General features: G+C 48.1%; 49 protein-coding genes (2 of these 49 cut by a window edge). 37 read left to right on the top strand and 12 right to left on the bottom strand.

Annotation, left to right across the window (positions count from 1 at the left end; all coding sequences use genetic code 11):
- The 3 genes in view from EL84_RS00875 to EL84_RS00865 are tightly spaced (at most 58 nt apart) and all read left to right on the top strand, a layout consistent with a single transcriptional unit that may run on beyond the window.
- On the top strand, positions 1 to 590 hold the 3' portion of the coding sequence (locus EL84_RS00875) for a HEAT repeat domain-containing protein (protein WP_047840341.1). Its footprint begins 565 nt before the window's first position; only the last 590 of its 1,155 coding nucleotides appear in the window; its start codon lies off the left edge, out of view; its stop codon occupies positions 588 to 590.
- Positions 571 to 2,013: a glycosyltransferase family 2 protein gene (locus EL84_RS00870; RefSeq protein ID WP_053061334.1), complete on the top strand. Its 1,443-nt coding sequence runs from the start codon at positions 571 to 573 to the stop codon at positions 2,011 to 2,013. The genes EL84_RS00875 and EL84_RS00870 overlap by 20 nt, the downstream gene beginning before the upstream one ends.
- A gap of 58 nt (positions 2,014 to 2,071) precedes the next feature.
- Complete coding sequence (locus EL84_RS00865) at positions 2,072 to 3,202, top strand: hypothetical protein (RefSeq protein ID WP_047840340.1); 1,131 nt, start codon at positions 2,072 to 2,074, stop codon at positions 3,200 to 3,202.
- Between the two features lie 880 nt (positions 3,203 to 4,082).
- Here the strand turns inward: EL84_RS00865 and EL84_RS00860 are convergent.
- Positions 4,083 to 4,655 carry a TetR/AcrR family transcriptional regulator gene (locus tag EL84_RS00860; protein WP_036607476.1) on the bottom strand — a complete coding sequence of 191 codons (573 nt, stop codon included), beginning with the start codon at positions 4,653 to 4,655 and terminating at the stop codon, positions 4,083 to 4,085.
- Positions 4,652 to 5,383, bottom strand: coding sequence for an MBL fold metallo-hydrolase (locus EL84_RS00855; protein WP_047840339.1), 732 nt, complete (start codon positions 5,381 to 5,383; stop codon positions 4,652 to 4,654). The genes EL84_RS00860 and EL84_RS00855 overlap by 4 nt, the downstream gene beginning before the upstream one ends.
- 430 nt (positions 5,384 to 5,813) lie before the next feature.
- Between EL84_RS00855 and EL84_RS00850 the strand changes: the two genes are divergently transcribed.
- The 3 genes from EL84_RS00850 (at position 5,814) to EL84_RS00840 (ending at position 7,168) form a co-directional block, all read left to right on the top strand.
- Positions 5,814 to 6,278 carry an RrF2 family transcriptional regulator gene (locus tag EL84_RS00850; protein ID WP_047840338.1) on the top strand — a complete coding sequence of 155 codons (465 nt, stop codon included), beginning with the start codon at positions 5,814 to 5,816 and terminating at the stop codon, positions 6,276 to 6,278.
- A gap of 15 nt (positions 6,279 to 6,293) precedes the next feature.
- Positions 6,294 to 6,476, top strand: coding sequence for a hypothetical protein (locus tag EL84_RS00845; protein ID WP_047840337.1), 183 nt, complete (start codon positions 6,294 to 6,296; stop codon positions 6,474 to 6,476).
- Positions 6,477 to 6,541: 65 nt separating this feature from the next.
- On the top strand, positions 6,542 to 7,168 hold the full coding sequence (locus tag EL84_RS00840; RefSeq protein WP_047840336.1) for a nitroreductase family protein: 627 nt from the start codon (positions 6,542 to 6,544) through the stop codon (positions 7,166 to 7,168).
- A 184-nt stretch (positions 7,169 to 7,352) separates the two neighbouring features.
- Here EL84_RS00840 and EL84_RS00835 read toward each other — a convergent pair whose 3' ends face one another.
- Entirely contained in the window at positions 7,353 to 8,036 is a 684-nt protein-coding gene (locus EL84_RS00835) for an S-layer homology domain-containing protein (RefSeq protein WP_047840335.1), read from the bottom strand.
- Between the two features lie 146 nt (positions 8,037 to 8,182).
- Positions 8,183 to 9,043: an AraC family transcriptional regulator gene (locus EL84_RS00830; protein ID WP_053061333.1), complete on the bottom strand. Its 861-nt coding sequence runs from the start codon at positions 9,041 to 9,043 to the stop codon at positions 8,183 to 8,185.
- A 235-nt stretch (positions 9,044 to 9,278) separates the two neighbouring features.
- On the opposite strand from EL84_RS00830, the gene EL84_RS00825 reads away from it, so the two are divergent.
- The 6 genes from EL84_RS00825 (at position 9,279) to EL84_RS00800 (ending at position 16,397) form a co-directional block, all read left to right on the top strand.
- The gene (locus EL84_RS00825) at positions 9,279 to 10,334 is read left to right on the top strand and encodes a lactonase family protein (protein ID WP_047840333.1); all 1,056 of its coding nucleotides are present in this window, start codon (positions 9,279 to 9,281) and stop codon (positions 10,332 to 10,334) included.
- Between the two features lie 499 nt (positions 10,335 to 10,833).
- Positions 10,834 to 12,579, top strand: coding sequence for a rhamnogalacturonan lyase (locus EL84_RS00820; protein ID WP_207765585.1), 1,746 nt, complete (start codon positions 10,834 to 10,836; stop codon positions 12,577 to 12,579).
- Positions 12,580 to 13,054: 475 nt separating this feature from the next.
- Positions 13,055 to 14,134: a sulfate ABC transporter substrate-binding protein gene (locus tag EL84_RS00815; protein ID WP_047840331.1), complete on the top strand. Its 1,080-nt coding sequence runs from the start codon at positions 13,055 to 13,057 to the stop codon at positions 14,132 to 14,134.
- Positions 14,135 to 14,221: 87 nt separating this feature from the next.
- Positions 14,222 to 15,058: a sulfate ABC transporter permease subunit CysT gene (gene cysT, locus EL84_RS00810; RefSeq protein ID WP_047840330.1), complete on the top strand. Its 837-nt coding sequence runs from the start codon at positions 14,222 to 14,224 to the stop codon at positions 15,056 to 15,058.
- A gap of 67 nt (positions 15,059 to 15,125) precedes the next feature.
- Entirely contained in the window at positions 15,126 to 16,001 is an 876-nt protein-coding gene (cysW, locus tag EL84_RS00805; RefSeq protein WP_047840329.1) for a sulfate ABC transporter permease subunit CysW, read from the top strand.
- A 156-nt stretch (positions 16,002 to 16,157) separates the two neighbouring features.
- Positions 16,158 to 16,397, top strand: coding sequence for a YezD family protein (locus tag EL84_RS00800; protein ID WP_036607453.1), 240 nt, complete (start codon positions 16,158 to 16,160; stop codon positions 16,395 to 16,397).
- A gap of 96 nt (positions 16,398 to 16,493) precedes the next feature.
- Here EL84_RS00800 and EL84_RS00795 read toward each other — a convergent pair whose 3' ends face one another.
- Both EL84_RS00795 and EL84_RS00790 read right to left on the bottom strand, forming a co-directional pair.
- A complete protein-coding gene (locus EL84_RS00795) occupies positions 16,494 to 18,134 on the bottom strand; it encodes an extracellular solute-binding protein (RefSeq protein ID WP_047840328.1) in 1,641 nt (546 codons plus the stop codon).
- 213 nt (positions 18,135 to 18,347) lie between these two features.
- Entirely contained in the window at positions 18,348 to 20,669 is a 2,322-nt protein-coding gene (locus EL84_RS00790) for a helix-turn-helix domain-containing protein (RefSeq protein WP_047840327.1), read from the bottom strand.
- A 364-nt stretch (positions 20,670 to 21,033) separates the two neighbouring features.
- Between EL84_RS00790 and EL84_RS32815 the strand changes: the two genes are divergently transcribed.
- Positions 21,034 to 23,745, top strand: coding sequence for an S-layer homology domain-containing protein (locus tag EL84_RS32815; protein WP_047840460.1), 2,712 nt, complete (start codon positions 21,034 to 21,036; stop codon positions 23,743 to 23,745).
- A 558-nt stretch (positions 23,746 to 24,303) separates the two neighbouring features.
- On the opposite strand, the gene EL84_RS00780 is transcribed toward EL84_RS32815, so the two are convergent.
- Positions 24,304 to 25,191 (bottom strand): hypothetical protein, encoded by an 888-nt coding sequence (locus tag EL84_RS00780; protein ID WP_047840326.1) that lies wholly within the window; start codon positions 25,189 to 25,191, stop codon positions 24,304 to 24,306.
- A gap of 111 nt (positions 25,192 to 25,302) precedes the next feature.
- Here EL84_RS00780 and EL84_RS00775 point away from each other — a divergent pair, with 111 nt between their 5' ends.
- The 10 genes from EL84_RS00775 (at position 25,303) to EL84_RS00735 (ending at position 37,462) form a co-directional block, all read left to right on the top strand.
- A complete protein-coding gene (locus tag EL84_RS00775; RefSeq protein WP_047840325.1) occupies positions 25,303 to 25,716 on the top strand; it encodes a GNAT family N-acetyltransferase in 414 nt (137 codons plus the stop codon).
- Positions 25,717 to 25,874: 158 nt separating this feature from the next.
- Complete coding sequence (locus EL84_RS00770) at positions 25,875 to 26,252, top strand: hypothetical protein (protein ID WP_047840324.1); 378 nt, start codon at positions 25,875 to 25,877, stop codon at positions 26,250 to 26,252.
- Complete coding sequence (locus tag EL84_RS00765) at positions 26,242 to 27,513, top strand: MFS transporter (RefSeq protein ID WP_047840323.1); 1,272 nt, start codon at positions 26,242 to 26,244, stop codon at positions 27,511 to 27,513. Before EL84_RS00770 ends, EL84_RS00765 begins: the two co-directional genes overlap by 11 nt.
- A 186-nt stretch (positions 27,514 to 27,699) precedes the next feature.
- Entirely contained in the window at positions 27,700 to 27,837 is a 138-nt protein-coding gene (locus EL84_RS31940; RefSeq protein WP_161799395.1) for a hypothetical protein, read from the top strand.
- A gap of 118 nt (positions 27,838 to 27,955) precedes the next feature.
- Entirely contained in the window at positions 27,956 to 30,700 is a 2,745-nt protein-coding gene (locus tag EL84_RS00760; protein ID WP_047840322.1) for a lanthionine synthetase LanC family protein, read from the top strand.
- Entirely contained in the window at positions 30,678 to 31,478 is an 801-nt protein-coding gene (locus tag EL84_RS00755) for a hypothetical protein (protein ID WP_047840321.1), read from the top strand. The genes EL84_RS00760 and EL84_RS00755 overlap by 23 nt, the downstream gene beginning before the upstream one ends.
- A complete protein-coding gene (locus tag EL84_RS00750) occupies positions 31,475 to 32,941 on the top strand; it encodes a tetratricopeptide repeat protein (RefSeq protein WP_047840320.1) in 1,467 nt (488 codons plus the stop codon). Before EL84_RS00755 ends, EL84_RS00750 begins: the two co-directional genes overlap by 4 nt.
- Positions 32,923 to 34,680, top strand: coding sequence for an alpha/beta hydrolase family protein (locus tag EL84_RS00745; RefSeq protein ID WP_047840319.1), 1,758 nt, complete (start codon positions 32,923 to 32,925; stop codon positions 34,678 to 34,680). The genes EL84_RS00750 and EL84_RS00745 overlap by 19 nt, the downstream gene beginning before the upstream one ends.
- 263 nt (positions 34,681 to 34,943) lie before the next feature.
- On the top strand, positions 34,944 to 35,576 hold the full coding sequence (locus EL84_RS00740) for an NAD(P)-dependent oxidoreductase (protein WP_047840318.1): 633 nt from the start codon (positions 34,944 to 34,946) through the stop codon (positions 35,574 to 35,576).
- 206 nt (positions 35,577 to 35,782) lie between these two features.
- A complete protein-coding gene (locus tag EL84_RS00735; RefSeq protein ID WP_047840317.1) occupies positions 35,783 to 37,462 on the top strand; it encodes a bifunctional ADP-dependent NAD(P)H-hydrate dehydratase/NAD(P)H-hydrate epimerase in 1,680 nt (559 codons plus the stop codon).
- A gap of 947 nt (positions 37,463 to 38,409) precedes the next feature.
- On the opposite strand, the gene EL84_RS00730 is transcribed toward EL84_RS00735, so the two are convergent.
- The 4 genes from EL84_RS00730 to EL84_RS00715 all read right to left on the bottom strand — a co-directional run bounded on the left by EL84_RS00730 (position 38,410) and on the right by EL84_RS00715 (position 44,098).
- Positions 38,410 to 40,062 (bottom strand): methyl-accepting chemotaxis protein, encoded by a 1,653-nt coding sequence (locus EL84_RS00730; RefSeq protein WP_047840316.1) that lies wholly within the window; start codon positions 40,060 to 40,062, stop codon positions 38,410 to 38,412.
- A 26-nt stretch (positions 40,063 to 40,088) separates the two neighbouring features.
- Positions 40,089 to 41,096: a BMP family lipoprotein gene (locus EL84_RS00725; protein WP_082218776.1), complete on the bottom strand. Its 1,008-nt coding sequence runs from the start codon at positions 41,094 to 41,096 to the stop codon at positions 40,089 to 40,091.
- Positions 41,097 to 41,463: 367 nt separating this feature from the next.
- Positions 41,464 to 43,074 (bottom strand): gamma-glutamyltransferase family protein, encoded by a 1,611-nt coding sequence (locus EL84_RS00720; RefSeq protein ID WP_047840458.1) that lies wholly within the window; start codon positions 43,072 to 43,074, stop codon positions 41,464 to 41,466.
- Between the two features lie 124 nt (positions 43,075 to 43,198).
- Positions 43,199 to 44,098 (bottom strand): glucose 1-dehydrogenase, encoded by a 900-nt coding sequence (locus tag EL84_RS00715; RefSeq protein WP_047840315.1) that lies wholly within the window; start codon positions 44,096 to 44,098, stop codon positions 43,199 to 43,201.
- Positions 44,099 to 44,253: 155 nt separating this feature from the next.
- Between EL84_RS00715 and fosB the strand changes: the two genes are divergently transcribed.
- Positions 44,254 to 44,673: a metallothiol transferase FosB gene (gene fosB / locus EL84_RS00710; protein WP_036607427.1), complete on the top strand. Its 420-nt coding sequence runs from the start codon at positions 44,254 to 44,256 to the stop codon at positions 44,671 to 44,673.
- A gap of 137 nt (positions 44,674 to 44,810) precedes the next feature.
- A complete protein-coding gene (locus tag EL84_RS31610) occupies positions 44,811 to 45,005 on the top strand; it encodes a hypothetical protein (protein WP_143760385.1) in 195 nt (64 codons plus the stop codon).
- Between the two features lie 26 nt (positions 45,006 to 45,031).
- Here EL84_RS31610 and EL84_RS00700 read toward each other — a convergent pair whose 3' ends face one another.
- Positions 45,032 to 46,282: a helix-turn-helix domain-containing protein gene (locus EL84_RS00700; protein WP_161799394.1), complete on the bottom strand. Its 1,251-nt coding sequence runs from the start codon at positions 46,280 to 46,282 to the stop codon at positions 45,032 to 45,034.
- Between the two features lie 188 nt (positions 46,283 to 46,470).
- Between EL84_RS00700 and EL84_RS00695 the strand changes: the two genes are divergently transcribed.
- The 12 genes from EL84_RS00695 to EL84_RS00640 all read left to right on the top strand — a co-directional run.
- The gene (locus EL84_RS00695; protein WP_047840312.1) at positions 46,471 to 46,692 is read left to right on the top strand and encodes a hypothetical protein; all 222 of its coding nucleotides are present in this window, start codon (positions 46,471 to 46,473) and stop codon (positions 46,690 to 46,692) included.
- Positions 46,693 to 46,808: 116 nt separating this feature from the next.
- A complete protein-coding gene (locus EL84_RS00690) occupies positions 46,809 to 47,816 on the top strand; it encodes a ketoacyl-ACP synthase III family protein (RefSeq protein ID WP_047840311.1) in 1,008 nt (335 codons plus the stop codon).
- Positions 47,752 to 49,146, top strand: coding sequence for an ATP-grasp domain-containing protein (locus EL84_RS00685; protein WP_047840310.1), 1,395 nt, complete (start codon positions 47,752 to 47,754; stop codon positions 49,144 to 49,146). Before EL84_RS00690 ends, EL84_RS00685 begins: the two co-directional genes overlap by 65 nt.
- The gene (lysA, locus tag EL84_RS00680; protein WP_047840309.1) at positions 49,147 to 50,436 is read left to right on the top strand and encodes a diaminopimelate decarboxylase; all 1,290 of its coding nucleotides are present in this window, start codon (positions 49,147 to 49,149) and stop codon (positions 50,434 to 50,436) included.
- 12 nt (positions 50,437 to 50,448) lie between these two features.
- Positions 50,449 to 50,709 (top strand): acyl carrier protein, encoded by a 261-nt coding sequence (locus EL84_RS00675; RefSeq protein WP_047840308.1) that lies wholly within the window; start codon positions 50,449 to 50,451, stop codon positions 50,707 to 50,709.
- A gap of 116 nt (positions 50,710 to 50,825) precedes the next feature.
- On the top strand, positions 50,826 to 51,581 hold the full coding sequence (locus tag EL84_RS00670; RefSeq protein ID WP_161799393.1) for a hypothetical protein: 756 nt from the start codon (positions 50,826 to 50,828) through the stop codon (positions 51,579 to 51,581).
- A 19-nt stretch (positions 51,582 to 51,600) separates the two neighbouring features.
- A complete protein-coding gene (locus EL84_RS00665) occupies positions 51,601 to 52,548 on the top strand; it encodes a ketoacyl-ACP synthase III family protein (RefSeq protein ID WP_047840306.1) in 948 nt (315 codons plus the stop codon).
- A gap of 25 nt (positions 52,549 to 52,573) precedes the next feature.
- On the top strand, positions 52,574 to 53,308 hold the full coding sequence (locus EL84_RS00660; RefSeq protein WP_047840305.1) for a hypothetical protein: 735 nt from the start codon (positions 52,574 to 52,576) through the stop codon (positions 53,306 to 53,308).
- Complete coding sequence (locus EL84_RS00655; RefSeq protein WP_053061332.1) at positions 53,308 to 54,465, top strand: acyl-CoA dehydrogenase family protein; 1,158 nt, start codon at positions 53,308 to 53,310, stop codon at positions 54,463 to 54,465. The genes EL84_RS00660 and EL84_RS00655 overlap by 1 nt, the downstream gene beginning before the upstream one ends.
- Entirely contained in the window at positions 54,458 to 55,411 is a 954-nt protein-coding gene (locus EL84_RS00650; protein ID WP_047840303.1) for a hypothetical protein, read from the top strand. Before EL84_RS00655 ends, EL84_RS00650 begins: the two co-directional genes overlap by 8 nt.
- Before the next feature lie 13 nt (positions 55,412 to 55,424).
- A complete protein-coding gene (locus EL84_RS00645) occupies positions 55,425 to 56,810 on the top strand; it encodes an MATE family efflux transporter (RefSeq protein WP_152682937.1) in 1,386 nt (461 codons plus the stop codon).
- A 33-nt stretch (positions 56,811 to 56,843) separates the two neighbouring features.
- On the top strand, positions 56,844 to 57,671 hold the 5' portion of the coding sequence (locus EL84_RS00640) for an arginase family protein (protein ID WP_047840301.1). It continues 303 nt past the right edge of the window; only the first 828 of its 1,131 coding nucleotides appear in the window; it begins with the start codon at positions 56,844 to 56,846; its stop codon lies off the right edge, out of view.

Below are 57,671 nucleotides of genomic sequence, written 5' to 3'. Positions count from 1 at the left end.
GTTATTTCAGAATCGTGAAGGAATTGATGCGTGAGCAATATGTATGGTCCGATTCGCAGTATCTGCAGATTCTGCTGTTGCTTACCGATTCATCCTGGACTCGTCTGAAGGATCATTTTAAGGATGTACCTTACCAGGTCCAGTCTAATATCGTCCATGCCATTCGTATTCGAGATGACCAAACGGAGGGTGCCGTTGTTCTACTGGAGAAGCTCATTCTTGGAGAGGATGCGTTGCTGCGTACCCACGCTTATCAGGCAATGGCTCAAGTGGGCAGAGGTCGTGAAGATTTGCTGAAGGGGCTATTGCTGGTATGGAACGAATCTGGTGAGGAGAGGCAACGCTTTGAAAGACTAACAGTGACCCAGCTTATGGGTACTGTTCATGCGGATGCTTTTATTCCTAGACTGAAGGTAATGATGGGTGATCCTTCTTTTCAGATCCGACAGGAAGCGGCGAACTCTCTTGCCCGGTACGAGCAGGGACTTGAAGAACTCCGGGATACGGCTGTAAACCATCCGGATAAATATGCAAGGCAGATAGCGGAGGAAACGCTGGAAAGGATGCAGTATGGACGAAAGATGGATTGAGATGCTGCGGAGTTTTGTTTTGGCATGTTACGAGGGGATATTTATCTATCTTGTGTTAGCGATTGTGATGTGTAGTGTTCTGGTCGTTGCTGCCGCTCGCACATTGATCCGCCAGAGGGATCTGGACCCGCTGCAATATCATGAGATGTTGGATGAAGAACTGGCTCCTGCGGTATCCCTGCTTGTTCCGGTGCGGAATAGCGAGGATACGATCGTACAGCGAATCAGCTGTCTGTTGGATATTCGGTATGCACGTTATGAGGTTATTATCATTAATGATGGATCAGAGGATGAGACCATGCGGCGTCTAAAAGAAACCTATGATCTGATGCCCATTCGGAGTAAAGTTCATTATTCGGGACTCGGTCAGGAGACGGCTCAGATTAAATGTGTCTACCAATCCAGATTACATCATCGTCTGATTGTGATCGACAAGGCGTATGGGGGACGAATGGACTCCCTGAATGCAGGTCTGAATATCTCGCAATATCCTTATATCGCCTCTGTTGGACCCTGGACAGTTCTGGAACGGGATGCATTGGTGAAGATTATGAAACCCGTTATGGATGCTCTCCCAGGAGAAGAGGTCGTTGCTTGTAGTGGACGAGTAGATCTCATGGCCTCCAGAAATACGAATCAAACGGATTTAACGGATAACAGCACACGACTTACGGGCAGTACGTTGTATGTAATGCAGACCATTGAATACGTGCGTGCTTTTCTGATTAGCGGTGTGGGACTTGTTCGTTATAATATTAATGTGCTTTTATTTACGTCTGAAGTATTCGGTATATTCAAAAAGAACCGGGTGTTGGAAGTTGGAGGATACAAGCGCGATGACCAGGTCGCTCACATGGAACTGGTGATGCGGTTGCAGAAACATATGAAGCAGATTCGGAAACGTGGCCGTATTATATATATTCCCGATCCGATCTGCAGGGTAGAAGTACCCGGTACATGGCGTCAGCTGTGCAGACAGCGTATCGGTTGGCACATGCAGCTTGCAAGCAGTCTATGGACTCAGCGGAGCATGATCTTCAATCCGGCCTATGGCTGGATGGGGATGGTATCCATCCCTTATTTTATTTTGATCGAATTGTTGGGGCCTGTGTTGGAACTGGGAGCGATCGTGCTGTTCATTGCAGGCATAGGGCTACAGTGGGTGGATATTAACCTATGCATCATTCTCGTTCTGCTACTGACCCTCTATGGTTCCTTGTTGTCCGCAAGTGTGGTGATGTTCGAAATATGGTGTTCACGCAAGGCATATACGTCCCGAGAGGTGACACGTCTGCTGTTGTATGCATGTACGGAGACGTTCTGGTTCAGACCGCTGAATAACATATCCCGTATATATGGCATGTTGCAGGCTATGGGATTGCGGAAGGCAGAGGAAAAGGACAGCAGACATGGATTAGAGTAATCTAACGACCGACCGATCCTGACAATACCTTGGAACAGAGCAAGGAGGAATACGCTTCATGAAAAAAAGTTACAGGCCAGCCACGATGTGGACGTTGGCTTGTTTTACAGTGGTATCGGTGGTGCTGGTTGTCCCCTGGATTATGTGGCAATCCCAGGCCCCGGTTCCACTGAACATCATGATTATTGACAAGAGCAGACCGGACTTGTCCTATCAGGGGCACAAGGGGTTGGTTTGGCTTCTGAATCAACAGAAGATTGTACAGCACACAGGGGAATACTACTCGTATGAAGAGGATTATTACGGCTATGATCTTCAGAACGGGCTTCCACGGATGAAGCAACTGCTGCCTGATGAGGTGACAGATACTGATCTGATCTATCTGACGGCGAATCGGAGTAGTCTGTCTGCACAGAAGAGTGAAGGGAAACAAGGCGGAATCTATGAAGGATTAACGATATATGATGTGCAGAAAATCCGCGAGGCTGCGTATAAAGGGGTAACGATTGTTGCCGAATACAGTGCATTGGCAAATACGGCTTCCAAGATGACAAGAGAGCAACTATACCCCATCTTGGGTGTGAACAGCAGTGGATGGCAAGGGAAATCGGTATCTAATCTGCAAAGTATAGAGGAAGTACCCCGTTGGATTCGGACGAACTATGAGCAGCAGAAGAAGAAGAAATGGTCTTATCACGGAGCGGGTATGCTGCTGATCCATATGGATGGACAGGTCATGGTACTGGAGAAAGGTCCGGATGTGAAGACAGGCAATATACAGATTGCATTTACACCGGAAGGCAGCGATTGGAGCGGTATAACCCAGGATATACATTACAATGGCTGGTTTGATATCATTGTGCCGCAACAGAAGAATTCCATACTGGCCTGGTATAAGACGGATCTGACGGAGACAGGCGAGCAGAAGCTGGTGGATGCAGGAATTCCGGCGGAATTTGCTGCACTTGTCCGATATGACGACTATAATCGGTCGTATTACATGGCAGGGTCCTTTGGAGAGATGAAGCATTATTCCTTCTGGCGCCGAATCTGGGGATGGGAGGTCGTCCGGTCCAAGCTTACGCCAGATCAGAAAGATATTCCGGACATGTTCTACTGGAAGGTGTACGTGCCCGTGATGAAGCATATTTTGAATGAAGTGCAGGATGGACGGCAGCAATGGCCATAGATAGGCTATCGAGAACCGTTTCAATGGAAAGAGGGAAACCAGCGTCCATTCCACCTTTCGAGAGGAACGGGAGATGTACATATTAGAGAAGTGCGTAGATGTGAAAGGCAAAAGTGCGGTTGAGAGACAGGGCGTATCAAGTAAGGATCAGATTGCCAGGTGAAATGGGACTGGGACTGGGTAGATCGAATATGTTTCAGACTCTTACCGCCCTGAACAATGGGAGTTGTAGCTAGATCCAAAACAAAAATTATCCCGCTGCGGCGTACATGTAGTGTGAGCTATAAAATGATTCGTATCAGGCCACGTATTAAAACAAGTACTAAAGTGTGCATCACGACCAGGGTAAGCTCCGTATCGAGTATCGCCCCAATGTGTGTACTGAACTATAGCGTGATCTATACATGAATAGTAATAAAACATGTACTACTATGTGCATTATGATCAGAGTAAGATCCTTATCTAGTCATGTACCTGCATCCGTTTGATCAATACAATTTGGAGCTTGATCGCTCCGTATTTAGAGACCATGACACAATGTGTGTCTGGACGTGTGGAGTTCGTTAGTTGTTGTTATTCGCTCTAATTGCCGCTATAGCGTGTCCTCGGTTCGTTAGATTTTGGTCAGAGGACACCGATCATGGCATCGTGCAACCGAGGCGCCCTTTTTCTTCTGTATTAAATGAAATTATAAAGAAAGAAATTATAAAGAACACAAGCCGATGAAAGATGAATTCAAAGTGGATGTTAATGTGTTAAAAGTCATTGGCATAACTATAACATTATTACTGCCAAATCTATGGGATGTACCAGTACACGGCAATGTAAAAAGGACTGCAGATCCTCTGCAGTCCTTTTTCATGATGCAATGCGTGTCATACTAGTCCTGGTGGAGATGCCGGAGTCCGTGGAGGAAGGCGGATACGGTCAGACGCAGACTTTCGTCCGGATCAAAGTCCATGCCGAAGCCGCCCTGTGCCTCAATGGAGGCAAATCCATGGCAGAGACTGCGCAAACCACGAACGGCGTGCAATGCTTCCGCTTCGGTTAGCGGGTAGGGCTGCAAGCTGTGCAGCAGCAACTCCAGCGTGGCAGTGCTGGCCGCGGCGAGCTGTGGCTCCTCGCGATCCGGGGCATGAAATGAGGCTTCGTACAGCCCGGGGTGCTCGCGGACGAAGCCAATGTATGCCGCAGCGATGGCCTGAATGGCATCATCGCCAGTGCGGTCAGCGATAGCCGCGGTTAATGCGCGGCTAAGCTGTTGCACGGACATCAGCGCCATTTCCTGGCGAAGCCCGGGAAGTCCGCTGATGTGGTTGTAGAGCGACGGCGAGCGCACATCCAGCCGCTGTGCCAACGCGGCCAGTGTCAGCGCCTGAAAGCCGTCGCTGTCAGCAAGCTGGGTGGCGGCGCTGAGCAGAGCGCCGCGATCCAGCCCTTGCCGGGGGCTCATAGTTGCCCCCCGGCAAGATCAAACCGCTGCTGTGCATCAGCGGTTGCCGCGCGCATGGCGGCCGCGGGCTGGCGCAGCATCCGTCCGTGGCCTACAGCCAGCACGGACGGTTCCAGCTCCGCCAGGCGCTTCGCGCTGGCCAGAGCCGCTTCGCGGTTCCACGTCGCCAGCGCGGGGAACGGGAAGAGCGGGCGCACGCGGCCGGATACGGCAAGGCCGCCTTGCAGCTGGTACGCGTCGCCAGCGATGAGCACGCGGCTGCGCGTATCCATGAAGGACATATGCCCCGGCGTATGTCCTGGTGAGGCAATGGCGACCAGTGAACCAATCTGGTCACCGTCATCCAGCAAGTGGTTTGGCTGGGTGTGTACCGCTTTGGGCTTAGGCACGCCGCCGCGTACCGGGGTTTGTGGCTCACCGGGAAGAAGGGAAGTATCACCCGCCAATAGCCGGGCATCCCGTCTGGAGATGAAGACCTCGGCTTGAGGCAGTGCCTCTTTGAGACGATCCAATGCACCAATATGGTCGCTATGCGCGTGAGTCAGAATGATCTTGGTAATGGGTTTTCCAAGGGACTGGGCAGTTGCCAAAATTCCCTTAAGACTGACCGGTATTCCGGCATCAATCAGGGTTAAACCATCTTCCTCTTCAACCAGGTATACGTTCACAGGGAAGAGTCTTGGGAAAAACGTAACTTGAACGACATCAAATTCTCGGGTAATACGCATCGTTAAACCCTCCTTAAAACTAATGGTATTAGTATAATAACTAATGGGATTAGTTTTGGCAATACCTGTTGTTCATTTTATTTAAATAAAAAAAATTTAAAATAATGATGCACTTTACAAAAAAAGCGTTTTCAAATTGAAGATTACCGATTATAATAATCACGTAAGCCCTTTCATATGTCTATCTTATTGGAGCCCTTCGCGTAGCGGAAGGCTCACTTTTTTGTTCTTTTTGGATTAAAATGAAGACGGGATGTTAATCCTAGCTTAATTGTGTTGATGAGCTGTAAGTATTGGTATAACAGGAAAAATCACGTGTGATCTCCATGTTGGGTGAAAGTTGACAAACATAACTGTTATTCATATAATGACAGTTATACTTACCTTGAGTTGGAGTTCATCGGTGTTGTAAGCCGGGAAGGAGTAAGTTATGAACAGCGAATTTACCATAGCGGTGCATTGTCTTGTTTTTCTGTCGATGAGAGATGAGTGTATGGCCAATAGTGAAGATTTGTCCCAGAGTGTGGGTACACACCCGGCCAGAGTCCGTAAGGTACTTAGTGTTCTGCGCAAGCATGGTTACCTGACGACCAAGGAAGGTGCTCATGGTGGGTACTTGCTTAGCCGTCCGAGTGAAGAGATCAAGCTTGGAGAATTGTACAGACTGGTAGCTGGTGGTTCACTCGGTCCCAACTGGTGCTCAGGGGAGTCCGGTTCATCGTGCGTGGTATCTTCCAATATGCAGGATGTGATGGGGAACATTTATAATGGTGGCGAAGAGGCGCTCAGCGCTTATTTTGATCGTATATCCATTCAGGATGTGAAAGAACGCATAGGTCATGGGGAAACGTTGAACTTATCGCTGAAGGGATTATCTGCAAAGGAGAAGTCCTGACGGAGTCCACAACGAATGGTCCTCCATGAATATGGTCTTGGTTTAGTCAGGCATGGTGGACAAGTTACGGCATGGGCGTATGCTCCGGTGAAAGATCCATTGATGTTCTCAAGCGATTCCGGGCATAACCTGAACACAGATGAGGAGAGATCGTCTGCGCTGATGTTATTTTCGGAAGGGAAATCCCTGGTAGAGTAAACTTCGAGATCACCTTGCGAAAGTAAAAGAATTATAAACAAATTAGATTCTGGGGAGTGGAACACATGTCAGGCATTGAAAAAAATGAAACACTTCGCGTTATTAGCGAACGCCATGCTGTCAAAAAGTACGAAAAAGGGTTTGAATTGCCTGAAGCTGATCTCAATGCGATTCTGACAGCAGCTGCGGAAGCACCATCTTCATGGAACCTGCAACACTGGAGATTCCTCGTGATTGAATCCGAAGCAGACAAAGCGAAATTGCTGCCAGTTGCTTACGGTCAAAGTCAGATCGTGGAAAGTTCGGTTACGATTGCTGTTCTAGGAGATTTGGAAGCAAACCGTAACACCGTAATCTACGATCAAGCTGTTGAAGCAGGCGCACTGACTGCTGAGGTCCGTGACGCATTGGTTGGACAGATCAACGGTGCTTACAAAAGCCCGCAAATCGCTCGCGATGAAGCGATCCGCAATGCATCTTTTGCTTCCCAAAATATTATGCTTGCTGCACGCTCCCTGGGTTACGATACATGTCCAATCGGTGGATATAATCCACAAAAACTGATGGAAACATTTAACATTCCTGCACGATTTGTGCCAACGTTGTTGATTACTGTAGGTAAAGCTGCACAGCCAGCTCGCCCGTCAGGACGTTTGCCGTTGTCTGAAGTTGTTGTTAAAGGTTCTTTCTAAGTTAGAAAGTTAAATCTGATGATTGCATCAGTGATATAGGTATAATACAAACGGCCGCACTTTCCTGTTGAGGGAAGGTGCGGCTGTTTGGCATATTGGGGTTGTATGGAAAAGTCCACTCACGGTGACTCCAATCGAGCGGATTCACCACTCAAGTGAGTTCTTAGCTTCCATCATGAAATGATTACTTCTCAGGTATTTCCGGGATTTGTGGTGCATGGAACGATTCCATGTACTCGATTGCGTTATACATCATCACTGCTGCTTCGGCGCGAGTAATCGTTTGTTTGGGATTGAAGTTTCCGTCGGTATCCAGTTCATTGATTTTGAGAACGAGTGAACGCTGAATGGCACCTTGATACTCTGGCGTAAGTTCCTTTTCGTCGGTAATGTCCACAGGTTTGATATTAATCATCGGCAGACCGCCTTTGGCCTCGATGCCTTGCATCAGGAACAGTGTGAATTGTTCACGAGTAAGCGGTTTGGACGGATCGATACCCTGTGACATCTGAATGCCATTATATTGCGCACGGATAAATGCATCACTGTACCATACGCCATCTTTTACAGCAGAGAAGTAGTCACTTGGTACCGGCATTTTGATAAAACGAATCGTGTCCAGATTCAGATTTAGTCCGTCCGCAATCAGTTGAATGCCCTGAGCGGTATTTAACTCCAGTTCAGGTTTGAACAAGCTGTCACTCACGCCTTTGATGAATCCATCCTGATGGAGAGATTCGATTTTGTCTGCGCCTGCGATACCTTGAATATCTGTGAATTGGGCCTGCGCAGCGTTGATCGGGCCTGCACTTAGAGACAGCGTGAGCAGAGCTCCCGCAGTTAATGTAGCAAGTATATTTTTTTTCATGATAGGTTCGCCTCACTTTTCCAGGGATGATCCCTTTATATAAAAGTTATTTGCCCCTATAGACGACCCTTCTGTTCAAAAGGTTGCTGCAATTTTCCAACTGAAATTCATAATCATTCAGAAAGGGCTAAGTGAAGGCATTGCCTCTAACCTTTGGATTTATTTCGATAATCCGTGGGTGAACGTCCCATCATTTTGCTGAACAGACGGGAGAAGTAGTACGGGTCTTTGAATCCAAGCTCGGAACTGATCTGCTTCACGGTCCAATCGGTAAAATCCAGATAGCGGCAGGAATGCTGAATCTTCAGCCGCAGGAAATAATCGATGGGCGAATGCCCCGTAGCTTGCTTGAATAACTGAGAGTAATGAGGGACAGACAGCCGCGCGTGTGCTGCCAGTTCCTTGAGGGTGATTCCATTCTCCAGGTGCTCCAGCATATATTGGACGGATTGCTCGGCCGCACGTTTGCTGCTCACGATCCCACCATCTGTTCCTGTCGTCTCCGGTCCATAAGCGAGCATGCCCAGCATATAGCCAATAATCTGGGAGGCATACGTCATCGTCTGCATGGAGTAACCCGTCTCAAGTGCGCCGTAACATTCATGGAACAGCTCAAGCCATTTCTGAGCCTTGGCCGGTGGCATGGTAGTAATATGATGAGTTAACAAGGGTTCTATGTAGGATAAAGCGTGTTTCCCGCGCAGATGAATCCAGAAAATGCTCCATGGTTCAGCTGCGTTGGCTCCGTACACATGAGGGACATGTGCAGGTAAAATAACGAGGTTTCCCGGGCTGACATTATATGTCTTGCTGCCATCCAACGTATACCAGCCTGTGCCTTGGACACAGTACATCAGAATGTGTGATTCACAACCATCGGGACGATCACGGTAATGATGCTCCGCTTCGTGAAAGTAACCGATATCGGTAACATATAATCCTGACGTGACCGGATAAGCTGCAGTTTCTTGCAGCAGGGAGTCTGGAAGCACAATGAGTTTTTGCATACGAAATCCGTCAGATTTACGCTGTAGGGGTGGTCTGTTGTTAGGTCTCATACTTTGTATTATGGTGAGAGGCGATAAGGGAGTCAATGCCAGATATGAGAGCGCTCACCGGAGTTGTTCTCGATTTAGAAAGCCACGTTACAGGAAGTGAAGCAGTTGCCCGTGAATTGGGTAAGTACATACCAGTGGGAAGAATCAGAACAGTGAATATATAGGATAAGGGAGAGATTTAGATATGGAACCAGTCAAAAAACAGGAAACGCTTTTCTATACAGGTACGTATGCGTCAGCGGATGAACCCGGAATATTCCTATGTGCGTTGAATGCGGATACAGGAGAGATGCGAATCGTCAATCACATGGATGGTGTGGATAATCCGTCTTATCTGGCGCTAAGCCCGGATGGAAACTGTCTGTATGTGGCGAGTGAGACGGACGAGGGAGAGGTGTTGGTCTATCGGAGAGATGCGGCAACGAGTGAGCTGCACCTGATGGATCGAAAACAGACCAGAGGGGCTTCTCCATGTTATGTGTCTGTCTCCAAGGATGGTCAGTGGGTGTTCTCATCCAACTATAGTAGCGGCAGTGTCAATGTATTCCCGGTTGGCGATCAGGGGACGCTTGGTGAGATGAGTGCATGGGTGCAGCACACGGGAAGTGGAATCAACGAAGAACGCCAGGAAGGGCCGCATGCACACTCCATTCAACCCGATCCGTCCGGGCAGTATGCTATCGTATGTGACCTCGGTCTGGATCAGATTATTGTGTATCGCTTGGAAGAGGGACGTCTGGTTACCCATCGTGAGATGGATCAGCCACCGGGCGCAGGGCCAAGGCATCTTGTGTTCTATCCTAACTCGAAGTGGGCTTATGTGATCAACGAATTGGACAACACGGTTACGGCATTCCTGTACGATGAGCGCAGAGGAGAGTTCACTACGGTGCAGCACATTTCCACACTTCCAGAAGGGCATAAAGGAGAGGGTACGGCTGCAGACATCCGTGTATCTCCATGTGGACGTTTCCTGTATGCATCCAATCGGGGAGATGACAGCATCGTACTTTATCATATTGACCAGGAGAGCGGTGAGTTGGAAGCTGTAGAGTGGACGTCCACGATTGGGCAGACACCACGTAACTTTAATATTTTGCCAGGCGGGATTCTGGTCGTGGCGAATCAGGACAGCAATAACCTCGTAGGTTTCCAGATCAGTGAAGAAGACGGACGTCTGACTCATAACGGATTCAAGCTGGAACTGCCTCGTCCGGTATGTATTGCTCCTGTGGTATAAAAGTTGTAATACGGTGAAGTGAACGTGGAATATTACATCTGAAAAGTGGCCTATAAGCTGTGAAATCATGGAGAAACACATGGTTTACAGCTTTTTTTAGTCTTTTTATGAGAACATGGGAATCGTCCCATATCCGTGAGTCAGTTGATTGTGATTCCAGTCGACTGAAGCAATTCGAAGAACGGGCAACGGCTAGCCAAAGGATAAATCCTTTGGCTTTTTTCCTTTACCACCATCCAATTACTAAATTAGACCTATAGATGGAATTATATGTTTAATTTAAAATGAATATATTAAAGCGCTTACATAAAAAGATGGCGCTACAAGGGCATCGGGCTTACCAAACCAATTGGGGAGGCAATTGTTTATGGGGAATCGATCATCATTGTGGAAGCGCACATTACGTACAGCCGGAGTATCACTGCTAAGTTCCGCATTACTGGTTACTTCGCTTGGCCTTGGCAGCACGGCGGTAACACATGCAGCGGGAGCAAGGCAGATGGAATATCTGGATCGCGGTGTGGTGGCTGTGAAGACCGGGACAGGTGTGTTTATCAGTTGGCGGCTTCTGGGAACGGAAGGATCGAATGTATCGTTTAACGTCTATCGGGATGGAACCAAGGTGAACCCTACGCCCATAACAAACAGCACCAACCTTCAGGATGCAAGCGGGACAAGCAGTTCCAAATATACGGTTCGCGCTGTCGTCAGTGGAACGGAGCAGGCTGCTTCAGCGGCAGCGAGCGTGTGGGGCAACAACTATCTGTCTGTTCCTCTTAGTGTACCCGCAGGTGGGACAACGCCCGATGGAGTAGCCTACACCTACAGTGCCAATGATGCCAGTGCAGGTGACCTGGATGGTGATGGTGAGTATGAATTGATCGTGAAGTGGGACCCTTCCAACTCTAAGGATAACTCCCAGAGTGGTTATACCGGGGAAGTGTTTATCGATGCCTACAAATTAAACGGAACACGCCTCTGGCGGATTAGTCTGGGCAAAAATATCCGTGCCGGCGCTCACTACACCCAGTTCATGGTGTACGATCTCGACGGTGACGGCAAAGCCGAGGTTGCGATGAAAACAGCCGATGGCACCAAGGATGGCACTGGCGTGGTCATCGGGGATGCAAGCAAGGATTACCGTAATTCTAGCGGTTATGTGTTGTCTGGTCCCGAATTCCTGACGGTTTTCAATGGGCAGACTGGCAAAGCGCTCTCCACGGTGAACTACGAACCGGCTCGTGGCAATGTATCCAGTTGGGGGGATAACTACGGCAATCGGGTGGACCGATTCCTTGCCGCCATTGCTTATCTGGATGGAGAGCGCCCAAGTCTGGTCATGGCGCGTGGGTACTACACCCGCACAGTGCTCGTGGCTTATAACTGGCGGAATGGACAGCTGACCAAACAATGGACATTTGATTCCAATACCTCCGGTAACTCGGGTTATGCCGGGCAGGGCAATCATAATCTGAGTGTGGCGGACGTAGATGGAGATGGGAAAGACGAGATCGTTTATGGTGCCATGGCAGTGGATGATAACGGCAAAGGATTGTACACAACAGGGCTTCATCATGGCGATGCCATGCATTTGAGTGACCTCGACCCGGACCGCCCTGGACTTGAGGTATTTCAGGTCCATGAGACACCGTCCAATGCCGGAGTTGAATTTCGTGATGCAGGTACAGGTCAGTTAATCTGGGGAGTTAAAACAACAAAGGATATTGGACGCGGCATGGCGGCAGATATTGATCCAAGATATAAAGGTGCCGAAGTATGGGCAGACGGCAGTCTGTATACGGCCAAAGGGCAGAAACTCGGGACAACCCTGCCGTCCTCCACGAATTTTGGCATCTGGTGGGATGGGGATCTGCTCCGTGAACTGCTGGACAGCAACCGAATCGATAAGTGGAACTATGCCAACAACACAACGGTGAATCTGCTCACTGCATCCGGCGTTTCTTCGAACAACGGCACCAAGTCTACGCCGAATCTGCAGGCCGACCTGTTCGGGGACTGGAGAGAGGAAGTGGTGTGGCGGACGAATGACAGCTCAGCACTGCGGATCTATACCACAACAGCAGTTACGGACAAACGCATCTACACGCTGATGCATGATCCGGTGTACCGTCTTGGCGTCGCTTGGCAAAATGTAGCCTACAATCAACCGCCACACACCGGTTTTTATCTGGGAGAAGGCATGAGCACACCACCGGTACCCAATATCCGGTATGCAGGCAGATGAGGAGTGGACTGGCTGTCCAATTCCGTTCATGTTTCAATAGCCAGCGAAGTATGGGATTCGCTGAAGGGAGCAACGGACGCTGGTTCGTTGTTCCTCTTTTTTTACCAATAGCCCAGAAATACGGTAAAAATCGGAAAAAACGTTTGACAGGTATATAGACTGCCTTTATTATACGTATATAACTTACTAAACAGGTAGGAATAATAAAAATGAATTTGTTTTCATTGTGAAAACAGTCATTTTACAGACAGATGCAACCATGCAACCTGAACAGAATAACGTTCTCACCGTATAGACGGAGGAACACCGCAGCGCATCCTTTCCAGATGGAGCATGCACGGCCTTTAAGCCGGCATGACTTTATGGGGAGAAGTGCGCGGGGGTTCCTCCGTCTTCTTGTTTTTTTACGGGGCGTTTGATCCTGTTCAGCCGGCCTGAGGTAGTCATGCAGATCTATATCGGGGGAGTGTTATTTATGAAAAAGAGAATTCATAAGGGTATTTTGGTTGGTCTGGCACTGGTGTTAACAGGGGTACTGGCAGCTTGCGGATCGGATAGCGGCGGGTCCAGTGCAGCAGGAACATCGGGGGGATCGGAAGGCGGCACAGAAAAGGCCAAGGCCATCGAGCTGCTGAATGTTTCCTATGATCCAACACGGGAACTCTATGAGCAATATAACAAAGCGTTTGCGGCGCATTGGTTGAAAGAGAAGGGCCAGGAAGTAACCATCAAGCAATCCCATGGGGGATCGGGCAAACAGAGTCGTTCTGTTATTGACGGACTGGATGCAGACGTGGTGACGCTGGCATTGGGATACGATATTGATGCGATTGAAGATAAAGGTCTGATTAATGAAGGCTGGCAGGATAAATACGAGCATAACAGCTCTCCGTATACCTCTACGATTGTCTTCCTTGTACGTAAGGGTAATCCAAAGGGCATCAAGGACTGGGATGATCTGATCAAAGGGGATACGCAAGTCATCACCCCAAATCCTAAAACGTCCGGCGGGGCGCGTTGGAATTACTTGGCGGCATGGGGATATGCCCTTAAGCATAATAACAATGATGAAGAGAAGGCGAAGGAATTTGTTGGTGAATTGTTCAAACATGCGCCTGTGCTGGATTCGGGTGCTCGTGGGTCTACGACAACGTTTGTTGAACGTGGCATCGGTGATGTGTTGCTTGCCTGGGAGAATGAAGCTTTCCTATCGGTAAAAGAGCTGGGTCCGGACAAATTCGACATTGTCGTGCCTTCGGTTAGTATCTTGGCAGAGCCGCCCGTTGCGATTGTGGAAAAAAATGCAGACAAAAAAGGAAGTCGCGACGTGGCGGATGCCTATCTGAAATATTTGTACAGTGAAGAAGGACAGACGATTGCTGCTGAAAATTATTACCGCCCAACGCTGGACAGCGTGGAGGAAAAATTCAAAGATCAGTTCCCGGCGCTTGAGCTGTTCACGTTGAAAGATGTATTTGGCACATGGCGGGATACTCAGGCCAAACATTTTAATGACGGTGGTATCTTCGACCAGATCTATGTTCCAGGCAGCTAAGGTTGCTCTGTTCAATGAACACCTGATCAATCGCGCTGTGAGCGGCCAACCAGTCTTACCGGCTGAAGGCAGAGAGGATGAACGTGCATGAGCAAGGTGGTTGTGGCGCGGAGACGCACATTGCCGGGATTTGGATTAACGATGGGTTACAGTGTGTTCTACCTGAGCCTGGTTGTACTTATTCCACTGGCTGCGCTGTTATTTAACTCAACAGGGCTGACGTGGGCAACCATGATTGAGGTTGCGACCAATCCCAGGGTGCTGGCTTCTTTCAAGGTCAGCTTCCTGACCGCAGGTGCAGCGGCGCTGATTGATCTCGTGCTGGGACTACTCCTGGCATGGGTGCTTGTTCGGTATGAATTCCCGGGCAAAAGGCTGTTTGATGCGGTCATTGATCTGCCTTTTGCCTTGCCGACAGCGGTAGCAGGGGTTGCTCTTACGGCGATCTATGCCGGCAATGGCTGGATTGGGCAGTTTGTAGAGCCTTTGGGCATCAAGCTCGCCTATTCACAGGCCGGGATTACGTTGGCGCTGATGTTTATCGGAATTCCGTTTGTAGTTCGCACGGTGCAACCGGTGTTGGAAGAGCTGGAGGCAGAAGTGGAAGAGGCGGCTGCGACACTGGGAGCAGGGAGATGGCGGATATTCCGCACGATTCTGCTGCCAGATCTGATTCCACCGCTGCTGACGGGTTTTGCTCTGGCTTTTGCCCGGGGCATTGGCGAATATGGCTCGGTTGTATTTATCTCAGGCAATATGCCGATGAAAACGGAGATTGCTCCCTTGCTGATCATGGCCAAGCTGGAGCAGTTCGATTATGCAGGCGCTACAGCTGTAGCTTTGCTGCTACTTCTAGTTTCTTTCATCCTGCTGCTGATTATTAATTCCTTGCAGCGTTGGAGCCGAAAGGCGGGCAGAGCATGACAATGAAGCATGGTGGAATAAGGATATTAAAAGACGTCACTCACCCAAACCAAAGGAGGTGCAGCATATGGCGGGTTCTGTTCCACTGAGCCCTGTTCCACCCGTTAAGACCAGCCGTGGAACTAACCGTGCAACAACGGAAGCTCCCTGGGTCAAATGGTTGTTGATTGGACTGGCAAGCCTGGTACTCATATGGCTGCTTATTTTGCCACTGGCCATTGTGCTCATGGAGGCGTTGAAGCAGGGCTGGGGTGTGTACATCGCGGCTCTTACCGAGCCGGATGCCATGTCTGCACTGAAACTCACGTTATTAGTTGCGGCGATTACCGTACCGCTGAATACGATATTTGGTGTGGCCGCTGCATGGGTCATTACCAAATTCCAGTTCAAGGGCAAGGGACTTATGATCACCCTGATTGATCTTCCCTTTTCCATCTCGCCTGTGGTGGGCGGGTTGATTTTTGTATTGGTCTTTGGTTCGAATGGGTGGTTAGGGCCGTGGTTGTCCGAACATGATATTAAAATCATTTTTGCGCTGCCAGGCATTGTCATTGCAACGCTGTTTATTACCTTCCCGTTCGTAGCGAGGGAGTTGATTCCACTAATGGAGGACCAGGGAACCCGGGAAGAGGAAGCGGCGGTTACGCTAGGTGCTTCCGGGGGGCGAATCTTCTGGAGTGTAACCTTGCCCAACATCAAATGGGGACTGCTGTACGGTATTATTCTGTGTAATGCCCGCGCTATGGGCGAGTTCGGAGCCGTATCTGTGGTGTCCGGGCATATCCGCGGGGAGACCAATACGTTACCACTTCATGTCGAGATTTTGTATAACGAATATCAATTCTCGGCTTCATTTGCCGTAGCTTCCCTGCTCCTGATTCTGGCTCTTGCCACGTTGCTGCTCAAGAGCTGGCTTGGACACAAAGCCGTTTCAGAAAAGTGATTATGAGATGAAGAAAATACAGATTGACAGCTACTGGAAGCCCTGCTAATGTATAAACCAAGTATATAGGTTGGATAAGAATGATTTATAAATCCGTTGGATGACAGCGTACTTAGGAATATGGCGGGCAATAGCCCGAGAAGAGGAGGCGGCTCTATGGCTAAGCCGTTAAAAGTGGATGAGGTATGGTTGGACCGAATTGCCGGACAGCTGAATGACATGGAGTTTGGTTCATTGCATATCGTGGTGCACGAAGGTCAGATTGTGCAGATGGAGCGGACCGAACGTAAGCGTTTTGAAAACACGCCCTCAGGCAGCGCCTCCAAATCCGGAAGCACGGCACGAAGCAGTTCAGCCCGTTCACTACGCGGATCAAATGCGAGTGCAAAGGGATAGAGAGTGACGTGAGGGAAGCGAAGATAGGTGCATAGAAACACACAAATGTATACTTTTCAGAAACTCATGGGAAGTGTATGTTCCAGATCTTCCTACTTATTGTGCGCGACTTGTCTCCATATGCTCCTTATACCAATGATTCGCTTCAAGCAATACCTGTTGCCCACCTGCATCCATGAATTCTTTCACAAAGGTATCGAAATACCCCACAGGCTGATCGCCAGTGATGATGGAGATGTACGCTCTGTCTCTCATGCGAATCAATTCAGATGAATATTGAATCAGGGCAGGGGTTGCAACCTCCAGGCGATTATAGATACCATTCTCCGTCAACCCTGCAGATGCAGCCCACTGTTCACGTTTGTCCGAGGGTGTACCTGGAACCGTCATGCCGATACTTGAGCCGATCATATTAATATAATTCTCCATTCTGTTGTATGGGTAAAGTAAATGGAACGAGTTTGAATCTTCAGCGCTCCAATTCCAGTGTTTTCCTGGAAGGCCATACTCCATTTTGATCTGCTCCTCCGGATCGGGGTTGGCACTTACATAATCGAGTATCTCCAATATTTTCTCCAGTTTTCCCGGCTCCTTTGCAGCCTCAGCACCTATAGCAATAAAATTCATCAGCAGATTGTTCCCTTTTGAACCGCTATGTCCTTCAGGACCAATAACAGGAGAACCAAATACAACCTCTGCAGTTGCGTTCTTCTGTAACAGCTCATTAACATTGAACGAGGCTCCCACAGGGGTTTCTTGGCCATTTTCATTAAGGACACTGTAGTCTCCCTCTTGATTCCAATGATAATAGTTGCCCATCGAGGTCATCCCAATTTTTCCATTAATAAAAGCATGGGATAGATGTTTATAGCCGCCTTTATTTTCGCCGGTTATGAACTCAGGGTCGATAATCCCGTCCCGATACCACTTTTGCATATAAGTCAGGGCTTTTTTCATCTCAGGCTCCAAAGCGCCGATCACGAGTTGGTTGTTTTTTTCATTAAAATACAGTTGCTCGGTGAAAACGGCCTGTCCAAAGGCACCAAACACGACATTTAAGCCCTCTCTGGATAGGCCATACGTATCTTGTTTACCATTTCCGTCTGGATCATCTTTGGCAAAGGCATACATAACCGTTTCGAATTCATCTAATGTCTTTGGCACCTCCAGACCAAGCTGCTTAAGCCAGTCCTCTCGGTATACAACAGGGGTTCGATAGATGTTGGTCTGATTAATGGCCGGAATTCCATATAAGGAGCCGTTTATTTTTCCATACTCTAGGTAACGTGAATCATAATCGCGAATTCGCTGTACGATATTTGGCGCATATTGTTCAAGGACTTTCGGGGAGATTTCCGCTAAGACCCCTTGCATTTGATACTTAAGCAGATCATGTGGTTGTCTGATTCGGAACAGATCGGGTATTTTCCCTTGAGCAAGCTCCAGATCCAGCAGTTCCTCGTACCGCTTGTTCTCAAGGTTCCACACCTCCAGATCGACATCAAACCGATCCTCAATATATGTAATCATTTCGGCGTCTTCAGGAACAGGGATATTTTGATGCATGGTCCAGGATATCGTATACTGCGGTGCTGTATCCTTCTCAGCGCTTGCCAAATGTTCCTGCTGTTGCACTTGTGCTGTTTCTCTGTTTAGAAAGGTACAACCGCTCATCAATCCTATAAGAATAGATGTAGCAATCAATAGACATAGCGTTCTTAAATGGTTGATGTTCATAGCAGCTCCTTTCCTGATTTCAAATTCTATATAGGTTTAATCAAAGAATATTTACACGGACACTCCGATGACAGAACAACCTTCCGATCGCTGTTATTCCCAGATTTCTTTTGATTCCTTCTCTAAAGGAAGAAATCCGGGAATAAAGGCGAACGCTTCGCTTCTTCAGGTTCTTTCTGTCCTCTCCGTTTTTGTGTAAATGTTAAATTGACCCTATATAGATCCCTGCTCCATTAGACTGCGCATGAAGTTTTTTGGTGTACAGCCGTGAATTTCTTTGAACTTTTTAATGAAATAAGCAGGGGTACGGTAACCAACCGTACTTGCGACCTGCTCAACCGTAATTTGGCGTTGTGTCATGAGTTCCCGTGCGCGTTCCATTCTCTGATTCGTAACATATTCGGAATAAACAATCCCGGTTTCTTCCTTGAAAAGTTTACTGAGATATTTAGGGCTGATGAATACTTGCTCTGAGACATGATCCAGCGTGAGGTCGCCTGATAAGTGCTCGTGAATATAGGCTTTGACAGCCGAGATGGTATCCACACTTCGTACCTCGCTTCGCTTCTCCATCTGCATCACAAATTCGGTCACGAGATGAATCATCCATTCCGAATAGCGGTTGATATTGTAGAACAATGAAAATTGCTTGTACATATTCAATGAACTTGCCTCGGTGGGTTGCAGGCGCACCTGATTAATACACTCAGCGTAAATAGATAGCGTTTTTAATAAGATGATCCGACTGTATTCGGCTGAATAGGGGCCTTCTTTTATTGTCGCGACCAATTCCTGAATGGCCTGAACCGTACCTTGCACATTCCGAGTCTGCAATTTCTTTTCAAAGTTTACGAGGTATGACTCCGGGATCTCCAGACTGCTGGCTTCCCTGTTCAGAAGATCAAGATCCTGAATGGCAGACTGCTCGGGAAAGAAGTAGCTGTATCGAATCAGGGTATTCGCCTGATGATAGCTTGTGTGAATCTTCGTGAAGTGTTCTACCCATCCGCCTAACGATAGTACAAATTCCAGACCAAATCTGCTGCTCGCCTCAGCGTGAATAAAGTCTACAATGTGATCAGAGAGCGGTTCTTCGGGTTGGTTGGTACAGATGATTACTGCTATTTTGTGATCCTGCAATTCCTCTGCCAGCAGTTGAGTTCCATCCATTTCTGCGATCTCCAGTTGCTGGATCATCGTATACAACGTATGCTGCAACTGTCGTGGCTGCAGATCCTTCCACTTCTCATTGACGGGGTCAATGACAATGCAGCGGAAGCGAGAGTAAGCCATCGAAATGTGAACAGATTGCAGTTGCTCCGTAAGTTCCTCGGGTGTAAATCGGTTATTTAACATATTGAGCATGATACTATGCTTAATCATTCTGTGATTGGCCTGTAAAGTTTCTTCAAGACTATCAACTTTATTGGACAGACTGTTAAACGTTGTATCGATGAACCGATATTCGTCCTGCTTTAAGCTGGTTGGACTATCCATCCGGCTCTTGATGTTATTCATGATTCGTTTAAGAGGACTATAGTTGGCCCTGGTAAAGATGGACGACATCGCTATTCCAACCGCAACAGCCAATAAACCGAGAAGAACCGAAATCTCCTTCAAGCTATCCAATTTATAATAGAAGCTTTCATTAGGTGTGGTTGTGTAGATTCTCCATGCATTTCCTTTAAATTGATCTTGGGTAACGACATGAGAGTCATAGTTAAATACAGGTGTGAAGCTCTCATCTGAAGTATGAAAGGTGAGCAGCGACTGCGTCAGATTCTCCTCCGTGGAGCTGCCTATCAACGTTTTGTCCGCGGCAGATATGACGGTTCCGTCCTGATCGATGATTAATGTATTTGTATAGTCAGCAGGGAGCATATTTTTAATGATCTGACTGATCGCTGATTCTTTGATATCAATCGCAATCATGGCCTTACTGTCTTGTCCAGACGATTGAAACGGGTAACTATGGACATAGGAAATTAGAGGACTCATCTTGCCTTGTTCCCGTGATTCGATATAAGCATCCTGAGGCACCATGCGAGTCTTCATCCATAAGGAGCTTTCTGGAGTCTCTTTCATCGCAGTAATCCAATCCGTCGTATGATCCACACTCGAAGGCGTGTCCTCATAGAGCAATAGCCCATATACAGATGAGACGATGAAGTGGTTCTTCGTATCGTACACATGAATAGCTTCAATGAGATCGGAATAATTTTGCACCATATTTTTGAGGGACTGTTCGATGTCCAGGATTTTGCTATGGTTTCCTTTTAAGCTATCTAGATCGATACTTGCGGCGTTACCGAGTGCCAGGGACAGATAGACCTGATTCACCTTCTGGATCACGGAGCTCTCAATAGTATTGACAGTGCTTTTCAGTGACAGCTGATTATTGATTCGAATCTCTTTGCTGTATTGATGGGAGAAGAAGAGGTATAGAATGGAGCCGAAAAGAAGCGCAATGACAAGAACGACAGCAAGGTAGGAAAGAACCATCTTGGATCTTACAGTTTGAAATGGCTTATGCATTCTTTTTCCCCCTTCATGTCTCTTTTCTAAACAACTTCATCATTATATAGCAGGCCGATGACTAGAAATCATGTTGATCGAAATTTAACAAACTCCCACTCCCTAATTTACTTTCAGTTAATAAAGCGTTTACAAAAGTAGGTATTTTAATTGATAAATGTAGTATCTAACTCCATTTTTCTTGGCATATAAGCTCCGGAACGTACGATTTTGATATAAAACGGAATTTGTTCTATAGATGCGAAACGCTCCCTAATGCTACAGTAACGGCAGATCAGACATCTGTATAGAGTCTTTCTTACTCATTTGCAGATGCAGAAGCAAAAAAATAATTTACCATAACGGGAGCGTGTATTTGCAAGCCATGAGAAAACCACTTAAAAAGTCACTGGCATTACTTCTAATGTTGTCTATGGTAGGTCCGACATTTGCAGAGAAAAGTTTTGCAGCCGATCAGAAGATTCAGTTCTCTGATATTAAGGGACACTGGGCGGAAGCAAATATTCAAGCATGGGGTGATGAAGGATTAATTCGAGGTTACCTGGATCATTCATTTAAACCGAATACGTATATTACAAGAGCAGAATTTATGAATTTGGTAAACGGTGCCATTGGATATTCCGGACAAGCTAAAATTACCTTTAACGATGTGTCTGAGAGTGCATGGTATTACGAAGCAATTTCTATTGCAAATGCGAATGGATATATAGATGGATACACCGATGGCACAATGAAGCCGCAAGATCCGATCACCCGTCAAGAAGCAGCTAAAGTGATCGCTGGCATTTTGAATCTGGAGTTAAATGAAACAGCAGCGAATGTATTTAGCGATTCATCGTCTATAGCGGCGTGGAGCAAGGGAGCTGTAGGTGGAGCGGCAGCAACGAAAATTATCTCCGGATATGCAGATGGAACCTTCAAACCGCTTAATTCCATTACTCGTGCCGAAGCGGTGTCTGCGCTCGTTAAAGCTGTGGAAACAGATGCTACTACAGCTGCCAAACCAGCTAAGCCAAAGGGAACGGCAACTGTGCTGAATGTTAATCCCCCAGCAGATGAAGCTCGGTTGTCCGCCGTGAAGCACGGAGCCAATGCCGGAGACGACACCTTGAAAAATATTGCGGAAACCAATCCGTTTATTGATATTTTGGACGGTTTTGATCAAGTATGGTCCATGAACCTAGCGGATTGGAGAGATGGAACAGCGGCAACTAAAATTGGAGCTGACGGGAAAAATGCAAAGTATGGAGATGGACCGTCCCCTTATTATGACGGCTTTAAGAATGATCCAACCGTAGCTGTCGCTGATCAGAAAACATATGCAAATGAAGAGATCCGCAACAAAGCGACTTGGGAAGCCAATATCAAATATGTAGAAAAGGTCACTCAAAATCGCACAGGTGAAGAGACATTGGCAGCCTATTATGATGACCAAAGAGATAAGATCTATAGCGTGATGGAGGGCTTTGGTCCGTTGGCTAACACGTATGTAGATATCATCAAGCCAAAGACAAACGTTGAACGAACGGTGGACGAGATGAATGTGGTATTGACCGAAGAAACAGTGGAAGATGAAAGCCAAGGCATTGGAGATTGGGAAGCAAAGACGGAACTTTCAGACTTGGTCCATTTAGTTGATCTGGTTCGATTCAAAATTCCTGCCTCATCTAATCCCTCTAAATATTTCTACTCTTCCCCTAGACCGTGGAGAATGAATTCCAATGGAGAAGTGAAAGAAGTTGTTGACAGCAAGGGACTGCCTGTATGGGAAACCTTGGGCGAAGGTGAGAAAAAAGAAGTACCTCTGGCTTCAGGCGGCACCAAATCAACAGGAGAAAAACATTACCAGCAATACGAAACCAACGTTAAGCTTATTCCTGCGTTAACTTATGTCAAACGAATCGCTGAGGATGGAAGAGGAAAAGATGGCGCATTTCCGAGTGGACATACTAGTGCAGCTTACTTATCCGTATTTCCTTTGGCATACGCTACACCAGAACGATTCACTGAATTGTTAACGAGAGCAGCTCAGTTGGGCGAGAATCGAATCGTAACGGGGATGCACTCACCGCTTGATGTTATAGGAGGAAGAATACAGTCGACAGCCATGGCTGCATATGCACTTAATAAGGCTGAGAACAAAGATGTGTTAGAGAAAGGTTATGAGAATGCAGGAGAAGTATTTGGAGCTGCAGCCAAGGAAAAAAATATGAGTCTGTATGAGTATGCACATACCGTAACAGAGGATTACACGTTCAAGAGTGCTTACGATGAACACAAATGGGAAGATCATGATGCCAATAAAGCCTTCTATAGAGAAAAGATGACTTACGGTCTACCACAAACCGGAACCAAAGGTTTGGCTCCAGTTGTACCGCAAGGAGCAGAAGCTCTGTTGGAAACGCGTCAACCGTATTTAACAGATGAGCAACGCAGACAAGTATTGTATACAACATCCATTGACTCTGGATATCCTGTACTGGATGAATCCAAGGGCTGGGGTAGAATTGATCTGGTCACGGCTGCGGATGGCTACGGCGAATTCTTGAACAATGTAACTGTGGATATGGACGCTTCCAAAGGCCGCTTCAATGCACAAGACTGGTGGAGAAATGATATCACCGGTAGTGGAATGCTCACGAAAAAGGGAACAGGCACCCTTACATTGACAGGGAAAAATAGCTACACTGGCGGAACATTGCTGCAAGCAGGAACGCTGGTAGCCGAATCTGCAGCTGCTTTTGGTACAGGTGATCTGTATGTAGAAAATGGAACAGTTGTCGTTGATGTCGACGGAGCACTCAACTTAAATAGGAACTTTACCATGGATAACGGTACGTTGGAATTGGTAGTGACTGACAACAACAGTCAGCTGAATGTCGGCAGAAAGCTCTATATTGATGGAGGAAGTCTCAAACTCGACTTGTCCAACTATAAGATTGAAGGTTCTAAAGATATTACGTTAATCACGGCTAATGGAATTACAGGTGAATTCGACAGTGTAACTGCCGAAGGTTATGACGTGACTGTCACGTACGAAAAGGGACGCGTCATTGCACATGTTGTAGCCAAATAAGTGAAGTAATTATCCATGATATAAAGTGAACTAAAGAATGTCACACATGCTACTTCGATGACAGAATAACCTTCCGATCATTCTTCGCAAGACAAAATTAGTAATATAGAAAAGGGCTGAAGCTACAATGTAGTTTCAGCCCTTTTTGCGTACTTGAAGAATTTAGAGCGTGTCCTCTCAGTCGCGCTTGGAACAGAGTATGAGCAGGGATTGAGCGCAACGAATCTTGAGACACGTTATATCGAAATGTACGGCGTTGTAGAGCGTTTTTGTAGAGCGATTTTGGGAAATAACGTGTCTGAGGTTCTTTACAATTTTGAAAGAGGACGTATAGGCCAAATAAGACTTCCTGTGTTCCTTAGAAAATCGACTGGCTACTCAATAGGATCAGCCAGACGGAAGCTCGATAATTTTGGGACACTGACATCCATCATCGTATAGCATGCCGAGTAAGGAGACACGACCTGATCGGTGAAAATCCAGCCGAGGGAGGGCCAAGTCTCGTATCATCGATGTGGGTATCTAAGTTTAATCATACGGAAGCGGCTGAATCGTAGGTTATTCGTCGGTGTTGGTACCAGATGTACGACGTGTATTTCCTTCCATCTCCGTAGAGACTTGCTTCGTTGGTTCCAGATCCGTATGTCCTGCGTAGGGGCGATCACTTCGAGAGCGTGTCCCAGTCAACCCGAAACCTGAAGTGAATATAATCAGCTGTAGTCCAAGGGCGTAGGGCGCAGCAACAGGTCCAATCAGATGGAGCAAGGAGCATAGCGCGATCAGCAAGGAGAGCATTTTGGTTACTGTACTTGACCTATCCCGTCGTGGGCTGGCCCAGAGCAGGTAACCATATATTATGGTGATCATCAGGGAAATTGCGCGAATCCATGGCAAGATGCTGTCCCATGAGTCTACATGGACGTCCAACATCCGCTGACGAAATACCAGATCTGAAACCAGAAAACCTGTAGCCGCCAGTGCGGCTGGTTCGGCTACGGGCCGAAGGATGGTCCAGACCGCTGTGCCCCAATGATCTGCATGAGTCTCCCGGCTGAGTTCATCCGATAATACGGTGCATTCCCGTTCCAGTGCTCTGTGCATCAGTCCAAGTCGGGCAGGGTCATGATCCTTAATACAGTCACGGATCTGGTCCTGTAGCTGAGGAGATAGGTAAGATGCAGCTTTGCAGGCTAACATTGCTGTTATCAGATCGTCATGTTCGTGTTCCAATCGTTCATAATTCCGATTTTCCTGGATGGTAAGTTGTCCCAAGAGGGCTGTACTTATGTATAATGTATCTCGTATCCTTCTCATTCGCCTTTCGTGGCTGCGGCGAACTTCAGTGGCAGACCATATGTATATCCCCAGAAGCAAAGCCATGACTCCAAACAGTACAGCCACAGCGCCTGGGCGCGATGTTAGATCTTCAATCCAACGTTGAAACACACTTGTTCCTCCTTTGCACCAACTTCACGTATCATGAAACACGCTTCACGTAAGCTTTCTCTCACTATTACACAGGAAGTAGATGAATTCAAGCAGAAAGGGGCACAATTCATGGATCATGTGAGTATTGAACACACACCACCCGCAGCGGTGGAGTATCTTGCCTTACGGCAGATTGCCGGCCTTAGTGCAATGAGCAGGGAAGGGGCAGAGATTGGATTACGGAATAGCCTGTTTGCCGTATGTCTGCGTGAAGAGGATATGCTGATAGGCATGGGGCGAGTGATTGGAGATGGAGGTTGTTTCTTTCAGGTCGTCGATATTGCTGTACACCCGGATGTTCAGGGAATGGGGTATGGAAAACTGATCATGAGCGAGATTATGAATTATCTGCGTAAAGCAGTACCTGCCCGTGGTTTAGTCAGCCTGTTGGCGGATGTTCCGGCTGATCAACTTTATGCTCAATTTGGATTTGAATACACTAGCCCAAAATCGGAGGGTATGTGGTGGAGGCAGGGAGACTAGTGAACTAGTTAAATAACATACTCAGCGAACCTTTGGATAAATCCAAAGGTTTTTTGCTTTACAACCATTTATTTACAGGTATAATGTAAATTAAATCCAATTTACGATTTACAAATTACGATATACGGTTGCACTCGTGAAGAATGGAGGAAATGAATATGTACAATGACCAGAAAGCTCAGTTTAACCAGATGGTGGAACGATCTGTGGAGCAGGCGAACAAAAATCTTTCAGGAGCCAAGGGAGTTGTTTCCGTTCGATTAAGTCAGGAAGAGATTGATATCATTGATCAGCTTGTATTTCTTGAATTAGCCAAAAACCGTTCTGATGCGACTGCAATGTTGATTAGGGAGGGTATACGAACCCATCAGACCTTATTGAACGAGATACGCGAGTATACGGCCGAACTGGAACGGGTAAAAGCCAAGATACAACAGACGATTCGAGATTCAGGTTTGGTTACACGTCTGCATCGTATTAGTGATGATGAATCTGTTACGTACGAGGGAGAGGTGCGTGAAAAAGATGAAAAATGAAATTCGCAGCGACAGCTATCGAGCGGTTTTGCGCCTTCCTTCTTTTGTTGTGCTTCTTGTTGGTAGATTGATTTCTGGCGCAGGGCAGATTTTATTTTCTATGGCAACGATGTGGTACATTCTTCAATTAACAGAGTCGGCACTCGCTGCTGCACTGATTCCGATGTTGCCGTACTTGATCTATGCATTTTTGGGCATTCCCTTGGCTACGATTAGTGATCGTCTTCCCAAAAAGCAACTTTTGATCTGGACAGATATATTGCGCGCAGGCGTAGCTTGCATATTGGCTCTTTTGTTCATGACAGGATCCATGCTTCCGTGGCATATATACGCAGCCAATCTGCTCATTGCAATCCTTGGTTTTTTGTTCAATCCGGCAACCCAGACAGTCATCCCCGCTATTTTGCCAGAACCTGCAAAACAATTAGCTCCAGCCAATGCACTACTGAACTCTTCCTCCAAAACGGTTGAATTGCTTGGATACGCCTTGGGGGGCATATTGATCGCGCTCATCTCCGTTCAGTCCATCCTGTTCATCTATGCCGTTACATTTCTGCTGTCCGCCATATCCATTTTCTTTATCCGCATCCCTGTAACCAAAGTAGTGAAGCAAAAAGGAGTCTCCGGTTTTGTTAAAGATAGCATGCAGGGAATTACATTCCTGTTTTCCCGTAAAATTTTGGCCTGCTGCATTATCTTTGGAGCTATTATCAATTTTGCGGGGGCGCCATTGCACATTTTCACGCCGATTTTTGCCAATATGGTGCTGCAAGCCGGACCACAAGGCTACGGTCTGCTTCAGTCAGCCTTTGCCGCTGGCAGTATTGCAGGTTCTCTGCTCAGTGGTAAATATGCCAAACGACTCTCGCTCGCTCACTGGTTTTTGATCAGTTATCTCATCTCCGGCACAAGTTTGCTGCTCATGCCGATGTTTCCTAACCTGTATATCGCGATTGCATGTTCATTTTTGTTGATGATGGGACTTGCTCTTGTGAATGTACCCTTGGTTACTTCCATTCTTTTATCCACCCCGGAAGAAAAGAGAGGACGTGTCATGAACAGTATGGGTGTTTTGATGAGTGGCATTAGTAATCCACTTGGGTTGTTGCTGGGAGGGTGGTTCATTGAAACGTACAACCCTTCATGGGTATACATGGGGATTGGAACATTTGTTATTTGTATGGGCATGGCAAGCCTATTTGTCCGACCTTTCCGTGAAGAACGGAGCAAGCGTACCCGGCAACAAACGACCTCGATGTAGTCTGAATTCTGATGTCATATTGCGCCTCTTTTTTGTCCGAGGAAACAAGTAATTTGACATGATCAGGCGAAATAAATGGGTTTTATAAATAATTTATGTAAAATAATTCAATTAAAAAGAAGGAATATCAAATTTTATGTAGAATTTGGTTTATAAGAGGGGGAGACAAATGGGAGGTAATATATCATGGAAAACAAGGAAATTTTATCTGTACAGGATTTGATGGCACTAGAGGTTGAAGAGGATAACAACATGTTTGAGGAAACAAGCTTGTGTACAGTGTGCAGCTGGACTAGCTCACAAACAATCGTTGTCGAGAGCTAGGAACTTCTTTACACGCTCTATTCACTGAATCATTTGAAAGATAAGTCTTTGATTTTCGCGCATTACTAAAATAATTGTACCTCCCCCTCTTATTTTATTCAAAAAGGAGTGATTCTCATTGAAATTCGCAAGCGTAACCCCCAAGAAGGACGCCTTTGAGAACGCTTTGGAACATATAATCCGGGAACTTCCCCAATCCATCCAATGGTCGAATGACGGCCATTGGATTTGTTTTAGACCGGAAGAATTAAGGCTTCCCGCACAGGGCTGGAAAATTCATCTGTCTGTTATCCCTGTGGAAGGAGCTGAATTGCTGCGACGCATTGCACCTGTTCTCACAGAAAATGATGTGCAATGGAAAGTAGTGAGCAGCGGGCTGAAACTGATTGAAACATCTAACGGTTCCATACCTCTCCCTCAGACTGGGAAGTGTGTCACCATCTACGCACGAGACGAAGAGCAATTCTTGAGGTTACTTGAGCTAATGCATTCATGTACAAGCGATCTGAAAGGACCCGCTATTCCGACAGATCGGGCATACCTCGATAGCCAGTGTGTATTTTATCGTTATGGTGCATTCATTGATCGTTTCTACTATGACCGGTACTCGGGTGCAAAAGTGTATGCCATCCAGAATCCAGCAGGTAAGCTGGAGGAGGATCGAAGAACACCTGGCAGGTATAAACCGGAGTGGGTGAGTGAACCTGAGGAATTAATGCGGATTCAGGCGATGGAGAAGAATCGGGCTGATTCTCGTCATTGCGATTCCAATAACAATGAGTTTGGTATACGGAATATTCGTGTGAGACGTGTACTCAAGAAATCCGGCAAGGGAGGAGTATTTCTCATCTCTGGCACATCCTATGAACAGGCTGTCATGAAAGAAGCGGTCTACCGCATGCGTGTAGACGGTGGTGGGCGCTCTGCTCATAACTATTTGGATAATGAATATCGCGTGCTTGATCTGATGAAGGATACGGGGGTTACCCCAAGGCCACTTGATCTGTTTAGCACTGAAAATAACCGCTATCTGATTCTGGAGTATTTTGAAAGCATCAGCTTGCGTGAATATATCCATCGCAGACATGTAGCCGCAGATTACAACCGGGCGGATATGCATCGGATGAGTATACATATTCTCGATATGGTGCAGCAATGTCACGATAAAGGAATTGTGATCAATGATCTGACGCCCAACAATATTGTTGTGCTGACAGATGGAAGTGTACGCCTGATTGATCTTGAACTGGCTTATGTCAGAAGTGATGAGGGTCAGGCCGATCCATTGACCGGTCATACTCCGGGCTATGTGCCACGGGGACGTGAGCACAGCAGGCGATCCAGTTATGCGGATGATCTGTATGCACTGGGAGGTGTCTTCTATTACATGGCTTCATCCATCGACCCCTATCTGAAATACCAGCAATCCCATCTGGAAGCTGCACAGGCTTATCTGGATCATCAGAGTAATACACAGCTTCGTGGCTTGGGGAGTCTGGGCATCGAGATGATGTCTGGCGGACATGTGGAGTTATCAGAAATTCGTGAAACACTGGTTGCATTGCTGGAGCAGCAAGAGGTCACTTCAGGAGAAAGCATGGATGTAATAGAGAAGGATGAATGCAATCTGGAGCCAGAAGAAGTACTCCGTCAGGCCGAGCGTATGGTAAACAAGCTGTATACTTCTCTTGATTTTAATAACCCCTTGCAACTGTTCCCGGAAAACAGCATGAGCAAGATGTTTCATCCGGCGAATTTCAACTTTGGCTGGACAGGGATGATCTTTGGTTTTAATCAGCTTGGTCAGATTACACAAAACAGACAATACCATCAATATGCGTATGAAGTATTGGAATGGACATTGACGAATCACCCTTACGATCCAGATGAGACACCTGTAGCATTATACTTTGGATATGGCGCTGTTCCCTGGGCAATGGCAGAGACGGCTGAACGAATAAATGATCCATCGTTGCTTCGACGTGCAGAGGATCTGGCATTGGAAATCACCCGGCATGAGCCAGTACAGACCAATATTAGTCATGGAGCGGCCGGGTTGGGATTGATGCTGCTTGAAATATACCGTATTGGCGGCCGCCCTGAACTTCTGGCAAGAGCAGAGGAACTGGGTGTTTATATTTTGGAACAAGAAGAGCAGACAGATGAATCATTGAGTTTGTGGAAAGTGAAAGATAAATCGGACATAAAAGGCCATCATTCCCTTGGATTCTCTCATGGCATCGCAGGTATCGGATATTATTTACTTGCCTTGGCGGAGCGTACAGGAAAGGAAGCGTACTATTCTGCTGTGAAGCGGATTGTAGATACACTTGATCGTACGAGTCATGGAGGACAGAATGGCGTGAGCCTGTGGCCTGCATCCCCGGAAAAACCGGATACACTCTGGGTACATTGGTGTAATGGATCGGCGGGTATAGGTCGATTTTTGATGGCAGCGGCTGATATTTTGCAAGATCCCCTCTGTACCAGACTTGGACTTCAAGCAGCGGATGCAGTGGCACAGGCAACGGTATTTGCTTCTTTTGGGCAGTGTCACGGAATTGCAGGCAATGGCGATTTTCTACTCTTGGCTAACCGCAAGTTCCCAGGCAGATATGAAACCAAACTAGCGGAGTATACACAGAGTTTGTATGTATTGCGAAGTGATCTACAGGAAGACATATGGATGTGGCCTCTGGAGGACATGGAGTCCTTCTCCCCGGATTATATGACCGGTTACATGGGGATCTATACCTTCCTGCTACGTCGGTTTTATCCGTCTGTTACATCCGAACCACTGGTTTATTCAGGTTTCGATTATAACAGGGAGGGGAAAGCGTATGATGTTAACATCCATATCTGATATCCTGCCACAATGCCAGCACGAATCGGGGAAGACGGGGGATCGTTATTATGCAGTTGAACCTGGAAACGACGAAACCCTATCTTCGTTCATGGTAATTGATCAGGGTGAGGGGCAGTATACAATGGATTTATGGAGTGAAGCACATTCCAATCCATATTGGGGAGATCGGATGTCATCCGTTTTGGATAAAATCACATGGTCCTCTCTATATGCAACTGTTCCTGCTTCATTTCCGTGGGAGAAGCTTGGATACCGGGCGGATGTTCTTGCCCATCGGTATCGATTTTTCGGCAAGTTGAAGGACGTTCCCGTGCCAGCTATGCCTAATGAAGATGCGGTTTGGATGTCTACGGAGGGGCAGGCGGATTCCCTTGCACACTTGCTCCAGGCCAGTGATCCTACCTGTCCAGGTTGGGAAGCTGCTCGTCAAGCTATCGGGGATATTTATCAGGGTGTATATGGCAAGTTGCTGAAAGGTTCCGGGCTTGTTGAACTGGAGGGAAGGAAGATTGGTGGCTGCCTGTTAAGCGATGAGTTTGGCAGTGTACTCCTTGCTCATATATTCACAATACCAGAAGCGAAACGTCAAGGATGGGCCCGTTGGCTTGCTGCATATGGCCTCCATCGGTGCAGTTCAGATCCGGATCAGCGGATTAAAGCTTCACTTGATGCAAACAACAGGGGTAGTTATCAATTGATGACGGCGCTGAATTTACAACAGGTGCCTGAACTTATACACGTATGCCGAATCACGAAAGAGAGTGAACTTTCATGATGCCTGTCTCACTGGAAAGTACGGATTATCATGATCTGAGAAGTAAATGGTTTCGTGTGAATCATGAACCTGGATTGTTTGTTGTTGAAGGGACATCAGATGCGGTGAAGCATGAAATTCACAAACTGATAACGCATTGGCAGGATAAGGTTATACAAATTGCGGTTGGTGATCCGTATGCTACTCTCCCGCTGATCTATCAACTAAATCCATTTCAGCCAATAGATGATCTTGTGGCATGTAAAAATGCGTTATTGAGATTCCAAAGATCAGGGTGGACGCCTGGTAATCGGAAATGGGTTCTGGTTGAAGTATCTTCCTACCTTCACCCTGCAGATCTGGGAGCCATCCACTATATCCTGTATCGACAGAAATTAAGGGGAGTAAGTGTAGTACTTTTTTTTCATCGATATCCAACCATGGCGAGTAATCCTGAGGATATCCCCAAACTTCCGGTATCTATTGTCAGGGATACGCCCGATCAGACCCGACGTTTGTTGGAAGAACATCTACAAATGGTAAACAAGGATAAAGGGAAGGAAAAAGAGGCCACATTGGCGCTTTACAATCGGCTGGCCTGGGTTTTGTTGTCCAAATCGGCTGATCCGGCCCGCTACACGTCCTGTTTTCATTTTTTCGACCATAATTCGTTATTTCAACGGTTGTCGGCAACACAGCAGGCAGTACTCTGGTTTGAGCTGGGTCAGCTGATGACCAAAAACGGGAAGCAGTATACCGAAGCACGACACTGTTATTCGAAAGCTCGTGAAATCATTGCCCAAGTAGAGCTAACTGAAACGTATCGTACTGGGAAATGGGCTGCGCTTGATAATGGTGAAGCATTAATTGAGATGCAGGAGGGCAATGTAGAACGCGCAATTACGTTGGAGCAACAGGCGGGTCAGCGTATACGCCAGCTTCCTGATGGACCGGATAAGCGAGTTTTTCAGATTCAGACACTACTAAACATTGCGGGCTTGCAGCTCCGGGCAGGTCACAATGCAGAGGCAGGTAGGACGTTGCTGGCTGCGGAGAAGTTATGTGTGGATGCGTATGTAGATTGGCTGGGGCATGTACTGCAATTAAAAATGGTACTGCATCAACAGCTTGGTGAGCAAGAGCAGGAATATGAACTGTTGATTCAATTGTTACGTATGAAGACAAACACTATCCATTCCAAACTGCTTGGTCGTGCAGTGGAAATCGCTGGCGCGCTGATTACTCAAGGATCAGAGGAACGGGCATCCCGGGTGTACCGTCTATTGATGATGGGGCTGCCGGTTGCCAGTCTGCCACAGATCAGATTGATTCGGGAAACATTAGGCAGACTGGGGACCGTTACGCCCCTAGATGCATACACGCAGGACCAGTATATTGATAAACTGGAATCGCAATTGGAGGGATGGGAGCAGTTAAAGTACTGGAATGAAAGGAGGAAATCCGGTTGGGCTATCCATTCCTGACACGAATGAGTGTGAACAAGGAACGAACGAGTATGCTCTTGGGCTATGATGACAATACATGCGAATGGTGCAGTCTTGATGATACAGGTCGCATGGATAGCCGTCAGAGCCTTTCTGAACATGGGACAGAGTCAGATCAGCACACGCAGCATATTCAGTTTATGGGCAGGAACCGTGTTCTGGTGATTACACAGGACAAGTCGGGGAAATGGCTTCATATATACGAGAATGAGAAGCAAGTAATTCTGGTTCAGAGCCTATTTGTGAAGTTTCCATTTCCTGTGATGCAGGCCGCTTGGCAAGAGGGGCAATTAATTCTGCTATTTTCCATTAGACATCGTTCAGGAGCTGTCCGTATAGGTCTTTACGATCCCGAGAAGGATGAGGCGCGATGGGTTACTCCTGATCTGGACAACCCGCAATTTGTATTCTGGTCTGCTTCAACACGAGAGGTTGGCGTAAACGTTGGTGGATTCGGAAGAGTGTACTCGTATTCCGAAGATATCCTTCCATCATCCGAAATACCCTATACGGAGTATGCCTACCCTGTGATGGATAAGCAGGGGGATCTGATAGCCGTTTCTATTCCTGTGGAAGATGGCTTCCAGCCTGGATGGATCAGGCAAGGAGAGGATCGGGTGCATGAATGTTCAAGGGATAGCCAACCCTTCTCTGAACTGATCAGAATGCAACTTGATCCACATCAACAGCTAGTCCTCTGCGAAGGGATAACTTGTGGCAGGTGGCAATATGTTCAATATACATTGGACAGAGAGAAGAGGTATGAGCTGTATGATTATCCGGGAATCTTGACACAGGCTGTGCTCAGCAGGGACAGGCAGGGATTGATCGGAAAATATGAATCTATCGTACGTCCTCCGGTGCCGGGGATTTACCGGTTTTCGGAACAAACGCGTACGATTACCCGTTTCCCGGTTGAGCGAGATGAGAGAATTGGTAACCATCCTGAAGAGGAACCCGATGTAATCTATGGATGGGTTCGTTATGGGCATGATATGATTCCGTACATGGACATGCACCCGGAGGGTGCAGAACAGGTGGTCATCTATCTTCATGGTGGGCCTCATAATTGCCTGTTTGACAGCTTTAGTCCGGTCATCAGCGGATTATATCAGGCAGGAGTGCGGGTCATCGGGCTGAACTATCCCGGCAGTTCAGGATTCGGCATGGATTACAGGATGCGCATTCAGAACGATTGGGGCGGCGTGGATGCAGATGTCATCCAATTCATGCGGGAGCAGATGTTATCTTCCTATTCAAACGTATCTCTCTATGGGGTGAGCTATGGGGCTTATGTGGCATTGCTGGTAGCAGGTAAAAGCCCGGCGCTATGGAGTACTGTGGTTGCCTGTGCACCGTTTACGGATCTGGAAGGACTGTACGCAGGCGGAGGAGCGAAGCTGAGGTCATTTTTGGAAACTGAAATCGGTGAGCTTTTGCATGATCCATCTGCCCTACGGGATAGAAGCCCAACAGCTTATGTATCCGGACTCAGTGAGGTGGATATTCAACTCATTCATGGTCAGGCTGATCAACTATGTCCCGTAGAACAGACGGAGAGGTTATATCTGGACATCATGGAAAACAAGCAAATGTCTGGAGCTGTAGGCAGGATTGAGCTTCATATTGTACAGGATATGGCGCATGAGGCTTATTCGGAGCGAAGCTGGGCGCAGAAGGCTGTTGATTTTCTAACCTACAGTAGAGTATCCACGTAAGATAAATACGTGATGTTGAAGCCGCAAATGCGGCTTTTTTGGCGATATTTAAGGTCATGATCTGGAAAGGAAAAGCGGTTGGGGAAGTGTTGTTTGTAGTCTGGTGCATAGTTGGAGAGGTTAAACGAATGAACATTAACGTTTACAAGATGTCACATCCGGTTTAAGATGGCGTGAGCCGTTTAAGGTATATAACAATAGGATTAAGTATTAAAATAACGGTAAGTTGACAAGATGATATCTACAGAAAAGAGGGAATTCATATGAAAGTAGCCATTTTTGGAGCAACCGGAGCGATTGGCAAGACGATACTGTGGGAGCTGATGGATCGTGGGCATGAAGTGACAGCGGTGGTGCGTGACCCTTCGAAGGTTGAGATGGTTCATGAGCGTTTGCGTGTAGAACAGGGAGATCTGCTTAACCCGGATCAGGTGGCTGATTTTGCAGCGGGTCAAGAAGTGGTTGTGAGTGCATATGGACCGAAGTTTGGTGGAGAAGAAGAGATGCTGGAAGTGACACGTTCGTTGATCGAGGGTGTGCGCCGGGCAAAAGCAGGACGTCTGGTTGTAGTTGGTGGAGCGGGAAGTTTGCTAACCGAATCCGGTGATATGCTGATGGATACGCCGGGATTCCCGGAAGAAGTCAAACCACTGGCAAAAGCACATGCAGAAGCCTATGACCTGATTGAAGCATCAGGTATTCACTGGACCTACATGAGCCCTGCGGCGACAATCACAACAGGACGTCGGACAGGCCAGTTCCGGGTTGGCATGAACCGTGTGATTACGGATGATATCGGGGAAAGCTCGATTTCCGTTGGCGATTTTGCAGCGGCTTTGGTGGACGAACTGGACGATCCGCAATTTATCCAAGCTCGGTTTACGGTAGGTTATTAAGCGTAGACAGGCTTTGGAATGGATAATTTAATCTGAAGGTCTCGTACACGGAATCGATAGAGCTTCCAATGATGCATGGAGCGCATCATGGTAACTGGATGAGGTAAGAGGAAAGATAGCGATACACATACAGGATACAGCGTTTAGGTGCGAAGTTGTTGTTGCTTTTAGGTATGAGATGAGCTTGTCACGGGGAGGGATGAACGTTGTTTATCGTAACCGCTGAACAGATGAGAGCTGTGGACGAGCATACCATTCATCAGCTCGGTATTCCGGCAGCAAGTCTAATGGAGAATGCAGGCCGCGCCATAGCCGAGGAAGTCATCAAGCTGTGCCGGGAAGGGCAGGCAGAAGGCCGGCTTGTGGATTCAGGGCAGCTTGGCTATAGCAGCCAGACCGATGCTAGGCGGGCACACACCGGGCCCGGTGATCGGCAAGGTTATGGTGGCGACATCATCGCCGATCCGGCGCTGGTGATGGAGCGCCCGGGAGATCAGCAGTGGTACATGCTGATCGGCAAGGGCAATAATGGCGGCGATGGGCTGGTGGCCGCGCGCCATTTGGTTGAAGCAGGGCTTGGCGTGACATTGGTCTACGCCGATGCCCCTGATGCACTGCGGGGCGAAGCCGCAGTGCAACGGGATGCCGCCGCGAAGCTTGGCATCCCTGCTCTTGTCCACGAGCGCGAAGCCGTGGACTTCAGCCGGTGCACAGGCATCGTGGATGCGCTGCTGGGCACCGGCTCGCGAGGGGCGCCGCGGGGAGCTTACGCGGCGCTGATTGAGGCGGCGAACGACAGCGGCAAGCCGGTCGTGTCCGCCGATGTCCCGAGCGGGCTGAACGCCGACACCGGAGAGGTGTACAAGCCCTGCATTCAAGCCCGGGTGACCGTATGTCTCGCGCTGCTTAAGCGCGGGCTGGTGCAGTACCCGGGCGCTTCTGCCGCGGGGCGCATTGTGGTGCGCGCCATCGGCATTCCCGCGCGGCTTGCGCCAGAGCATGGCCCCTCGGTCCGTCTGCTGACCGACGAGGTGCTGCGCGGTGCGCTGCGCATGGATACAGGCCGTCTACGGGCACCGGACGGCCACAAGGGCACCTACGGCCACGTGTTGCTGGCCGCAGGAAGTCTGCCGATGAGCGGCGCTGGCTTGCTCTCGGCCAAGGCCGCGCTGCGCGCAGGCTGCGGGCTCGCCACATGGGCGCTGCCCGCGGCACTGCTGCCGCATGTCATCGGCACCGTGCCCGAGCTCATGCTCACTGCCGCCGCCGATGGCGAAAGCGGAGAATGGAACGCGGCTTCCGCCGACGCCGTGCTGCGTCTCGCGGAGAGCCGCGACGTGCTCGCGACCGGCCCCGGCCTCGGCCGCTTCAAGGGCGACACAGACTGGCTGCGCCGTCTGTGGCAACATACGGATCGTCCGCTCGTCATCGACGCGGACGCCCTCAACATGCTGGCAGACGCTGGCCCACATGGGCCTCGCGACTGGGGCCAGCGAAGTGCGGCGACAATTCTGACGCCGCACCCTGGCGAGATGGGCCGACTGCTGGGCATGTCGACCCCAGAGGTGCAGCGTGACCGCATTGGGCACGCTGCAAAATACGCCCGCGAGCAGGGCGTGACCCTTGTGCTCAAAGGAGCACGAACGGTCATCGCAACGCCGTCCGGCGAGGCGTACATCAACACCAACGGGCACGCCGGGATGGCGACTGGCGGTGCCGGAGACGTATTGACCGGCATCATCGCCGGTCTGCTTGCCCAAGGGCTCAGCGGGGAGCAAGCCGCCGCGTTCGGCGTATATCTCCACGGACAGGCTGCCGAACGAGCAGCCCTACTGCGCGGTGACCCATCGTCCCTGCTGGCCGGAGACATCATCGACGCACTGTAAGGATGGGGCAGGTGTGGGAATAGCTCATGGTTTTGGGTTACTGTCTATGACTAATCATTTCTAAACTGCAAGTGACCCATCGTCCCTACTGGCCGGAGACATCATCGACGCACTGTGAGGATAGGGCAGGTGTGGGACAAGCTCGCGGTTTTGGGCTGCTGCCTATGACGATTCGTTTTCAAACTGCAAGTGATCCAACGAACCAGCGCACCAAAAAGTAGATGAGTGAACGTTGTCCATTGCTCAGTACTCAGTGCTCAATGCCCAGTGCTTATTGCCCTAACGAACCTGATACACCTTATGCCTCGGTTTACATGGAGGAGCAAAAGCTAACGAATCTCATCCACGTTATTTCTGTGTATTTCAGAGAAAACACCTGAAAAACCAGACTAAATTAGGAAATAGAGTGCCTGAGATTCGTTAGATTTTATAATCTGAAATTAATGGCCAAATAAGGTTTGCACGGTTCGTTAAACGTTTGGATCTGAAACGCTGATGCCTTGTTATCTATATAAGTTGAACTAAAGAATATTTACTCTGGACACTCCGGTGACAGAACAACCTTCCGATCGCTGTTATCCCCAGTTTTTTTTATAAATTAGGAAATCCGGGATAGCGTATGCTTCCGAGGCAGCTTCTTTCAGACAGCTTTTAGCTCCACTTTTTCAGTTTCTTTCTGTCCTCTCCGTTTCGTGTAAATGTTTATTTCAATCTTTATACTTTCATATCTTTGAAACGAATTAATGGTTAGATGAAACAACGATTAGTTACTGAAAAGGGGAGCCCTGTCATGATTCATGACGGAGGCTCCCCTTTATTTGTTTGTATGTTCACGCTACCTGATCTTGGCTCGGCTATAACCTGCCCATAACCTGCCCATAATCTGCATCTAACCTGCATCTCAACGACATCCGAACTACGTCCGGTCCGAATTCTCCGGCATCCTGTTACAGCCGGAATCGCAGCAGTTCCTGATGCATCTCTGCGCTGATATCACGCAATGACTTCACCTTGATACTTGCATCAGCGAAGGAACGTTGTTGTTCCGACGTGGAGGCGGTGATTTCTTCACTGCTGGCAGCCGACTGCTCGGTGATGGCACTGATATTTTCGATGGCTTGTTGCACCTGCGTACTGAGTTCATTGGATTGTTGCATGTCCTCAGCAAGCTGATGGATACCCGTACTGATGCGCTCCACACTTTCACGAATAGCAGAGAAGGATTCGCGAGTCTGGCCAGTGGCTTGTTCCTGTTCGCCGAATAACTGCATGCTTTGTGCTACAGAGTTCTTCACCTTGTCCATGGAGGTTGTGATCTCGCCAACAGCTGCATAGATATGTTTGACCGATTGCGCAGATTGTTCGGCGAGTTTATTCACCTCGCCCGCAACAACAGCGAAGCCACGTCCGGCTTCTCCAGCGCGAGCAGCCTCTATGGAGGCATTTAACGAGAGCATGGTTGTTTGTTTGGCAATCTCCGATACATATGTCGTCATCGTAGTGATTCGAACCGCGCTTTCTTCCAGTTCCCGCACCGTTTGTTCCACCTCGGCCATTGCCATGCGATTCACTTCGGCCAAGCGGAGTTGCTCTGCTACAGCCTTATTACCTTCCTCAACGGTAGTTAATACTTCACGACCATCGATCACCGATTGGGAAGTGGACTCCAGATTGCTATTAAAGGTAGACTGCATTTTGTCCACAACCATCACCGTTTCACTCAGATCCTCGGCAATCTTTTGACTGCCAATCGAGAGTTCCTCCGTGGTGCGGGATACTTGCTGCACGATCGCTTGGGCTGTATCATTACCGCGGTCAATATCTTGCGCCATCAGATCGACACGATGACCCGCTTCACCAATCGACTGAATAATGCCGCGGATATTATGAGTCATGGTACCGAAGGAACGACTCAGGTCATCGAGTTCATCTTTGCCCCGAGCTTCCGGTAATTGTCCGGTCAGGTCACCGTCCGCAATTTGTCCAGCGGCGTCTTTGAGTGTTCGAATACGCTTGGCAATCTGACGTGAAGTATACATATTAAACAGCATCACGGCGACGAGCAATACGATAGCTCCTGCCAGAGCGGCTTGCCACGTTTGCTGAATGTCACGTTCCAAATCGACGGTATATTGATCATAACGATCCCGAGTCATCTCATCCAACGAATAGATATCATTCTGTATGCCCCGAACCCGAGTGCTGTAACGTTTCGCTTCCGCACTGTTCATCGCACTCATCGCTTCGGTGGCTCCCTGTTTGAGAGCTTCTAATTTTGTCTCGATGGACTGAATAAGTTGTAACTGCTGATCTGTTTCGAGCAATCCGTCCGTAAGTTCCTGAATCATCGTTTGACCTTCATCCAGCAAGCGAAGTACGGCGTCCTGGTTTCCTGCTGTCATGGAGAATGAGTAGACATCCAGCGCTTGCTGGGTCTGAATCTGATTGGCGTTCAGTTCACTCACCTTGAGCATGGCTGGTACCAGATTTTGATTTTTGGCATTCATGTTGAGCAATTGCATGATGATATAAGCGACTAGCACAAGGCATAGAAGTAGTGAAATTAGAGCATTAAGTATCAGTTTTCCCTGTAGTTTCATGTGCGTACCTCCTCGTATCCGATGGGTTATTGATCAAGCTTAATTTTGATTTGACCGGAAGAGATCTTTGCCTTCAGATCTTCGAAGGTTTGCTGTTGTTCATCACTGAGCGTGATATTATGTAGAGCAGTCAGACCCACGGCGTTCTCCGCCAGCCCCTCCACGATTTCCTTTTGAGGGAAGGTATGATTGTTTTGAACAAACGTGTTAACGGCATTATAGATAGAGACATCCACATTTTTCAGCATGGACGTAAGAATGGATTTTTCCGCCAAAAAGAATTGATCGGTATCTACACCGATGGCGTATTTCCCTAATTTCTGAATCTCCGTCAGTGCACCTACGCCTGTGAGACCGGCAGCAACGTAGATCACGTCAGCGCCCTTTTCCTGAATCATCTCTGTAGCCAGTTGTTCACCCAGCTCGGCATTGCCGAAGTCCCCTGCGTAGACGACATCAACGGTTGCATTCGGCTTGACAGCCAGAACACCTTGTTTAAAACCCTGCTCAAAATTACGAAGGACCGGTATCTCTATTCCACCAAGGAAGCCAACATGATCTTCCGTTGAAGCCATAGCGGCAATAACACCTGCCAGATAACTTCCTTCTTCCGCCCGGAATGAAATGGAGGCAATGTTAGGCAGTTCGGACTGACTGTCAATCATGAGGAACTGCTGGTCAGGATATTTGGCTGCAACTTTCTCCATATCCGCTTGGACAGCATCACTCAGGCCGATAACCAGATCGAATTTGGCTTGCGCAAACTCTTCAAATGCAGCTTCGGCATTGTCGCCCGGTTCACGATAGTCAAAGACAATGCTTTTCTCATTTCTGGCCTGAACCAGTCCATCAAAAGCAGCATCATTAAAAGAACGGTCACCCAGACCCACTTCCGTAAGCACGATCCCAACCTTTGTTCTTGTGTCTGTTGCCGTTGTTGTATTGTTGGCTGAACATGCCCCCAGGATCAGTACCGTCAGGATCATCATTATGGTGAGGCCTAGACCTGCGCGTCTGTTCTTGTTTGTTTTCATGTGTGGTACCCTCATTTCTGTAGTCGCATTTTTCTGTTTTGCGTGATTCCTTAGCTCCAGGGAAGTACGTGTGCATGATGACACGTATGGTGAGGATTTCCCTTTATCTATATCGGTCAGAAAGGCACTGTGATTTATGGTATGTAGTGAAAATTTACGAAAAAATAAATATTTTTCATAAATTACACATTATTTTTACATTTATCTTGTTAAAAGGGTACATAAATATCTACAGTATGTTGTTTACTGATGTTAGAAGTCCAAAAAAAGGCACAAGAGAGATGACATGAATCATCTCTCTTGTGCCTTAAAATTTCACCCTATACGGATGATAAGTGATCATCCTATTATAAAAATGACGCGAGTTTTACCAAGCCGCAATCGAGCCATCCGCTCGGGTTTCCGTACCCCCGCATAATACGCCATTGTCCGGGTTGCGCCAGATGATCTGACCGCGTCCAAACTGGGATGGATCGAGTGCCACTTGAATATCATGTCCTTTGCGGGCGAGTGCCTGTGCAATGTGCTGCGGGAAACCCGGTTCCACGAGAATTGTTTTGCCCTTCGTCCACTGCCAGCGCGGAGAATCCAAGGCGGCCTGTGGGTTCAGGTGATAATCGATTGTATTCATGACCACCTGCACATGACCCTGCGGTTGCATGAAACCACCCATGACACCGAATGGCCCAACCGCTTCGCTGCCACGGGTGAGGAACCCCGGAATGATCGTGTGATACGTTCGTTTGCCTGGCTCCAGGGCGTTGGCATGATTAGGGTCCAGTGAGAAGTTGTGTCCACGATTCTGCAAAGCAATGCCTGTTCCCGGAACAACGAGCCCAGACCCGAAGCCCATATAGTTACTCTGGATAAACGAAACCATGTTGCCTTCACCATCAGCCGTAGCCAGATACACCGTTCCACTTGCACGTGGATCACCTGCCTCAGGTGCTCGTGCGGTATCACCAATGAGTTTGCGCCGTTCTTCCGCGTATGCCTCGGACAGGAGTTCCTCCACCGTCACACCCATTTTGCGTTCTTCAGTAATATATTTCTCCCCGTCGGCAAATGCCAGCTTCATAGCTTCAAGTTGCCGATGATATGCCAGAACGGATTCTTTCTCGTCAAAATCATATCCCTTCAGGAGATTAAGCGCCGCGAGAGCAATCAATCCTTGTCCATTCGGCGGAATCTCCCATACATCGTAACCACGATAGGAGACGGAGATGGGATCAACCCACTCAGGCTGAAAAGCCTTCAGATCTTCGCGAGTCAGATAACCACCGTGCTCTGCCATAAAGGAATGAATGCGCTCTGCCAGTTCTCCTTCGTAAAAGTCTCGCGCTTCGCTCTCGCCAATCTGGCGCAAAGTCGCCGAATGATCCGGCGAGCGCCACATCTCTCCAGCTGCGGGAACACGCCCGCCTGGAGCAAATGTCTCAAACCACGCACGCCCTGCCTCAGCATCACCCTGGCGTGCATAGATCTCGGCTGCCCTTGCCCAGTGGCGGGCCAGCCCAGGCGCAAGCGGATAACCTACCTCCGCGTAGCGGATGGACGGTTCCAGCGCTTCCGCCAGCGTGAGCCGCCCAAAACGGCGGCTCAGCTCAGCCCAACCCGCCGGTGCGCCAGGCACCGTCACCGGAACAACCCCAAGCTTCGGCATCTCCGTATGGCCTGCCGCTTGAAGCGCCTCAATGGATATGCTCTGAGGCGCAGGGCCGCTGGCATTCAGGCCATGCAGTTCGCCCTCGGTCCAGACGAGGGCAAAAGCATCGCCTCCAATGCCATTGGACGTTGGCTCCAGCACCGTGAGTGCTGCCGCAGTTGCAATGGCGGCATCGATGGCATTGCCGCCTTTTTTCAATACATCCAGACCGGCTTGTGCAGCCAGTGGCTGAGACGTGGCGACCATGCCTTGTTTCGCATACACAGGCACGCGGTATGAGGGGTACGGTTGGTAGAGTGGATCGAAGTTCATCAGGTTGTTCAGCTCCTTGTCGCTAGATGTCAGGCTCCGGCATAACCGGATCATACTCCTAACCCTCTTCGCAACTGGACAACCGATATCCTGCCACACCTGCCAAATCCAACCTGACATCAGTTTATGTCGTTACCATATCGCCGCCATTTACATGAATGCATTCACCTGTGACGTAGGATGAATCGCGGGAAGCGAGATAAACGTAGGCTGCCGCCAGTTCGTAAGGCTGACCAGCCCGACCCATAGGCGTATCTGTTCCAAATACCTGTACATCCTCAGCGGAGAAACTGGCAGGGATGAGCGGTGTCCAGATGGGTCCCGGAGCGACAGAATTCACACGGATTCCCTGTGCAGCTAGCGATTGGGCGAGTACACGAGTCAGCGATACGACGGCTCCTTTGGTAGAAGAGTAGTCGATCAGTTGGGTATTGCCTTTATATGCCGTAATGGAAGCCGTATTGATGATGGAGGCACCTCTGCACAGATGGGGGAGAGCGGCCTGAATCAGAAAGAAATAGGCGAACACATTGGTCTGAAAGGTGTGATACAGCTGTTCCTCTGTAATATCAACGATGCTTGGCTGCACATACTGTACGCCATGATTGTTGACCAGAATATCGATCTTCCCGTAGGTTTCCATGGTTGTGCGAATGACGGCTTCACAGTTTTTCTTTAAGCGGAGATCAATCTCGATTAAGAGACAGCGCTGTCCCAGTTCTTCGATCCGTTCACGAGTCCTTTCGGCATCTGTCCGTTCATATAGATAAGCAATGACGATATCCGCACCTTCCTTGGCAAAAGCGATGGCGGTCGCCCGGCCGATTCCACTGTCACCACCCGTAATAATGGCAACTTTACCTTGGAGTTTGCAGCTACCGATATAGGCAGGATCTTCACTGATCGGTTCAGGCACCATCAGGGTTTCCAGACCAGGTTGCTGGTCCTGATGCTGGGGTGGAAATGCCAGCTTTTGCTCCTTGCATACCGTTTTCTCACCATAAAAAGGATAGACAGGATTCATTCGCTTTACATCCTCCTCGAACGTTCATTGATACGGATAACCTATGCATTCGCCCAGAAGAAGGTGCGGGGGGAAACAGCAGAGCGGTTGTTTTTTGCACAGAATATACCATAATAAGGATAGATCCTTAAATCGATGGAGGTGTCAGGAGCCACATGAATATTCAAGGAATTAATCATTTGTGTTTTTCCGTATCCAATCTGGAGCGGGCTATTACCTTTTATGAGCAGGCTCTCGGTGCCCAAATTCAGGTGAAAGGACGCAAACTGGCGTATTTTGAGCTTGCCGGTCTGTGGATTGCCCTGAATCAGGAGGATGTTATTCGCAACTATACGGAACGAACCTATACCCATATTGCATTTACCGTTACAGAAGAGGAGTTCGACGCGTCTGTGCAGCAGCTGCGAGCAGCGGGGGCAGACATTCTTCCCGGAAGGCCAAGAGATCCGCGGGATGCATTATCCGTTTATTTTACCGATCCGGATGGTCATTTGTTTGAACTGCATACAGGTACGATGAAGCAAAGGCTGGATTATTATCGCGAAGACAAAGATCATATGACCTTTTATACATGAGTTTCATGTGCAAGTAGAGGTAAATGGTAATTAACGTATTTAAAGTCATTGCAATTATCCGTACAATACATCTTAGGTTCGCTGAAGTGTACACGGTATGTTCGGCTGCCAAACCATATGCACAAGGAGAGATGGACGTGGATAATAAAAGATTCAAGCTTCGGATTGTTGCGAGCGGGTTGTCTATGGCCATTGTCATGTTGTTTTCATTGTACAATGGACATCTTCAAAATTCAGGGGAAGCTCTTCAGTCCCGTGTATCATTGGGCTACTCGTCAGACAAACAAATAACGGTTCACCCGCTTGATCTGAATGACCCTGTTCCTGAATAGTTGTTAGGAGAAGATGGGGGCCGTATTTATTTGATATAGGATTTATAGTCATCATAATTCATTTTCTGTTCTTGTCCGCTAAGAATTAAAAGTTTGTGGCTAATATCAGCCTCACGATCTGCATGGATGCGTTTAAGCAGATCGTAACTCATTCGAAGGAAATAATAGCCTTCATTGGTGTTGTCTTTCTCATGAAATACAATGCCGAGAAGACGATATAGTTTTGCACGGAGCATGCCTTCATCTCGCTGATCCAGCAGTTGAAGAGCTTCCTTGATGGCTGTTTCGGCCAGTAAAGGTTGCCGTTCTTCGAGATAAATTTTACTGATCTCCTCTAATATAGAAGCCTTCTTGTGAGGCAGATTGCGTTTGTCGTAGATATCGGCGCATTCTGACAGCAAGGGAAGGGCTTCTTTTTTTTGTCCTATATGAAGTTGAATGACAGCCAGATTGTGAAGAGCAAGTACATAGGATTTACTATTTGCCTGTTTATATGAATCTACCGATTTCTTGGTCCAGTCATAACTTAAGAGCAAGTGTCCGTCCTGTTCGGACATATAATAGGCCTTGCCCAAACCCAGCGTAATTTCGCCATATAACTCCGGTTGCCCGGTCATTTGGGCTTCTTTTTCGGCTTTGAGATAATAATCCAGTCCCTTATCCACGTTACCGAGCCGCAAATGGGTTGTTCCGAGAAAGGTTAACGAACGGATATGTTTATCTTGCAGATGTTTGAGTTTGCTACTGTAGGTATAGGACTGTTCGTAGTATTTACGGGCAGCGTGAAACAGTTCTGCATGAAATGCAGCTCTTCCCATTTCCAGGTAATAGTCGACAATGCGCTCCCGGTCTCCTGTTCGGGTGACTGTAAAAGCCGCAGTTTCCCCATCATCCAGAGCTTGGCGGTAATCGCCAAGCCTATTGTGGCTTCGCATGATGAGCAGATAGGCTTCCGTTTGATCCAGTGTATCTTCCGTCAGAGTCAGAACTTTGTGAGCCATACGGATACAGGCAGGATCATTCTGCTCAGCATAGTAGGCTTTGGCTTTGTCCAGGACAGCTTCACCAATATCGGTGTCCGTTGTTGCACTTCCTCCCAAGAAGTACTCCATTGGTGTATTGAGTCTGCGAGCAATGATTTTCAACATACGCTGAGAGGGAACGGCTCTGCCTTTTTCGATGAGGCTGATGTATGAGCGTGTCATATCCTCACCTGCCAGTTGTTTCTGAGACAGTCCAAGTTGCTCCCGGATTTCCCGAATTTTGGGTCCGATCATGATCATTCACCGTCCCTTGAATTAGTTTGTAATTACGTTGTGAAATGTGAGTTGTATATTGAATGCTTGGAATTGGTATGAACAAGGGGTAAGGCGTGCGAGAAATCCATTTACCTCCTTTTACAGTTTAAATCCAAATTGGGAGATTATAGAATGATAGTATCCAAGACGAAAGGAGGAATAAATCAATGATCATTAAAGCGACTCCCATTACATTGGAACAATTGAAGAACAAAGAGTTGGAAGCAGTACAATCGGAAGTGAACGTGCTGGGCGAAACACGTGAAGTTAGTGCTCGTGCAGTCTCTGCTCGTGCAGTATCTGCCCGTGCAGTAGCAGCTCGCGCTGTATCGGCTCGCGCAGTAGCAGCTCGTGCGGTATCTGCTCGTGCAGTAGCGGCTCGTGCATAATCCCTTGTATCTACTATGGCATTATGGTTAGTCCAATAGATGAGAGCTTCGGATGAAGCTCTCTCCCTATATTGAGAGTGCTCCGTATGATGGGTATAACGAGGTGTCCTAAACCGATGCATATCAAGCAAATATGGTCATACATTCCCAAGTTCGTCGTTCCTGTCCGGGAGTTGAGCGAACATCTGGGACTCAAACAAGCCCAGACCAAAGTGTTGGAGAAAATTCACGGTCTGAAACAGGTTCCGCAAGACAAAGACGGTGATCTGACTAAGCTGTTAGGACGTGTGCTCGCCCAGGTGGTAAACAGTCCGACAGTTGTTCCATCTTCTATCAAGTATATCATTTATTGCCACACAATTCAGGAAAATTTCCCCTTTCCAATGAAGGTATTGCAAGGTCTGAAGCAGGCTTACGGGATGCATCATGCCATTGCATTTTCACTGACACAGCAGAACTGTGCCTCAGGATTGATTGCGCTGGATGTTGCTGCAACTTTGCTGCCCTCTTTGGAAGAGGATGATCATATTTTAATCGTAACAGGTGAAAAAACATTCAGTCCCATTGTACAGCTCATCCCCAATACAACCGTTATGGGCGAAGCTGCGGCCGCCATACTGGTTGGTAAATCCGGCCCGGGAAGCAGGATGATGGGGCTTACGAACGTAACCCTTGGACAATTCTGCAACGTGCTGACAGGTGATCCCGAGACGCTCAAGGAATTTCAGGAAATCTATACACCCCAGCTCTGTGATGTCATTCACGAGGCAATAGATGGGGCGGGCCTGACGTTGGAGGATATCCGTTATATTGTCCCGCACAATGTGAATCTGTCTTCATGGAAAAAGGTTGCTGCACGATTGTCCTATCCATTGGAGCGGGTGTACACATCCAATGTGGGAGAAATCGGGCACTGCTTCTGTTCCGATCCCTATATTAATCTGAAAGAGATTTTAGATCAGGGGCTTTTGCAGAAGGACGACTACTATTTGCTTGTCACGGTTGGGCTGGGAGCAACATTCAGCGTGGCGGTGATGCAGTTCGCAGAAGAACGAGGTGATGAGATTGACCACACTGTTGACCGGATTTTCGAGAAAGCTGAAGCAGGCGCTTACAGGTCATGATGAAGCTGTTTTTATTTATATAAACAATTTTGAAGTCGAAGAATACTGGAATGAGCAGGGGGTACTGAAGTTGCCTTCCCTGAGTGTTGGTTCGGCTGCTGACGTTGTAAACCGGATGGAAGAGCTGGGGATTTTCCTGGCAGGTGAACAGGATGTCGTATTGCTCAAGGAACTGCCGGATTCCGGGTTTATAGCAGATGCACAGGCCATCGGTTTTGGTCGATCACGTTTAATTGCTACTGAATATAATGAATCAGGATTGAATATTACAGCTAACATCCTGCATTGTCAGCGTACGCTGGACAGGCTGCGTGAACTGGCAGATAGACAGGATATACAGGCTTATCTGGTTCCCTTCGGAGCCTCGGATCAGGAAGAAGAACTATCCCAACGTACAGGTATTCCCCTTGCCGTACCACCGGCTGACATTTTCCGCAAAGTCAATGATAAGGGCTACTCCCGAAGGCTTAATGCCGAACTGGGTGTCCGTCAGATTCCTGGCTGTGAGTGTTACTCCCTGGAAGAACTTACGTCCGGATTTGAAGATATGAAATCCGTGTTGGAACAGGGCGGGCGTATTGTTATGAAGGATTCGATGGGCGTCTCGGGCAAGGGAATCACCGTTATTGCAGATGAAGCCCGTTTCCACAAATGCATGAAATTGCTGGAGAAACAGGCAAGCAAGAATGGGACAAGAGCTGTGAATTATGTGCTGGAGCAGTGGATCAACAAAACATGTGATCTGAATTACCAGATTTTAATTCATCGGAGTGGTGAGGTTGAATTTCTTGGTGTAAAGGAATCATTGGTCGAACAAGGCGTTCATCAGGGGCATCTCATGCCACCACATCTTGGTGATTCGCAGATCGCGGTAATCCGGGATGCTGCGTTGCAAATAGGTGCTGCGCTCCATCGGGATGGATACTACGGTGTAGCCGGTATCGATGCCATTCTGGATGAGGACGGAAGTGTGTGGCCTAATCTGGAGATCAATGCAAGGTTTAACATGTCGACGTATCAGACTGAGATCCAGAACCAGTGGATTCCTGAGGGGATGTTAGCTTTGGCCAAAAAATATACACTTCGTTTGAATCACCGCCTGGATTATGAAAAGTTAAGGTCAACACTTGGTCCTCTGTTATTTGATCCGCTGAAGGGCGAGGGGATACTTATCAACAATTTTGCAACGGTCAATGCGGCCTTCAAAGGTGAAGATCGTGTGTTCTCTGGTCGTCTCTATGGTGTCATTATTGCTCATTCGACTGAGCAGCTACGGGCGACGGATGCTGCTGTTGAAGCCAAGTTATCATTCATAAACGAGGTGAAGTAGATGTCTGGAGATTATCAGATTCAAGGGCTTGCGATTTCGGCCATCGCTGCACAATTCGGTACACCATTATACGTCTATGACGCTGAGGTATTAGAGCGCGTATATGAAGAGCTTCGCAGCCTGCTGACTCCAAAGGTGGAATTATTCTACTCATTAAAGGCTAATCCCAATATTTCAATTGTTCACCTGCTTCAGGAGCTTGGAGCCCAGGCAGAGGTCTGTTCCATGGCCGAATTACATACCGCACTACAGGCGGGTACAAATCCGGAGCGTATAATCTTCCTCGGACCAGGCAAGACCGACGCGGAGATAACCGCATGCATTCGTCATGGCATCTACGCAATCGTCTGTGAATCGTTTCAGGAGCTTAACCGCATTGAAGCCATTGCAGGTGAAGAGGGACGGATTGTCCCCGTGGCACTGAGAATCAATCCTTCTTTTACCGTGAAGGGCTCACGGCTCACGATGGGTGGCAAACCACGCCAGTTTGGCATGGATGAGGATACTGTGATGCAGGGACGACAGCAATTGGAACGATGCTCACATGTGGATATTATCGGTCTGCATGTATACATGGGAACCCGTATGCTTGACGTGGAACCTATTGTGGAGAACACACGTCACATTCTGGAGCTTGCCGAACGGCTGGAGGAGCAACTGGGTATTCGGCTGCAGATGGTAGATGTGGGCGGTGGTCTCGGAGTTCCGTATTACGAGGGAGAACAGCCTCTGTCTGTGAGTGCCCTGTCTGCACAATTGAACCCTTTGTTCGAACAATTCAAGGAAAAACATCCTGACATCAGACTGTTCATGGAACTGGGAAGGTATCTGGTGGGAACCAGTGGGATGCTGGTTAGCCGAGCCTTATATGTCAAGGAGTCGTATGGAGAGACGTTTGTCGTGACTGATGGTGGTACCAATTGTCATATGGCTGCGGTCGGAATCGGCTCGTATGTGAAGCGTAATTTCCCGATTGCATCTTTGTCACGATACGGAGAATCCCCGGTTGCAGAGTTTAATATTACCGGCCCTTTGTGTACCCCGAATGATGTTATTGGCAAAAAAGTAAACCTACCTCCCGTTGAACAAGGGGATTTAATTGGTGTATTTCATTCCGGTGCCTACGGCCCTACTGCTTCACCGACCCATTTTCTCAGTCATGGAAGTCCGGCTGAAGTGATGATTAGTGGTGGAGAAGCCCATCTGATTCGGGAAAGGGATACTCCCGAAGATCTACTGGGCAAACAGCGTTTGATCCCTGTTTCACATTCCGCAGTAACCAACAGATGAGGAGAGATGATCATGACAACCGCAGTATTGCTTGAAGAAATCAAAGGTGCCCTTGCCGAAGTGCTGAATATGGAAGAGAACCACGCTGTTACATGGGACACATCTTTATTTGATGAACTTCATCTGGATTCAACGTCTGTTCTGGAACTATTGATGACGTTGGAAGACCGTATTGAGGGGCTGGAGATCGACCCGGATGAACTGGAGCCAGATGTATTTAACACAGTGGGTTCGCTAGCCACATATATCGAAAAGCAACTCGTTGCTGCCTGATGGCGGCGCCTGTTACCATCCGGGACATGAAGGTCAGGCTGTTTACGGACAAGCAGCCTCCGTTCGAACATCCGGAGTTGTTAAGATTTCACAGTGATTTGTTGGCGGGGTCCCCCGTGGTACCCCGGTTTCATCTGCTGGAGGGTCGTTATAACAATGCCTATCATGATATGAGTGTACTACTGCTCGAAGAGTCGGGGCTGGATCAGATCATGGGAGACGTGGATGTTCTCCTGCTGGCCTATCATTTTCCCAATATTCGTCCAGATATCTCCATTGTCAACTATCTGATGGACCGTTATCAGGCACGGTTCCTGAGTTTTGCCGTGAACGATATGGGGTTCGGGGCACCGTTCGCGGCACTTCATATGCTCCAGCATTATCTGAACAGCGGCAACTACGATCGGGGAATGCTGCTTGTGCTTGATCAGACGTCTCTTCCCTACGAGACGGAAGGAGTGGGCGAGATTGTAGAACCGGACACGGGAGCTGTTCTGGTTCTGGATCGGTTGGCAGAAGGCGGTTCATCCCTTGTTGGTGTGGAAATACAATATGCCGAGAGTTCGATTGCCGAGACAGCAGAATTGTTGCTGGACAGGCTTTGCGTTCAGGTATCCGTTAATCTGGCTCAGATCAGGCTTCTTGTCCATCCGCTGTTGGAGCAGGAAGTGTCCGGTACCGAATGGTTTCATGCTACAGGCTGGCAAGGGAGTTACGATCCTGCCCACTGGAGCGCTGCACCATTCTTTGGTCTGAAGCAACTTCTTGAAGATCGGTGCACAGATGAATACATATGTCTGATGCACCTGGAGCCAGATGACAAGTTTATCTATGCACTTCTCATTCATGCAGGTGGATACGAAGAGCTGTAATCAGGAGGAGGGAAACGTCATGGGGCTGGGTATAGTGGATATCGGTGTGTATTTGCCTGATCAGATCGAAGAGCCTGAGGTTATCCTCGAATCCTTGGGACTGGGTAAAGGAGAGCTTCAATTACTGCGCAAATATCATCGTCTGAACGGTGTTCCAGTTACCCCTCCGGGTCAGCATCTGGATAATTCTATCGTTCGCGCGATTGGACAGCTTGTTGACAGACAACCCTTGCCTGCCATTGACCTTGTGCTCTATGCCCATTCAGCACATGTACAAGCACCAGGGGATTATAGGCCCTTGCAGCGGGCTCTGAGTGAATATGGGCTCGAGCATATCCCCTTTTATAGTATTTCACAGATGAACTGTGCGTCCTCGATAGCCGCTCTTCAATGGCTTGAACGAATCTCCCGTACACAGCCTGATATTCGTAATGTTTTATTGGTATGTGCCGATCAGTTTAATTTCATGCCACCCGACTGGAGATATATTCGAAAGTCTACGATTCTGGGTGACTCGGCTGTTGCCATGCTTCTATCCAGAAACTATGGTCAGCACATCTTACAGGCTGCTCATGTTCTTCGGGATACGAGGTTCCATACCGGATATTATGCGGAAGTGGAAGAGATGACGTCATTTAACAAGCTGTATGTGGATCATATCATTCGAGGTATGGAAGAGCTGCTGTCAGCAGAGGGCCTGACACTTCATGATGTAGATCATATCTTTCCCCACAACGTCAATTGGACTACATGGAAGGAGTTTTCAAAGCGTACAGGCGTGGATCAAAAACAAATTTACCTGGATAATATCCCGCGGATTGGACATACCTTCTCCACGGATGCGTTCATCAATCTAAGCTCTGGGCTAGAGAATGAATGGGTGCATAAGGGGGAGAGGTCCGTACTGGTCAGCATTGGGCTGGGCAGTTTTTTTGGTTTTGCGTTAATTGAGCATGGAGATTGTTGATCATGAGTCAATAGGAGGAGTGCATATGTCAGTCTTGAATTCTGATGAGGTAGGTACTGTGCCGGCTGGTACAGAGGCCGCAGGTCGTCCGGTACCCACTGTAACAGATCTGCTGGAAGCAGCAATGTTGCGTTTGGATACACGTCCCGTGTTGTTATGCCAAGGGGGGATAATACTGGCGACACCTGAACTCGTGAAAAGTGGGCCATGGATATGTCATGCAGAGACAGGCCATATCTACGAATGGAAACAGGTACGTGCGGATCGGGTGGAAGATCGGATGTTGGAGCCTTCAGGTCTTTTACTCTACCGAATATCGGAACTTCGGAATGAAGATGTGGCATTTTTTGAAAGACAAGATGATGTCACAGGTGATATAACTGATCTTCGAAAACGGTTGCTTTATTTCCGTACTGAACTGTGCAACGCAGGATTGGAGCAAGTGCGTAATCATCTATCCAGTCGCAACTCAGGGGGGCAATCCACACTTCAGCATCAACTGGTCAAGGGCATGATTGCTGATGTTTTGACTGTACTATATATGGCTGAGACTATCCAGTCGGATGAATTCGTATTAGAGCAATCAGACATTTCGGAGGCGCGTACAAGTACATGGGTTCATCAAGAACTGGATGAGGCCTTCCGTCAATTGCAGCGTCTTGGAGGAGGATTTGGCTATTTGCGACATGCGATCTCGGCTTACGTGTATGCAGGTCAAATGGTCAAAAATATGCTGCTCATTCCGAAGGAGGCCTTCTGATGATTACACGATCTACCATTGCTGTTTTTGAGCAGGAAATGAAACAATATGCCACGGAATTACGTGATATTGGCCTGGTCATTGACCGTGAACCTGAGCGTATAGCTGAGTTCACACATCTGGTATCTCTGCGAACCATCAATCGCATGATGATCCCGCCGGAATATGGCGGTGAACCGATCGTCACTGTAGGTCAGGAACGATATTATGGTCTTTCCTGTCTGGAAAGAGTTATCGCGATTGAGGAACTGTCAGCAGGTGATGCCGGTGTATTTCTCGGGAGCCCGGGTCCATCGATGTCCAGTGTAATCATATCAGCTCTGGCTGACTCACAACAGAAGGAGCGGTACTATTCTCATTTTCTCAAGGGACCCGCATGGTCATTCTTCGCTCTTACTGAACCGGAAAAGGGCTCGGATGCTACGGGTATTGGCACACGAATTTCGCGGAACAAGGAAGGCAGATTGAACCTTGACGGACAGAAGTACTATATCGGTAATGGTAGTCGTGCCAGCATCGGACTGGTATTTGCTCAGACCAATCGTACGCCTCTCGGCATCCAGATTGCGCTGGTAGACACGTCTGTGCAGGGATTCAGCGCTACACCTCTGGATACGATGGGGGTTAGAGGTGTGCAATTGAGTCACCTCACGTTGGATGGTTTTCCGCTGGCAGAGGAAGATATCATCGGGCGTCATCTCAGTCCAACCAAGCGTGGATTATGGGGCGCGCTTCAGACCTTTCATCGCATGCGGCCTGGTGTCGCTGCACTTGCGCTTGGAGTCGCACGGGCAGCATATGATTATGTGAAGGAGCAGAGGTCTGTTTTCTCGGAGAGGGAGAAGGTGGAATTAGAGCGACTGGAGATGCGCCTGCATTCACTCCGTAGCATGATTCGCAGCGCAGCGGCGGAGATTGATGCGGATGTGCAGAAAGGGTATCTGGCTTCCCTGAGCAAAATTCGTGCTGGAGCACTGGCTGAGGAGGCCACGGAACTGGCGCTTGACCTGATGGGACCTGGTTCTATGATTGACCATCCTTTATTGAATAAATGGTATCGGGATGCGCGTGCCTTCGAATTCATGGAAGGAACTACCTCCATTCAGAAGATCAACGTTTTCCAAGCCTATGCCAATGGAAAAATGAAGCATGCCTGATACGCTGAATAACCCTCGTGCGATGTCTGTCTATGTTAATCATATCTGTTGGGTTACGGCCGAAGATCACTTGTATACCACGGACATGCTCGATGTGGAAGATTACTATTACTTATCTCCACACATATATATGGAAGAGAACTATTATGACAGGTCTATTGTGCGAACCCGCTCTTTGCGATCCGATGATCAACGGGTAACTGCCGGTGATCTTGCGCTAGTTGTCATGGAACCTTTGGCTTCTGGTACAAGTGAGTGCTGGGATCTGTTGATTCTGGCCCAGACCTATCCTGAACGCTACGCCATGAATCCACCTTTGGCCCGAATTCTGGAGTCTACCTCCTGGAAGGTGGACTATCCACTGGCACTTTCCCATATGGGGCCACTCGCTGCTACGGAAGGAATGCAGGCTGCAGCATGGACACTAGGGAGAGAGGAACGAGGGATGTTTGTTCTGGCGGAACAACGTGTAATTGAAGAGCACGACTCTCCCGGAGATCTGTCTGATATGGCTGTTGCCTTGGAGTTAAACAGACAGTCCGGTGCTCTTGCCGTGAATTATATAGGAAAGAGAACGGTTGACGATATCGAAGGGAGTGTTATGGCTTCAGAGATTATATCCATTATAGATGAGTTCATGGATGCTGGTCAGACGGAGAATATTCTTCTTCAATCCCGTTTACGTAGACACATAACCCCTTATTCGAAGCCAGGCATATCCTTGATCAAGTCAGTCTACCACGTACCTGAAACTATTGATTACCAAAGTGGCGACGTGTGGATACAGCTCGCTGAACAATTACAGAACGGAAATATAAAGGTGGATGATCGTGTTCTATTGATATCCTGGGATGGCGAACGGCTGTTATCAGCCTGCTGTGTACATGTAGTACATATGCCTGTCCTGACTCGTCTCACACTAAATCAGGAAGTGAAGACATCATGAATGGAGGAGGAGATTGAATTTGAAAGGTCTGGATTACACTTCGGGATCGGTGAACCGGCTGTTAATCCGCACTGCAATACCGATGCTGCTTGCTTCTTTGGTTAACGTAACAACGCAGCTGGTCAATGTTTTTTTTATGGGTCATACCAGTCAGACCGTGTTATATGTGCTATCACTGTATATTCCCATTTCCTTTATCATGATTGCGCTTGTGGAAGCCATGCAATTGTCGGTTCAGGTTGCTGTCTCACGGAGCAGAGCGGAGGGTTCGCGGGCTTTTACATCGCTACTTTGGCATATGCTTGGCAGCGCAGCTATTTTTTCAATTGTTGCTGGCGGTGTAGTTATGCTGGTGTCGCCACTTCTCTCCTGGTTTTATGCGGTCCCTATGGATGTAAGGCCCATGTTTACCATTTATGTGGCGGGCATGATGGCAACAGGTGTGCCCGCTGTGCTCGCAGCGGTGGGTGGTGCCGCATTGCGTGGGTTGGGCCGGGCTCAAGCGGCAGCGTGGAATTCCGTAGGTACGGCATCGCTCAACATTATGCTGGTGTACTGGTTCGTTTCGGTGGCTGGAATGGAATTGAAGGGAATTGTATACGCCAATCTTATTTCTTCAACACTCTCTTTGCTCATAAGCCTTCTGATTCTGATATTGAGGAAGGAATTTGTGTATGAACGGGTAACATTTGTGTGGAAACATCTCATTGCACTTCAGCAGGTAGGCATTCCCGTATTTATATCGTACTGTCTTATCTTTTTGAGTACTTTCTTTTTCAACAAAATCGTCAGTCGATTTGGGGAAGGGGTAGTTGCTGGATTCGGAGTTGGATACCGAATTCAGACGATGGCTATACTGCCCGGAATCGTTATTGGATCGGCTATCGGGATCATGATTAATCATAACCTCAAAGAGGCTCATCGACCACGTGCATACGAGAGCTATCGCAGAGGTCTGGTACAGTCATTCATTCTTTATGCTGTAATTGCCGTATCCATCTGGGTATGGCGGGAACCGTTGACAGCTTTTCTGATTGCGGATCCCGTATCCCGTGCAGAAGCGGCCCGATATCTGGCAGTGGTTTCCCTTTCCTATCTGACCATGGGTCCTATGATGACAACGCTGCTTACCATGGAACAGAGTGGACGCGGCTATCAGGCCCTGCTTATGAATGCTGCATATTTTCTGCTTATTATTGTTGCAGGGTGGGGGCTGACACGAATCTTTGATCATGTGGGATACTTCTATGGCGTCATTGCCTTTGTTAATGCAGCGAGTTTATTATGCATCTTACCCGTGATCAGGCTGTTCAAAAAGGACTACACAGGTTCATCCGGGCATAAACCAACTGACGCGGATGAGCAGGAGGGTCTAGCTGCTCAGAGTTATTCGACCTAGATATAACCAATATCAAATAGAGGAGGTCTCATTATGAAAGCTCCGGAACCTGTATACCTGGTACGCCGCATCGGCGATACGTTGATTGCAGCCGATGAGACGTTCAGCCAGTTCTATCAGATTGAACCCGCTGAAGAATTGGAGACACGTCCGATCCCCCAGCTAGATGGCATTGACCCTCCAGATGAGCCTTATTTTTCACTGGAACCTCTCGTAGGTCAAGATTCACCGCATCTCTATATGCTGGGTATTCCCTATTCGGGAGGTTCAGGTATGGATGGATCAAAAGTCGCGGGATTTGAGCAATCTCTTCGGGCCGAATCATGGAAAAAGGTAATGTATCCAGCTCTGACGCAATCCCGCATATCAGGACTATATGACATTGGCAGTGGCCAGAGATTGCTTGAATCAGTAATGATGCAGGATTTGGGTACTTGCCAAACAGATGATACGGATTCGTACTCGAAGGGTCTTAACTCAGCTCTGGTATATACGGAAAGGGAAGAGGCGCTACTGTGCTGCATTGGTGGGGATCATTCCATTACGTATTCCATCCTGAAATCCATATTGAGTCGATCCAATGAAAGAATCATACTCGTCCAGTTTGATGCCCACCATGATTGCGGGGTGGATGCTATTCATCAGAATGAGATGCATCATGCCAATTTTGTGAGGCATCTACTGACGGAGGACGGTATCGCCGCAGTCGTGCAGATTGGTCTGCGCGGCCTTCGTTCTGTAGATCAGATGTACAAACATCCCAAATTAATTCAGATTCCTGCAGAACAGATGACCCCGGAACGAGTGCGGACAACCCTGCTTGATATACAGCACAAGTTTCAGGCGGAAGCGGCCTATTTA

This window comes from Paenibacillus sp. VT-400, from assembly GCF_001029205.1.
Taxonomy (GTDB): Bacteria; Bacillota; Bacilli; order Paenibacillales; family Paenibacillaceae; genus Paenibacillus; species Paenibacillus amylolyticus.
This window is presented reverse-complemented; position numbering and strand designations above follow the sequence as displayed.

What these genes read in the sequence shown, in the direction of transcription:
- EL84_RS00740 (WP_047840318.1), top strand. Translation starts at nt 34,944, where the DNA reads ATGAAAGTAGCCATTTTTGGAGCAACCGGAGCGATTGGCAAGACGATA.
- EL84_RS00795 (WP_047840328.1), bottom strand. Translation starts at nt 18,134, where the DNA reads ATGAACATCAACCATTTAAGAACGCTATGTCTATTGATTGCTACATCT.
- EL84_RS00790 (WP_047840327.1), bottom strand. Translation starts at nt 20,669, where the DNA reads ATGCATAAGCCATTTCAAACTGTAAGATCCAAGATGGTTCTTTCCTAC.
- EL84_RS00725 (WP_082218776.1), bottom strand. Translation starts at nt 41,096, where the DNA reads ATGAAAACAAACAAGAACAGACGCGCAGGTCTAGGCCTCACCATAATG.
- EL84_RS00660 (WP_047840305.1), top strand. Translation starts at nt 52,574, where the DNA reads ATGTCAGTCTTGAATTCTGATGAGGTAGGTACTGTGCCGGCTGGTACA.
- EL84_RS00665 (WP_047840306.1), top strand. Translation starts at nt 51,601, where the DNA reads ATGGGGCTGGGTATAGTGGATATCGGTGTGTATTTGCCTGATCAGATC.
- fosB (WP_036607427.1), top strand. Translation starts at nt 44,254, where the DNA reads ATGAATATTCAAGGAATTAATCATTTGTGTTTTTCCGTATCCAATCTG.
- EL84_RS00755 (WP_047840321.1), top strand. Translation starts at nt 30,678, where the DNA reads ATGATGTTAACATCCATATCTGATATCCTGCCACAATGCCAGCACGAA.
- EL84_RS00845 (WP_047840337.1), top strand. Translation starts at nt 6,294, where the DNA reads ATGGTCCTCCATGAATATGGTCTTGGTTTAGTCAGGCATGGTGGACAA.
- EL84_RS00855 (WP_047840339.1), bottom strand. Translation starts at nt 5,383, where the DNA reads ATGCGTATTACCCGAGAATTTGATGTCGTTCAAGTTACGTTTTTCCCA.
- EL84_RS00655 (WP_053061332.1), top strand. Translation starts at nt 53,308, where the DNA reads ATGATTACACGATCTACCATTGCTGTTTTTGAGCAGGAAATGAAACAA.
- EL84_RS00695 (WP_047840312.1), top strand. Translation starts at nt 46,471, where the DNA reads ATGATCATTAAAGCGACTCCCATTACATTGGAACAATTGAAGAACAAA.
- EL84_RS00800 (WP_036607453.1), top strand. Translation starts at nt 16,158, where the DNA reads ATGGCTAAGCCGTTAAAAGTGGATGAGGTATGGTTGGACCGAATTGCC.
- lysA (WP_047840309.1), top strand. Translation starts at nt 49,147, where the DNA reads ATGTCTGGAGATTATCAGATTCAAGGGCTTGCGATTTCGGCCATCGCT.
- EL84_RS00860 (WP_036607476.1), bottom strand. Translation starts at nt 4,655, where the DNA reads ATGAGCCCCCGGCAAGGGCTGGATCGCGGCGCTCTGCTCAGCGCCGCC.
- EL84_RS00815 (WP_047840331.1), top strand. Translation starts at nt 13,055, where the DNA reads ATGAAAAAGAGAATTCATAAGGGTATTTTGGTTGGTCTGGCACTGGTG.
- EL84_RS00685 (WP_047840310.1), top strand. Translation starts at nt 47,752, where the DNA reads ATGAGATTGACCACACTGTTGACCGGATTTTCGAGAAAGCTGAAGCAG.
- EL84_RS00770 (WP_047840324.1), top strand. Translation starts at nt 25,875, where the DNA reads ATGTACAATGACCAGAAAGCTCAGTTTAACCAGATGGTGGAACGATCT.
- EL84_RS00650 (WP_047840303.1), top strand. Translation starts at nt 54,458, where the DNA reads ATGCCTGATACGCTGAATAACCCTCGTGCGATGTCTGTCTATGTTAAT.
- EL84_RS00765 (WP_047840323.1), top strand. Translation starts at nt 26,242, where the DNA reads ATGAAAAATGAAATTCGCAGCGACAGCTATCGAGCGGTTTTGCGCCTT.
- EL84_RS00835 (WP_047840335.1), bottom strand. Translation starts at nt 8,036, where the DNA reads ATGAAAAAAAATATACTTGCTACATTAACTGCGGGAGCTCTGCTCACG.
- EL84_RS00720 (WP_047840458.1), bottom strand. Translation starts at nt 43,074, where the DNA reads ATGAACTTCGATCCACTCTACCAACCGTACCCCTCATACCGCGTGCCT.
- EL84_RS00865 (WP_047840340.1), top strand. Translation starts at nt 2,072, where the DNA reads ATGAAAAAAAGTTACAGGCCAGCCACGATGTGGACGTTGGCTTGTTTT.
- EL84_RS00750 (WP_047840320.1), top strand. Translation starts at nt 31,475, where the DNA reads ATGATGCCTGTCTCACTGGAAAGTACGGATTATCATGATCTGAGAAGT.
- EL84_RS00850 (WP_047840338.1), top strand. Translation starts at nt 5,814, where the DNA reads ATGAACAGCGAATTTACCATAGCGGTGCATTGTCTTGTTTTTCTGTCG.
- EL84_RS00820 (WP_207765585.1), top strand. Translation starts at nt 10,834, where the DNA reads ATGGAATATCTGGATCGCGGTGTGGTGGCTGTGAAGACCGGGACAGGT.
- cysT (WP_047840330.1), top strand. Translation starts at nt 14,222, where the DNA reads ATGAGCAAGGTGGTTGTGGCGCGGAGACGCACATTGCCGGGATTTGGA.
- EL84_RS31940 (WP_161799395.1), top strand. Translation starts at nt 27,700, where the DNA reads ATGGAAAACAAGGAAATTTTATCTGTACAGGATTTGATGGCACTAGAG.
- EL84_RS00825 (WP_047840333.1), top strand. Translation starts at nt 9,279, where the DNA reads ATGGAACCAGTCAAAAAACAGGAAACGCTTTTCTATACAGGTACGTAT.
- EL84_RS00690 (WP_047840311.1), top strand. Translation starts at nt 46,809, where the DNA reads ATGCATATCAAGCAAATATGGTCATACATTCCCAAGTTCGTCGTTCCT.
- EL84_RS00830 (WP_053061333.1), bottom strand. Translation starts at nt 9,043, where the DNA reads ATGCAAAAACTCATTGTGCTTCCAGACTCCCTGCTGCAAGAAACTGCA.
- EL84_RS00715 (WP_047840315.1), bottom strand. Translation starts at nt 44,098, where the DNA reads ATGAATCCTGTCTATCCTTTTTATGGTGAGAAAACGGTATGCAAGGAG.
- EL84_RS00775 (WP_047840325.1), top strand. Translation starts at nt 25,303, where the DNA reads ATGGATCATGTGAGTATTGAACACACACCACCCGCAGCGGTGGAGTAT.
- EL84_RS00700 (WP_161799394.1), bottom strand. Translation starts at nt 46,282, where the DNA reads ATGATCGGACCCAAAATTCGGGAAATCCGGGAGCAACTTGGACTGTCT.
- EL84_RS00870 (WP_053061334.1), top strand. Translation starts at nt 571, where the DNA reads ATGGACGAAAGATGGATTGAGATGCTGCGGAGTTTTGTTTTGGCATGT.
- cysW (WP_047840329.1), top strand. Translation starts at nt 15,126, where the DNA reads ATGGCGGGTTCTGTTCCACTGAGCCCTGTTCCACCCGTTAAGACCAGC.
- EL84_RS32815 (WP_047840460.1), top strand. Translation starts at nt 21,034, where the DNA reads ATGAGAAAACCACTTAAAAAGTCACTGGCATTACTTCTAATGTTGTCT.
- EL84_RS00840 (WP_047840336.1), top strand. Translation starts at nt 6,542, where the DNA reads ATGTCAGGCATTGAAAAAAATGAAACACTTCGCGTTATTAGCGAACGC.
- EL84_RS00730 (WP_047840316.1), bottom strand. Translation starts at nt 40,062, where the DNA reads ATGAAACTACAGGGAAAACTGATACTTAATGCTCTAATTTCACTACTT.
- EL84_RS00675 (WP_047840308.1), top strand. Translation starts at nt 50,449, where the DNA reads ATGACAACCGCAGTATTGCTTGAAGAAATCAAAGGTGCCCTTGCCGAA.